Source organism: Neptuniibacter sp. UBA6509, assembly GCA_002435145.1.
Lineage (GTDB): Bacteria > Pseudomonadota > Gammaproteobacteria > Pseudomonadales > Balneatricaceae > Neptuniibacter.
Genome location: DJLT01000041.1, coordinates 60,957 through 118,627, shown reverse-complemented (window position 1 = coordinate 118,627; position 57,671 = coordinate 60,957). Strand labels below are relative to the sequence as shown.

The window sequence follows — 57,671 nt, the reverse complement described above, 5'->3', positions numbered from 1 at the left end:
ATTACGGGCTTCATTCGTACTCGTTTTTGCTGAAGCCAGACGCACCTCAGTCAATGTATTCCACGCATTACACGCGGTACATTGCCCCTGCCATTTAGTGTAATCTGCACCACAGTCGTTACACACATAGGCCGTTTTCTGACGCGCCATCAATTTTCTCCAAACGTAAAAGTCATTTATTTAAATTCTACCGAACAAAGTTCAACAACCTATAGTTATTTTTAACAATTAAATACAGGTTAATCACTTAAGTCCCATATAGATTTATTTAATATATGAATTACAATCAATGCTCTAAAAACAATTAGGCTGTACCACAGGAGAGAGAAATGAAGCTGGAAACGATCGCCATACACGGCGGATACGAGACCGACCCAACCACTAAATCAGCTGCGGTTCCAATCTACCAGACAACCTCATACGCTTTTGATGACGCTCAACATGGTGCAGACCTATTTGATCTAAAAGTAGCCGGTAACATTTATACCCGCATAATGAATCCGACTACTGATGTATTAGAAAAGCGCGTAGCGGAGATGGAAGGAGGCGTGGCAGCCTTAGCAGTCGCATCAGGTATGGCCGCAATTACCTATACCCTGCAGACCTTAGCTGAAACTGGGGATAACTTTATCTCCACAAGTGAGCTCTACGGTGGTACGTATAACCTTTTCGCTCATACTCTCCCTCGCCAAGGTATTGAGTGCCGTTTTGTTAAAAAAGATGATTTCGCAGCGATCGAAGCACAGATTGATGAGCGCACAAAAGGAATCTACTGTGAATCGGTTGGTAACCCATCAGGCGGTATCGCTGATATTGAAAAACTTGCTGAAGTTGCTCACCGCAACGGTATTCCACTGATCGTAGATAACACTGTACCTAGCCCTGCGATGTGGCGTCCGATCGAACAGGGGGCAGATATTGTCGTGCAAGCCGCCACAAAATATATTGGAGGGCATGGCAACTCGATTGGCGGAGTGATAATTGATTCAGGTAATTTCCCTTGGGCAGACAATGCTGAACGCTTCCCTCTATTAAATACACCTGACGTTTCTTATCATGGGGTTGTTTATACTGAAGCATTTGGCCCGGCTGCATTTATAGGCCGCTGCCGTGTTGTTCCACTGCGTAACATGGGTGCAGCACTTAGCCCAATGAATGCCTTCCTACTACTTCAGGGTATTGAAACTTTGAGTCTTCGTATGGAGCGCATTAACCAGAACGCGAAAACGATTGCCAACTTCCTTGAGAATCACGCTGAAGTGAGCTGGGTTAAGTACGCAGGCTTAGAGAGCCACCCTGACTACGCATTAGCGCAAAAGTACATGAACGGTGAGGCATCAGGCATTCTTAGCTTTGGTGTAAAATCAGGACGCGAAGGCACGCGTAAGTTCTATGATGCGTTAGAAATATTCCTTCGTTTAGTCAATATTGGTGATTGTAAGTCGCTTGCATCTATCCCTGCGGAAACGACTCATCGCCAACTGAATGATGATGAACTTGCCTCAGCTGGCGTTTCCCCTGAGATGGTTAGACTTTCAATCGGTATTGAACATATCGATGATCTAATTAACGACTTAGAACAAGCGTTAAACGCGGTTTCTGCTTAACAACCCCATTCTGGGACAAAGCAGTGGATATTAAAAAAGCCGTCGTTAATTAACGACGGCTTTTTTTGGAATAAATACTTAACTCAAAACTAATTAAAAATTGAACGCACTTTATCCCATAAAGAACGCGCTGTTTGCGTTTCTTTTTCCGGCCCTTGAGCCAACTTACGCAATATCTCTATTTTACTAATCGCTAAACGGTATTGATCATCAACCTCTTCAGCATCTGAAGCGTTAAACTCTAAATCATTCACAAGACCATCATCTAAACCATAGATCCAACCATGAACAGTTAACTCTTGCTCATTAGCCCAAGCCTGCTGAACGATTGTGGTATCACAGACATTACATGCCTGCTCAATCACATTAAGCTCACACAAACGGTCTAGCTGCTGATGGGAATGGTCCCACACAGAAAGCAGATCTCTATGCTTCTTATAAACATTGCGAATATTGCGCAACCAGTTATCGATCATGCCATGGGGTTCAGTCTCAATAGCGGCTTTCACGCCACCACAGCCGTAGTGACCCACAACCATAATATGCTTAACCTTGAGTACCTCAACCGCATATTGAATCACAGACATACAGTTCATATCCGTATGCACAACCAAATTGGAGACGTTACGGTGAACAAATAACTCACCCGGTAACATATCTACAATCTCATTGGCTGGGACACGACTATCAGAGCAACCGATCCATAAATATTCAGGCGCCTGCTGCTGAGCAAGCGTCTCAAAAAACATAGGATCTTCTTTACTGATTTTTTCCGCCCATTGACGATTACTCTCTAAGAGTTCGGTAAGCTTTTTCATATTTATTTCTTATAGAAAAAGAGGGCCGAAGCCCTCATTAAAAATACTTAAGATTGATGATACTTCGCACTGAGTTCATGTACCGCATCAACAAAGGCTTTTGGCTGTGCAGGGTCCACGAACTGATGGATACCATGCCCTAAGTTGAATACATGACCCGGCCCTTTACCATACTGACCCAGAATAAAATCAACTTCTTGTTCAATACGATTCGCTGGTGCGTAAAGTACACTTGGATCCATGTTACCTTGAAGCGCTACTTTACCACCAACACGCGCACGCGCATTGCCAATATCTGTAGTCCAATCCAAACCTAAGGCGTCAGCACCTGCTTCAGCCATCGTTTCTAGCCACTGACCACCATTCTTAGTAAACATGATTACAGGCACTTTGCGGCCATCATGTTCACGAATTAAGCCATCAACGATCTGCTGCATGTATTTCAATGAAAATTCTTGATAACAAGGGCCACTCAATGCGCCACCCCAAGTATCAAAAATTTGAACCGCTTGAGCACCCGAAAGAATCTGCTCATTAAGATATGTCGTTACAGACTGAGCCAACTTATCTAACAACGCGTGCATAATTTCAGGCGTTGCATACATCATCTGCTTAACATGACGGAAATCTTTACTTGAGCCGCCTTCAACCATATAAGTCGCCAACGTCCAAGGACTGCCAGAAAAGCCAATCAGCGGAACTCGACCATTCAGTTCACGACGAATCTCTTTCACCGCATTCATGACGTAATCAAGATCTTTTGCAGCATCTGGTACTGGCAGATCAGCCACATCCTTTTCGGTACGGATGATTTTCCTAAAACGAGGGCCTTCACCTACTTCGAAGTAAAGCCCTAGTCCCATCGCGTCAGGGATTGTTAAGATATCAGAAAATAAAATAGCTGCATCCAGATCGTAACGCTCTAGAGGCTGGATAGTAACTTCACAAGCAAGCTCTTTGTTTTTACAAAGGCTTAGAAAATCACCTGCTTTCGCACGTGTTTCTCTATATTCAGGAAGGTAACGACCTGCTTGGCGCATCATCCATACAGGAGTTGCATCAACAGGTTCACGAAGAAGAGCGCGCAAGAAACGATCGTTTTTTAACTCAGCCATTTGTGTCAGCCACTTATATCTTGTAAATTCGAATTGGCCGATATTCTAACGATTTCTGACAGGAATTACCTGCAAATGAATAAACATTTTTTATAAGACATGATGCAGATTATACGATTAACCTGTTTTTCGCTTATTTGCCTGGGTTTTATAAGCGGTTGCCAGAGCCAACCGGCCAAACACGCGCCGCTAAAACCTGCGCCTTTGGCTGTTTTTAAACATGAAACCGTTTGGATTCAGACCTCGGCGCTAAACCCAGATAACAACTTCGCCATCCAAAATTTTAATACGAAACTAAAGTCTCGACTTAAAATGTATGGTGCGAAACAGATCAAAACTGATAAGGAAAGCCATTCTCAAGCGGATGGCATTGTGATTATTTCAAAAATTGATCTCGCAAGTCCTAATAGGACTTACGCCCTCTCGATTCTTCGCAAAGACAGAGAGTTAATTAGCCAGACTTATTCAAAGTCCGCTGAAGGTGATCAGCTCGCGATCAATAACTTTTTAATGTCTATCCATCAGATCGTTGAGCGGGCTGACACGTTTTTTTAAAAGCAATAAAAAAGGCCGCTAAGAAGCGACCTTTTCATGCAATAAGCTTATTGCTTACACTTCAAGATAATCCAAGATACCTTCAGCCGCTTTGCGACCTTCAGCAATTGCAGTAACAACCAGATCCGATCCTCGAACCATATCGCCACCAGCAAAGACTTTCTCGTTTGTCGTCTGGAATGGGAATGCATGATGCTCAGGTGCTTTAACACGACCATCTTCATGCAAATCAATACCAAAATCAGCAAACCAAGGCGCAGGGCTTGGGCGGAAACCAAATGCTACAAGCACAGCATCCGTAGGAATCACCTCTTCAGAACCCGGTACAACTTCAGCACGACGACGACCATTTTCATCAGGTTCGCCCATCTGCGTACTAACTACCTTAATACCGGTTACTTTGCCATTTTCACCTACCACTTCAACCGGCTGACGGTTGAATTGGAACTGAACACCCTCTTCACGCGCATTTTCAACTTCACGCTTAGAGCCTGGCATGTTTGCTTCATCACGACGGTAAGCACAGATAACTGATTCAGCACCCTGACGAATAGAAGTACGGTTACAGTCCATCGCAGTATCACCACCGCCAAGCACTACAACCTTCTTATCTTTCAAATTAATAAAGTCTGCAGGGTCTTTTTCAAAACCTAAGCAGTTGTTTACATTTGAAATCAAGAACGGAAGCGCGTCGTAAACGCCGTCCAAGTCTTCACCCGGGAAGCCACCTTTCATGTAGGTATATGTACCCATACCTAGGAAGACAGCATCATACTGGTCTATCAGATCTTGCATCTGAACATCTTTACCTACTTCAGTATTTAAGCGGAACTCTACGCCCATACCGGTAAAGATTTCACGACGGCGAGACATAACATCTTTTTCCAGCTTAAACTCTGGAATACCAAATGTTAACAACCCACCAATCTCTGGATTACGATCAAAGACAACCGCTTTTACACCGTTACGTGCAAGAATATCAGCTGTTGCAAGACCCGCAGGACCCGCACCAATAATAGCGACTTTCTTATCGGTCTCTGGCACTTGCGACATATCAGGCTTCCACCCCATCGCAAACGCTGTATCCGTAATATACTTCTCAACAGAACCAATCGTCACCGCACCAAAACCGTCATTAAGGGTACATGCACCTTCACATAGACGATCTTGTGGACAAACACGACCACACACTTCTGGTAGTGAGTTTGTCTGATGACTAAGCTCTGCAGCTTCAATAATATTGCCTTCCGAAATCAGCTTTAGCCAATCTGGAATATGGTTATGCACTGGGCACTTCCATGAACAATACGGGTTACCGCACTCTAAGCAGCGATGCGACTGCTCAGACGCATCACCTTTCTCAAAAGTTTCGTATATCTCACCGAAACCTTCTTTACGGATATTTGCATCAATTTTCTGAGGGCCCTGACGGCCTACATCGAGGAACTGAAAATCGTTATTCAAACGGTCAGCCATAATCCCCACCTCTTAATAGCAACCCCCTAACGAATTAGAAGGTTGCGGATTGTTCTTCATCTACTAGATCGTGCCCACAACTTATTCTGGGCGCGTACGAATACTCGTCAGCAAATCATTCAAGCTAGCTGCTTTTGGTTTCACTAACCAGAAACGGCCAATGAAGTCGTCAAGATTATCAATAATCTCCTGACCCCAAGCACTACCTGTTTCTTTAGTGAACTCAATAATTACTGAACGCAAGTGATTTTTATACGCTTCCATATTTTCAGTATGGATACGCTGGATCTCTACTAATTCGTGGTTGTACTTATCCACAAATGTATTTTCAAGGTCCAACACATAGGCGAAACCACCCGTCATACCCGCACCGAAGTTGTAGCCAGTTGAGCCAAGCACAGTCACTAGACCGCCTGTCATATACTCACAACAGTGATCGCCCGCACCTTCAACAACAGCATGAACGCCAGAGTTACGTACACCGAAACGCTCACCCGCCTGACCTGCAGCAAATAACTTACCGCCGGTAGCACCGTATAAACAGGTATTACCCATAATGGCCGTTTCATTTGACTTAAATGTAACTTCAGCAAATGGACGTATAACGATTTTACCGCCAGCCATGCCTTTACCGACATAGTCGTTAGCATCGCCTTGCAGATAAAGGTTTTGACCACCTGCGTTCCATACACCAAACGACTGACCCGCATGACCTTTAAAATTAAAGGTAATAGGCTGAGCATTCATACCTAAGTTACCATGCTGTTTAGCAATAGCACCTGAAGTACGCGCACCGACAGAACGGTCACAGTTAGTGATGGTTAATTCCCATTCACCGCCTTGCTTACCTTCAATCGCAGACTGAGTTAACTCAATCATTTGATTATTCAACTCAGCCGTATCGTAAGGCGCATTACGCTCTACTTGGCAGGTATTAGGGAACTCATCACCGGCAGAACCAAGAATAGGACTCAAGTCCAGATTCTTCTGACGTGGTGTTTCACCTTCAAGAGTTTCAAGTAAGTCAACGCGACCCACAAGCTCCTCCATTGAACGGACACCCAATTGAGCCATTAGCTGACGAGTTTCTTCACCGACAAAGCGGAAGAAGTTTTTAACCATTTCAACTGTACCGCGGAAATGGTCTTCACGTAGCTTTTCATTCTGTGTAGCAACACCGGTTGCACAGTTATTTAAGTGACAAATACGGAGGTATTTACAACCCAAAGCAACCATTGGCATTGTGCCGAAACCGAAACTTTCTGCACCAAGAATAGCACCCTTGATTACATCAAGACCTGTTTTCAAGCCACCGTCTGTTTGTAGACGAATATTTCCACGCAGATGGTTACCACGTAGAGACTGATGCGCATCCGCTAAGCCCAGCTCCCAAGGAGAGCCCGCATAGTGGATAGATGTCATAGGTGAAGCCGCAGTACCGCCATCATAACCAGAAATTGTGATTAGATCGGCATAAGCTTTAGCAACACCACAGGCAATCGTGCCTACACCTGGGCGCGATACCAGTTTCACAGATACCAATGCTTCAGGGTTAACCTGCTTCAAATCGAAAATCAGCTGAGCTAAATCTTCAATGGAGTAGATATCATGATGTGGCGGAGGTGATATTAGCGTTACACCCGGAACAGAAAAACGTAACCGAGCGATCAAGCTATTTACTTTGCCACCTGGTAACTGACCACCTTCACCCGGCTTAGCACCCTGAGCCACTTTGATCTGCAGAACTTCAGCGTTAGATAGGTACTCTGGTGTTACACCAAAGCGACCTGACGCGACCTGCTTGATCTTAGAACGCTTCATCGTGCCATGACGTACAGGATCTTCACCACCTTCACCGGAGTTAGAACGACCGCCTAGCTCATTCATTGCAACAGCGAGTGACTCATGCGCTTCAGGAGACAATGCACCTAGAGACATCGCAGCAGAGTCGAAACGTTTGAAGATATTTTCAACCGGCTCTACTTCATCAATAGAGATCGCTTTAACATCTTTACGTAGACCTAACATGTCACGTAATGTCGCATAACCGCGGTTATTAACTAGCTCAGCATAACGCTGATAAGCTTCAGGGTTACCTGTCTCTACCGCTTCATGAATCGTTCGAACAACGTCCGGGTTATAAGCGTGATACTCACCATCATGCTTATACTTTAACAAACCGCCTGCTTGAATAGGCTTACGCGCCGTCCAAGCTTCTTTCGCTAATAAGCCTTGCTCAAATTGGAAGTCTTCAAAACGAGCACCTTCAATACGACTTGTCACACCTTTGAAACAAAGGTCAACAATATCGGAACTCAGGCCAATCGCTTCAAACAACTGAGCACCACGGTAAGATGCAATAGTCGAGATACCCATCTTAGATAGGATCTTCATTAGGCCTTTGTTAATACCTTTACGATAATTCTCATGGGAATTAAGCGCTTCTACTTGGATCTCTCCAGCAGCACAAAGGTCATTAAGTACGCGGTATGCCAAATATGGATATACAGCAGTCGCACCAAAACCAAACAGAACAGCAAAATGGTGAGGATCGCGCACCGTACCACTTTCGATGATAAGGTTTGCATCACAACGCAGACCTTTATCTACCAAACGGTGGTGCACAGCACCTGTTGCTAATGCGGCATGAACAGGCAAATGCCCGCGTGCAATATTAGCATCAGTCAAAATCAGAATAACTTTGCCATCACGAACCGACTGTTCAGCATTATCTGCAATCCCTTCAATCGCTTCTTTAAGCGTTTGTTTTTCAGGATTGTAATTAAGATCGATAGTAACAACATCAAAACCAGGCTCATCATTATCACGCAAACGTGTAAATTTACTTGCGGATAACACAGGCGTCGTCAAAATCACACGGTGAGCATGATCTGGCGTTTCTTCGAATACGTTACGCTCAGCACCGATACATGTCTCAAGAGACATAACAATTGCTTCACGCAAGGGATCAATCGGCGGGTTTGTAACCTGGGCAAACTGCTGACGGAAATAATCATAGACAGAACGCACACGGTTAGACAGCACGGCCATTGGTTTATCATCGCCCATGGAGCCTATCGCTTCCATGCCGGTCTCACCTAATGGTCGAAGCACCTGATCACGTTCTTCAAACGTAACCTGGAACATCTTCATATGTGTCTTAACTTCGTCTGCAGACATTTCAGAAAATGCCTTAGACTCACCCTCTAGATTCATTGTCTGCTCTAGACGCAGCGCATTCTCTTTAAGCCACTTTTTATACGGATGAGCACTTTTCAGACGATTATCAACATCGTCAGTATGCAATACATCACCAGTAGCGGTATCAATCGCAAGAATCTGACCAGGACCTACACGACCCTGAGCTACAATATCTTCAGGCTTATAGCTGAAAACACCGATTTCAGATGCAGTACAGATATACCCTTGCTTAGTCATCACCCAACGAGATGGGCGCAGACCGTTACGGTCAAGCATACATACAGCAAAACGACCATCGGTCATTACCATACCTGCAGGACCATCCCATGGTTCCATATGCATTGAGTTGAAATCATAGAATGCACGTAAATCAGCATCCATTGTTTCAACATTCTGCCATGCTGGCGGAACAATCATACGTACTGCACGGTACAGATCCATACCACCCACTAGCAAGAACTCCAACATATTATCCATGCTGGAGGAGTCAGAACCTGTTGTATTAACAATAGGCTGCAGCTCTTCTAGATTTGGTAGCAGATCAGTCGCAAATTTACTTGCACGCGCTTTCGCCCAGTTACGGTTACCATCAACAGTGTTGATCTCACCATTATGTGCGAGGAAGCGGAATGGCTGCGCTAGCGGCCAGCGAGGTGCTGTATTTGTCGAGAAACGCTGATGATATGTGCATACAGCTGTTTCAAGACGTGGGTCTGCTAAGTCTTTATAGAAGACAGGCAGGTCCACTGGCATTGTTAACCCTTTGTAAGAGATAACTTTGTCAGAAAAACTACAAATGTAGAAATCCTGATCTTCAGCCATAGCAATTTCGGACTTACGACGCGCCACAAACAAGCTAATAGCAAGTTCGCGCTCAGTCTTATTCTCTGCAGTGATAAACACCTGCTCAATAAGAGGCAACGTATCCTTTGCGATAGGGCCTAAGCAGACATCGTCAGTTGGCACTACACGCCATCCCGCAACACCTAGACCTTCATTTGTAATCGCAGTACTTACCGCTACACGCGCAGCTTCAGCTTTCGCTGTGTCACGCGGCAAAAACACCATACCTACTGCATAAAATTTGCCTAGCTCGGTGCCCAACTCTTCTTTCGCAACTGTGCGTAAGAAACCATCAGGTTTCTGCATCAACAGGCCACAACCGTCACCTGTTTTACCATCTGCAGCGATACCTCCACGGTGTGTCATGCACGCAAGCGCTTCGATCGCTTTTTCTAGCAGATCGTGACTTGCTTGGCCTTGCATGTGTGCCATAAGGCCAAAGCCACAGTTATCTTTGAATTCACCGGGACGATAAAGACCTTTGCTCATAAGCCATTCCCACTTAAAAAATACTTAGAAATCAATATCTTAATTATACCTTTTGCTGGAATATATGTATTAGACAGCAAAAAGGGACAGCTATTCTACACTCGAAGTCCGTTTGGAACAAATTACAAACAGTAACAGGAGGGGTACAAAAGAACCAAAAACAGCAACCTAAAACAAATATCCTTTTGTTTTAATTAGACTTTTTCTTTCTTATGTCAATTTGAACACCTTGTATACTTCTTGCCCAAGGTTTCACTTTTTGCAGGTTTTTAGGCAGTTTTCTAATCGATGCATTCGCTATATCACGATTAGCATACCACCCATAAACAACCACATGCCAAGGGAGGCCTTTATACACCGTCTCAAAATGATGAAAGTCGCTAGAATTGGACTGAGCGGCAATAAAACCCAACGCGCTCTCTTTAGATCGAGCACCCGACATCTGCAACGTATACCCCGTCGCGGGCCAAGACAGTAATACATTTTCAGACGTATTTTTGGCCTTAACTACCTGAACGACGTCCTTTAAACTCGATTTAGAACTTTCAGTAGGTTTAGCGCTAATAGAGGGTTTAGAGCTTAAAATAGGTTTAGAGCTAGCCACAGGCTTCGGGCTTAAATCAGCTTCAGATACTGCTACAGATGGAGGATGCTCTACCACCACTTTGGACGAGTTTGGCTTTACTACTGGCACAGAATCAGCAACAACCTTTTGTTCATCCACAACGCCAGAGCTGCTTACTGGCGCACTTTGAATAACTTCTCGCAGCTCAGTTTCAAGTGAAACTGAAGGTTTTTCTGCAGAAGTCTTCACAAGAGAAAGCTTCTCTTCTTGTGCTAAAAGGCGTTTTTCAAGATCACTTTTAGCGAGATCACTCGCTGCATCATCTTTCTTATCAAGAATATTATCAGCGCCGTCCACCACATCAACGGCCACTATACCGGGCTCTGCCCCCTTACCCTTGAAGTTTTCTCCCTCATTGCCCGTATCCACTGAAAGAGGTAATGACACTCGATCCTCCAGCACCACTACATCAACAGGCAAAGCCTCTTCTTCCGGAATGAATTGCCACAAAGAGACGCCAACTATAGCGATCAGGAGTGTAGCGATACCTGCCATATGCAAAGCAGGTAACGGAAAAGCGCGTTTCCCTCTGCTGGAAGTAGATGGAGCAATTTTCCCCCCTGCCAATAACGTTTCAACACGTCCAGGCATACCAGAAGATAGCTTAATTAACTCGAGTTTTTTCTTTTCAGGAAGAGTGGCAAGAGCAGGATGACAAAGCTCTATATACTCTGCGGTTTCTTCGGCCGCCATTCCCTCAATCACTAGATGATGAACCCGCCCTTCCATATGTTTAACAGCATCCATCTCTAACAGAGACGATGCAAAATCATCTTCCGAGACCAGCAATACCTGAGCATCTGCGACATGCAGATTTAGGAGGAGCGCAAGCGCACCATCTGATAACAATTCAGCATCATCAATAGCAATTAGACATTTCTGACCAGACGACTCTAGTGATTTGAGTTGCAGATGAAAAAGATTTAATTGCTCGGCATAACTACTTCCAATACTTTCATGTATTGGAAACTGCTGCATTAAATGTGCTAATAGCTGCTGTTCACTTATTTCTGCTTCAGGGCGAACCAAACAAAAACACAAAGTGCTATCTGAATCATCCGGCTGCAACTGAGAAAGAAGAATACTTTTACCCGCGCCCCTTTCACCGGAAACAAGTAATAGAAAATCTGAAAAACGAACAAAGTGCTTCAATTTATCCAATAATTGAAGGCGACTTGGCGGCTCAAAATATATATTTTTTTTCATGATGCCCGTTCGTCAGCTAATCACATTAAAATTTAAAACGACCTACACATTTAAGCAAAACGCCCTAAATTTTTGCCAGCATTTAGTGTTTCCATCAGCGTAGAGGCTGAAAAATCAGATGTAACAAACGCTTTACCAATTTCCCTCAGCAAAACCAAGCGTATACTACCGTCAATCACTTTCTTATCCACTGCCATCAGATCAATAAACCTATCTGCAGCCATAGACTCCGGTGGATAAAGAGGTAAATCAGCAGCCTCTAAAATTGCTCTAATGCGCTCTACATCACTTTTAGAAATATAACCTAAGCGACAAGATAGGTCTGCTGCCATCATTGTGCCAGCACCTACAGCCTCACCGTGCAACCACTCACCATAGCCTTGATCAGCTTCAATAGCATGACCAAACGTATGCCCTAGATTTAAAAGAGCCCGAATCCCGCCTTCACGCTCATCTTGGGCAACAACTTCAGCCTTTATTTCACACGAACGGTATATCGCCTGCTCTAAAAGATCAGATTGAAGCCCCATTAAACCATCAATATGATCCTCTAGGTAACAAAGAAAAGCTTCATCATAGATCAAGCCATATTTGATGACCTCCGCCATTCCCGCAGCGAGCTCTTTTTCTGGCAATGTGTTCAAAACATCAGTATCAATAACAACACATTGAGGCTGATGAAAAGCACCAATCATATTCTTACCTTGAGGATGATTAACGCCTGTCTTGCCGCCAACCGAGGAATCCACTTGAGAGAGAACAGTCGTTGGAACCTGGATAAAATCAACGCCCCGCTGATAACACGCAGCTGCAAACCCCGTCATATCACCTATAACACCACCACCTAAGGCAATAAGCGTTGTTGTACGATTGTGACGATTACTAAGAAGTGAATCAAAAATAGAATTAATCTGGTCGAGGTTTTTATACTGCTCACCGTCCGGCAGAATAATTTCATCAACTTGAAACTGTTTATCCAGCGTACTTTTCAAGCGATCTAAATACAAAGGCGCAATAGTTTCGTTTGTAACGACCAACACTTGTTTGCCTGAAATGTAAGGAGCCATTAAGCCCTTATCTAATAACCCTTGACCAATAAAAATAGGGTAGCTTCGCTCCCCAAGGTCGACTTTCAACGTTCGCATAATACCTTCTTACTCAGACTCGAGAGGGGAGCTTGCTTTTAGCTGGTTGATTATTTCGGTTACCACTGTTTTTGGATGACGCTTATCAGTGGCCACAACAATATCCGCGGAATCCAAGTAAAGAGGATGACGTATAGCCATTAACTCTTCTAACACGGCCCGTGGATTATCAGTTTGAAGTAGTGGACGGTTTTTATCCCGAGAAGTTCGCTCTAATTGCTGTTCAACAGATGTTTCAAGATATACAACAGTTCCATTAGCCTGCAAAGCGGAGCGATTTACCGCACTTAAAACGGCCCCCCCACCCGTAGATAGAACCACATTTTTACTAGCAGTGAGGGAATTAATCACAGACTCTTCACGACCCCGAAAGCCTGACTCCCCCTCAACGTCAAAAATCCAAGGTATATCAGCGCCTGCACGCTTTTCTATCTCTCGATCAGAATCTACAAACTCAAGCTTTAATTCCTGAGATAACAATCGACCTATGGTGCTTTTCCCAGCCCCCATAGGCCCTACAAGAAATATGTTCAATTCAAAAAACCATTACTACTGAGTTAAAGAGTTACGCACTAATTTGGGCGTAATGAATATTAGCAACTCTGTTTTCTCTGAAGTGTTCTCTTTATTACGAAACAGAGCACCCATGATAGGCAGGTCACCCAATAAAGGCACCTTATTCACAGTTTCACTGGACTCAGTCTTAAATACACCACCTAAAACAATTGTCTGACCATCAGGTACCACAACCGTAGTCTGTAGTTCATTATTATCAATACTAAGCTCACCGTTTGGTAAAACCTGACCTATTGAATCCTGCTTAATAACCAAGTCCATCGCTATTCGGTCACCTGGATTAACTCTTGGCGTAACATCAAGACTTAATACAACATCTTTAAATTCAATATTAACCTCACCATTCTCAACCGTCTGATAAGGAATTTCTGAGCCTGATTCAATTTTTGCCTGATTGCCATTTGTTGTCAAAATTTTTGGCTGCGAAATAATTTCAGCTTTACCGTCAGATTCCAATGCCGATAATTCAAGCGCTATCATTGAACTCGTGCCAGGAGCAAAGCCTATAGCAATTTTACCCACTTGTGTTGCCGTCGCACCTAAATCAACGTTCAAACCCACATCTGTTGGAGGTGAACCAAAATCGATAGAGCCGAGGTCGGGATTCACAATCCATCCTTGACCATCATCTACATCGTTGTAACCAAAACCCCATTTAACACCTAAATCTTTAGTGACGTTAGAAGTGGCATTAACTAAGCGCGCCTCTACAAGCACCTGCTGAACTTCAACATCAAAACGACGCAAGGTATTTCTAATTTCTTCAATTCCTTTAGCTGTTTCACGCACCATCAGTACATTGGTTTCATCATCAGCCATGATAAAGCCACGCTCAGAAACCAACTTAGCACCTTGAACAGCCCCCATCATCTCAGATGCTTTACGATAATCGACTTGAATAAATTCAGTACGAAGTGGAGCAAGTTCTTCAACCTTTTGCGAACTCGCTAATTCTTCGGCCTCTCGCTGTGCAATTTCAGAGGCCGGTGCAATAAGCAAAACATTACCCACCGTACGCTGATCTAAGCCTTTGGTTTTTAAAATAATATCAAGCGCCTGATCCCAAGGTACATTTTTCAAACGCAATGTAATATTACCACCTACAGTATCGCTCACTACTAAATTAAGCTCAGCAACTTCGGCAATAATCTGTAACACAGAACGCAATTCAACATTTTGGAAGTTCAGATCAATCTGTTCACCACTAAAAGGGAATAGGTCTTTATTTCTATCATCCTTTTCTGCTTGGCTTAAAGGCTTAAAATCAAGTATCAACTTATTATCTGTTTGATAAGCCAGATATTCATAAGGCTCAGCACTTGGCTTAATCAATATACTGGTATTTCCACCATTAGCCATTGAATCAATAAACATAACCGGCGTAACAAAGTCTTGCACATCTACACGCTGCTCTAGCGCTCTTGAAAGATCGGCACCAACAAGATTTACAACAACATTATTACCTTCCTCTTGAATATCTACACCCGCTTTATCATCCGACAAGCTGACCGTAACACGACCTATCCCCCCCTCAACACGTTCAAAGTCTAATCCTTGAACTTTCGAGCGTTGTGGTTCAAATGAAGTTTTGCTGCCAGGCGTAGTCGATTTTGCAACCATATTATTCGCAGAAGATGAACTCACAACAGGAGCCTTAGAATCTGAGCTTTGCACAACCACAAACAAACTATTGCCTTCGGTGAAGGTTTTATAGCTTGAAGGTTCATATAGTTTTGTGACAACTCTTAATCGGCCATCAGTCTGAGCGAAACTTACACCATCCACACTACCTGTTTTAACATCGAGGGAGCGGCTAGCTAAGTCATTCTCCACTCCCCATAAATCCATCACTAAACGAGCGGGTTGATTAATCATATAAGCTTGAGGAGCAGGAGGCGCTGAATCAAAATCAAAACGCAACTCTATTTTGCCCCCTGGCAGAGCTACAAAATTTGCATTTTTCATTAAAACTTCAGCTGCCGCCCACTGCGACATTAAAAGACTGAACAAAGCGACACCTAACAAGCGCGTTACAGCGAAGGTACGTTCTTTAATATCAGTCATCATGGGAACCCAAATTTTCACAATAATATCCCTTATTCCTGCTCATCTAAGGCTAGATTTCGTGGTCGTTTCATCCAACCACCACGCCCATTCGTTACAATTTCAACCAACTCTATCTTTCGCTCATCTAACGACTTTATCACACCAAAATCCAGCCCCATATGATCACCGATAGTAACCCTATGAATTTCTGAATTTTGATCTCGAATTAAAGCCCATAACTGATTATCAATTTTTTCGGTAATAGTACCGACCATTGTTAATTTATCCAGCGCAAACGTCTCTAAATAATCCTTTTCTCTGGTTTCATCTGGTTTAATACCATTAGCCGCCTCTTCATTGGGCTCCTCTTCAAGATCCACTTCCGCCACCAAGGGTAACAAGGCAACAAAAGGCTCACGCATAGAGGCCCCTTCATATATAAAGCTACGATAGGGTTTAAATTCAGGCAAAGGTGCTATCGTACCTTGCGGCGCAGCCTGCGCATCAGCAATAAAAACCTTGAGGTCACCTTTATCATCAACCCAGTCAACACAACCCGTTAACTGCACAAGGAGAAAAAACATTACACAAGCTCTAATCTTATACATGCAAACCTCCTTATTGAGTATCATCAAAGCGATATGTTTTAGCGCTTATCCGCATGCTGACACCATCCGCTTCAGGCTTAATAGCGTAATCATGCAAGGTCACAATTCGAGATAACCCCGCGACACCGCTGACAAACTGCCCCAACTGGTGATAAGAACCCGCAACACTAATATTAATCGGTAATTCGATGTAAAAGTCCTTTTTAGACTCCGATGCAAGCTTAATGGATCCTATATCTAAGCCACTATCAGAACCTAAATTTGTAATATCATCCAACAAACCAGGCACTTCTTTCTCTGTTGGCAGCTGTTTCTTTAACTCTGCAAACTTAGTTTCTACATCCTTCATCTGCTGCCTCAAAGCTGGCAAACTAGCGACCTGAAAAGCCTTTTCCTTATAAACATTTTTCAGATTAGCTTCTTTGGCGATCTCTCTTTTTAATCCAGACTGCTTATCCGTAATATAAAAATGCCACCCACCAGCAACAATCAATGCAATAACTAAAAGATAGCAAACAAACTTAACCCCAATTGGCCAGTTACCCGCACTCGACAAGTCCATATCATTGATATCAAACCCTTTAAAGGCATCCTTTAAAGCACTCATGACTTACCTCCCTTGCCTTTTTTTCCTTTCTTCCCCTTCTTGCCTTTGGTTTTTTCTGGCTCTTCAGTTCCAGCGATCCCAACTGAGAGTTTAAAGGAGTTCATACCATCACCTGATTTGCCTACACTACTCAAATTTGGCTCACCAAACCAAACTGAGCTATTAAGATTTCTCATCAATGCTGACACATCTAAATTATCAGTGGCCATACCCGTAACGGCAACTTTATTTCCCTTACGGTTCAATGACTGATAATGAATACCGTCCGGTAGCACCCTTACCAATTCATCAAAATTTCTTACGATAAGAGGCCTTGATGCCTGCAGATTCTGAATAGCATTCATTCGCTCTAGCAATCTTGCCCGCTCTTCCTTGAGCTTTCGTATTGCCGCTAAGTCTTTATCCAGCTTCGCTGTTTCCGCTTTTAAGAAACTATTCCTATCGTTTTGACGATCTTTCATCAAATCAAAATAGTAGCCAATTGCAAATACAATTAAGGCCGCAAGGACTGCAGCCCCTAGAATATTCATAGAAAAGGCTTTCTTTCTTTCATCTGCGCGCTCTTCGCGCCAGGGTCTTAAATTGATAGTAGCCATCTGTCCCTAGTCCTCGAATCCACGCATTGCTAAACCGCATGCTTTGACCAAAGAAGGCGCGTCCCTCTCAAGCCGCGAACGGTTTACTCTTGAATTAACCCCCATAGGAATAAAAGGGTTCGCCATCTCTGTTTTTATACCTAACTCTTCAGTCAGCTGCTCGGCAAGCCCTTCAATTGTTGCTGTACCACCTGACAGGTAAAGTGCAGACAGCTCACTATGAGCTCCTGATGAGTAAAAAAACTGCAGTGAACGTGATACTTGCTGAGCTACAGTTCCTCTAAATGGAAGAACCACCATCTCATTGATCTCAGGCGTTATATCATTCAACCGAAGCGATTGTTCAACCTCTTCGATACTCATCCCATATTGCTGATGAATAGAATTTGTTAGATCATTCCCGCCAAACGCTTGCTCTCGACTATAAACAATCTCTTGGTTCTTAAAGACATTAAGCGTTAGTGTTGCGGCACCAATATCTACCACACCAATCAGAGATTCAGTTTGAGGGGTTTCAGGAGATAGAAGCGAAAAAGTTCTTTCAACCGCATAAGTGTCGACATCAACCACCTGGCACTGTAAACCTGCGCTATTGATAGCATCCTCACGCTGTTCAACATCACCTTTACGGCACGCAACCAACAACACCCGATTCAAATTATCATTATTCTCAACAGGGCCAAGCACTTCAAAATCTAGCGCGACCTCATCGAGCGGGTATGGAATGAATTGATCTGCTTCAACTTTGATCTGATCTTCTAACTCGAATTCAGAAAATGATTGATTCATCTCAATCCTCTTCGTGATCACCGCTGAAGCGGGAACGGCGGCAATAGCTGACGACATCTTTCCGCCGGCAACTTTAATTGCTTTTTCTAGTGTTGATGCAACCTCAGCCACATCCTGAATATTCCCATCAATCACTGCAGTGGGAGGTAGGGATACAACCGCATAGGCCTCTAAAGTGTAACCGCTACCGCTTTTAGACAGCGCAACGAGCTTAACCGATGAGGAGCCGATATCCAGCCCAACCAAACTACCTGACTTGCTTCCCAAAAAGCCAAACACAAATATATTCCCTAACTTAATGCTGCGTTAATGTGTGTTTACTACTCTATTCTCACTCTACCGCTTATAAGAACAAATTAAAAATTCAATATACGCTAGAGCTTAGCACCAACCTGTCTATATAATAGACGTTAATTTTCCTTTAACTACCAGATTAGCATGTCACCTATGTTTTCGCTTTTCAAACTTTTGTTTAAATTAGGTATTTTTTGTTTTGTCATCGGCTTAGTTTCCTTGGCAAGTGCCTACTATTATTTCTCACCACAACTTCCTAATGTGGAGACATTACGCGACATTCGCTTCCAAACCCCTTTGCGAATCTATTCACATGATAAAAAGTTAATCGCCGAGTTTGGAGAAAAGCGAAGAACCCCTATTCAATTCGAAGATATCCCACCACAATTTGTACACGCATTAACAGCTGCAGAAGATAGTCGTTTTTTCGACCATTTCGGCATTGATATTAAAGGCCTTACCCGCGCAGCATTTCAACTTGCCACCACAGGTAAAATACAAAGCGGCGGTTCAACCATAACCATGCAGGTAGCCAAAAACTTTTTCCTAACCCGCGAACGAACCTTCAGCCGTAAATTCATGGAGATCCTTTTAGCACTTCGCATAGAACAAGAACTCAGCAAAGAAGAGATCTTTGAACTCTACATCAACAAAATCTATCTAGGCCACCGATCCTACGGCATACAAGCGGCAGCTAATGTATATTACGGCAAGAACATCGAATACTTGAGTCTTTCTCAGCACGCAATGATTGCTGGCCTACCTAAAGCACCTTCTGCATTCAATCCGATTACCAACCCTAAGCGCGCAACTGAACGTAGAAACTGGATTCTGAAGCGTATGCACTCCCTAAGCTTAATCGGCGATCAGGAATTACAAGAGGCAACACAAAGCCCCGTCACCGCAAAGTATCACACAAGCGATATAGAGCTACGTGCATTCTACGTTGCAGAAATGGTTCGAAAGTCTTTATACGAACAATACGGCGAGAACCTTTACACTGACGGCTACGTTGTACACACAACGCTAAAAAGCAATCTACAAAAAACAGCCAATGAGGCCGTATCTAATGGGCTCATTGCCTATTCTGAGCGTCATGGCTATTTAGGTGCCGAAGATAACTGGGATATCACACTCCCCCTTACGGAACTACAAAAGAAACTTAACAAAACCATTAGCTACGGAACGCTGGCACCAGCCCTAGTCCTCAATATATCCGAAAAAAGCGCTGAAGTTTTGCTAAAAAACAACGAAAAAGCGGTACTAGAATGGGAAGGGATATCTTGGGCCAAACCATACAAAAACGTCAACTGGACAGGAAAGTCACCTAAAAAAGCATCCGACATCCTTAAGATTGGCGACCTGATTAGAATAAGAGAAAAAGAAGGCAAAATTTATTTAACGCAGGTTCCTAAAGTTCAAGGCTCACTTGTAGCACTCAACCCTAAGAACGGGGCAATTGTTTCTTTGGTTGGCGGATTCAATTTTACGCACAATAAATTTAACCGGAGCACTCAAGCCGTTAGGCAACCAGGATCAAACTTTAAACCGTTCATCTACGCGGCAGCACTCGACAAAGGCTACTCAGCAGCTTCTCTAATCAATGATGCTCCTATTGTCTTTCATGACTCAAAACTTGAAGGCAACTGGCGACCACAAAACTCTAGTAGAAAATTCTATGGCCCTACACGCCTTCGCATGGCGCTTTATAAGTCCAGAAATTTGGTCTCTATAAGATTATTAAGAGCTATCGGCATACCTGCCGCACAAGACTATCTCGAACTAGCAGGGTTCGATCGCAGCAAACTACCGAACAACCTATCATTATCACTCGGCAGCGCTGATGTTACGCCACTAAAACTAGTGACAGGCTACGCAACCTTCGCCAATGGCGGGTACAAGATTGAACCTTATTTTATCGAACGAATAGAAAATTCGTTTGGCAAAACACTATTTACCGCCGAGCCCTTGATAGCCTGCAAAGACTGCTCCGACCAGCAAGACACTACTGACTCACTCGCTCCCCGCATCTATGATGAGAAAGTCACATTCTTGACCTACAACATCATGCAGGACGTCATTCGCAGAGGCACAGCCAGAAAGGCTCTAGTCTTAAAAAGGAACGACATTGCAGGTAAGACTGGCACTACCAACGAGCAAAAAGACGCTTGGTTCTCTGGATTTAACCAAGATTACGTTGCAACAGCTTGGGTTGGATTCGATCAACCCAAAACATTAGGCAGAAGAGAGTTTGGAGGCACCGCAGCGCTTCCAATCTGGATCGATTTTATGCGAGAAGCACTGAAGGACACCCCCGAAAAAGCACCGACCCCTCCAGAAGGGGTTGTCAGCGTTAAAATTGATCCTAAAAGCGGCAAACGTGCTTACCCTGGCCAAACAGATGCAATCTATGAGTTCTTTCGCCTAAAGAATGTACCCTCAGGCTATGCAACCCCATCTAACAAAGGCACAACAAATGCGGCCGAAGAGCTATTCTGATCAAAAGAACCTTCAACATTGAACCAATAACCAAGCAAAAAGCAGACACAAAAAAACCGGCAGATGCCGGTTTTTTTTCACTTAAAGCTACACTTATGAAAGTGGGTAGCTCTCAGGTAGCGGCAAACGCGCCACACCAGAATCAATCGCTGCTTGAGCCACTGCAGTAGATACAGCACCCAACAAACGAGAATCTGTTGCTTTAGGGATAATGTATTCCGCACCAAATTCAAGAGACTCTAGACCGTAAGCATCTAGTACTTCCTGAGTAACAGGCTGTTTAGCAAGATCAACTAGAGCACGAACAGCTGCTGCTTTCATCTCTTCATTAATTGCTGTCGCACGAACATCCATTGCACCACGGAAGATGAATGGGAAGCCCAATACGTTATTTACCTGGTTAGGGAAGTCAGAACGACCTGTTGCCATGATTACGTCATCACGTGTTTCATGAGCAAGCTCTGGACGAATTTCTGGATCTGGATTTGCGCATGCAAATACAACAGGGTTAGCCGCCATTTTAGCTAGCTGCTCAGCAGAAAGAAGGTTTGGACCTGACAGACCAACAAAAACATCAGCGCCTTCAATTGCATCATCCAACGTACGCTTATCCGTTTCAGAAGCAAACGCAGCCTTTTCTGGTGTAAGGTTTTCACGGCCAGAATGGATAACACCGGTACGATCGATCATGTAGATATTTTCGATCTTAGCACCCATATTAACAAGCAATTTCATGCATGCATTCGCTGCAGCACCAGCACCTAGACAAACAATCGATGCTTCTTCTAGAGTTTTGCCAGCCACTTCCAACGCACTGATCATACCAGCAGCCGTTACAATCGCAGTACCGTGCTGATCATCATGGAATACAGGAATATTACAACGCTCAATCAAAACGCGCTCAATTTCGAAACACTCAGGCGCTTTAATATCTTCTAAGTTGATACCACCAAACGTATCAGCAATACGTGCAACAGTGTCAATAAACGCCTGTGGGCTTTCTGCATCTACTTCAATATCAATAGAGTCTAAACCAGCAAAACGTTTGAACAGCAGCGATTTACCTTCCATTACAGGCTTAGAAGCCAAAGGACCTAAATCACCAAGACCTAAAATTGCTGAACCGTTTGTAATTACCGCAACTAAGTTACCTTTTGCCGTATAACGGTATGCGTTTTCAGGATCCTTAGCAATTTCGCGAACCGGCTCAGCTACACCTGGGCTATACGCCAAGGAAAGATCAAGCTGAGATTCAGCTGGCGTAGATAGTTCCACACTGATCTTACCTGGACGAGGAAACTCATGGTAATCAAGCGCGGCTTGTTTCATATCATCAGACATAGCTGCTGTTCCAATCTAGTTAAAAAGTCGAACCCTGAACTATATAGAAAAGCACTTTAGCGAACAACCACATAAGCCCTTGACATGACCCTTTTTAACCTCCAATTGATCTAAAGTACTAATCTATTGAAAATTCGAAGTCCGTTTTATCGGACAAATTCATAAACCACGGCTGGTAATGGGAAGGAGCCGAAGCTGATTTAGGTTTCACCCAGCCACGAATGCGGACAGTTTCCCCGACAGCTTTCTGCCATTCAAAGCGTTCAGAAAGCCCCTGACCAACCTCATGACTTACCTTAATCGCAAGCAGGTCATCAACTTCAACTATCCAACCCGACCTAATAGGCTTAATCGCTGAAATCTTACCTATCAACAACCGGAAGCCCGACTCTTTGTCTTTAAGGTCAGTCACATTCTGCCAAGGAGAGATCTTCCATAGCCCCCTACCAGCGAAAGCTGCACTCTCTTCAGCACGCTTAAAACAATCCGCAAATTGAACATTAGGCGGTATACCAATCTGATAAGCCAACCCAGCACTTAATAACTGCTCAGCAACAGACTCACCGTTTATATATAGATGCCCAAGCCAACGCTTATACCTATCCTGCTTTTCGATACCTAAAGACAAGCTCACATCAGCGCCACGCAAAAGAGCTTTTAGCTCAATCGTCGCTTCACGGGCTAGAAATTCGGCTGGCTGCGTGTCTTTTTTCTCTTCAGGTGTATTAATGCCTATTAAGCGAATCTTGCGACCGTCGGATAATTTAACCGTATCGCCATCATAAACATACGCCACCTCAACTTTTTGAGCGGACGCCGGATCACCACACTGCGCATGACTATAATTCGCCAAATTGCAGGCAATAAAAAAGGCGCCACATAAAAGAAGCGCCTTTTTTGAAATTCTCATTGTCAGCGTAACTTACTTTTTCACGCCGCGAGCGCCGAAACGCTTGTTGAAACGATCGATACGACCACCAGAAGTAGCATCTTTCTGCTTACCTGTGTAGAAAGGGTGGCAAGCGGAACAAACGTCCAAGTGAAGATCTTTGCCTAGCGTTGATTTAGTTTTAACAACGTTTCCGCAAGAACAAGTCGCAGAAATTTCAACGTAATTAGGATGGATATCAGCTTTCATGGTAAACCTCATAATATTCATGCCGCCACCTGATCTTCTGCCAAGCACCGCATTGATTTAAACTACCAGCTAAAATCACCGGTACGTTAAGATAGGCGGCGGATTATACGCATGCGTATACGGCATATCAACTTATAAACGCTTAAAAAATGAGCAACCACTAAATTTATGACCATTTTACGTTTAGCCATTCCAAGCCCTCTACGTCGCCTTTTTGACTACCTACCTCCAAGTGACGTGGATAACGCTCTTTTAGAGCCGGGCATTCGTGTATTAGTTCCCTTTGGCAAAAGGGATGTTATTGGCATTTTAGTGGAAGTAACCAACACCAGCGATTTTTCAATCAACAAACTTAAGCATGCAAAACAGCTACTCGATTCAGAACCGCCTTTACCTCAACATCTATTTAAACTGGCTCGTTGGGCTGCGAGTTACTATCAACACCCTGAAGGGGATGCTTTACAACACGCCATCCCTGTACTTCTTCGAAAAGGCCAATCATGCGAATACCAGCATGAAACTCTTTGGCGTGCAAAAGAGGGAGCGAACACAGATACATTAAAAGCCAACGCTCTTCGCCAAATAGAGTTACTTGCACTGCTTATTGAACACCCCCAAGGTATTAGCGAAGATGCCATAAGAGCGGAAGGCGGAAATACACAATCACTAAAGGCATTAGAGAAAAAAGAGCTAATCGAGTCATTTCATCGCGAGCACAAAACAGATTACGGGCAAGTACTCCGAGAGGCCCCTCTTACACTTAATAATGAACAAAAATCCACATTAGAGCAGATCAACAAACCAAAAGGGTTTGCTGTCAGCCTTATAGAAGGCATTACCGGATCAGGCAAAACCGAGGTATACCTTCAAGCCATTGAAAAAGTCCTGAATGAAGACAAACAAGCATTAGTGCTAGTTCCAGAGATTGGGCTTACCCCGCAGACAGTCACTCGTTTCCAGCAACGTTTTAACGTTCCCATCGCAGCTTTGCACTCAAACCTTACCGATAGGCAACGTTTAGACGCTTGGCTACAAGCACGAGAAGGCGTTGCACGGATCATAATAGGCACACGTTCGGCTATTTTTACGCCCTTATCGCATCCCGGCATTATCATCATAGATGAAGAACATGACCCTTCATTTAAGCAACAGGATGGATTTCGCTATTCAGCCAGAGATATTGCCGTCATGCGTGCTAGGGCAGAAGAGACTCCCATTGTATTAGGTAGCGCGACCCCCTCATTAGAAACTTTACATAATGCCATCGAGGGGCGTTATCAATGGTTAAAGATGACCCAGCGAGCAGGCAACTCCGCACCACCCGCGTTTAAACTACTTGATATACGACAGGAAAAGCTGAGCGAAGGACTGTCTAAACAACTAATAACCGCTATTGGCCAACACTTAAACAATGGCACGCAGGTTCTCGTCTTTCTGAATCGCCGAGGATTTTCACCTACATTAACGTGTAATGACTGCGGCTGGATCGCTGACTGTACCCGCTGTGATGCTCACATGACCCTGCATCGCTCTCCCCCACACTTACATTGCCACCACTGTGATAAACAACAAGGTATTCCTCAAAGGTGCCCTGAATGCAACAGCGACCAATTACAACCGGTAGGCGTCGGCACTGAGCGAAGTGAACAAACCTTAAAGCACCTATTCCCTGACCACCCTGTCATCCGTGTTGATCGTGATAGCACGCAAAGAAAAAATGCGATGCATGACATTATGGACAAGGTAAATACTGGAGATCCATGCATTTTAGTCGGCACCCAGATGCTCGCTAAAGGCCATCATTTCCCCAAAGTTACGCTCGTTGCCATCATTAATGCGGATAGCGGCTTATTCAGCGCTGACTTCAGAGGAATGGAGCGTACGGCTCAATTAATCCTCCAAGTTGCAGGAAGAGCAGGCAGAGCTGACCACCCTGGGAGCGTCATGATGCAGACCTACCACGCTGAACACCCTACCCTGCAAACACTCGTAGAACATGGCTACAGCGCCTTCGCCCAAGAAGAGCTACATAACCGTCGCATAGCCCAACTCCCACCCTATACCCATTACGCCTTATTAAGAGCAGAAACCACAACAAAATATCGGGCAGAATCTTTTCTAAGCGCGTTACGTCAACAACTTGAAGATGACATGCTACTTCCACACGGCGTTCATTGGATAGGGCCTTTTCCATCACCGATGGAGAAACGCGCAGGCATGCACCGAGCACAACTCATGATTTATGCGGAAAACAGGAAAAACCTACACCAGTTACTAGCCAATCTTTGCTGGTACTTAGAACAGAATAAAGAGGCACGAAAAGTGCGTTGGTCAATTGATGTTGACCCAGCGGACACTTTTTAAGCAGAAGAAACACTTTCCCCCTTAACAAGAAGCAGATTAACAGGGATAATGTTCGGTTCTTTAGAGGCCGAACTTCGCTTTAGGTGTTTTGTTAATTTACGTCACTGCCAAAAAAGCAGTTAACGAAAGCCCTATGCGCCTCCCGGCCCACCGACTCACCCAAACGGTATATGTACGCTAATGAAACACGTTATTGCAGAACTGATCGACTCTGCCCTGAAAGTATTGATTGAGAATGGCGCTCTGCCTGAAGATGTACAACCTAAAATTATGGTTGAAAATACACGTGATAAGTCACACGGTGATTACGCATCTAATATTGCACTGACATTAGCAAAACCAGCACGCTGCAATCCTCGCCAGCTCGCGGAAAAGCTTGTTGAAGCACTGCCTCAATCAGACAACTTAACCCGCACTGAAATCGCGGGACCTGGTTTTATTAACTTTTTCATTAGCGAAGCATCAACTAACAGCCTCATCACCTCCATTCTTGATCAAAAAGAGAATTACGGGCGCAACAATGAGGGTGCGGGCAAAAAAGTTCAGGTTGAGTTTGTTTCTGCTAACCCAACTGGACCACTGCATATCGGCCACGGTCGAGGTGCGGCGGTAGGTGACTGTCTTTGCCGCATCATGGATGCAAATGGCTGGGATGTAACCCGTGAATTTTATTACAACGATGCGGGGCAACAGATCAATAATCTGGCCCTTTCCGTACAGGCTCGCTGCAAGAACTTAACACCTGATGATGAGAGCTGGCCTGCAGATGGTTACCGTGGTGATTACATCATTGATCTAGCAGAAAGCTATATGCGCGGTGAAACGGTTGAATCTGAAGACCAATCATTTACCGGCGCAAAAGATGCTGAAGACCTAGAAGCGATCCGTCACTTTGCAGTTGCGTACCTTAGACGCGAGCAAGACTTAGACCTGAAAGCCTTCGCTGTAGATTTTGACGTTTACTTCCTTGAATCTTCTCTTTATGCAGAAGGCAAAGTAGAAGCAGCCGTACAAAAGTTGATCGAAAATGACTTCACATACGAAGATGGCGGAGCACTTTGGCTTCGCACAACAGACTTTGGCGATGACAAAGATCGCGTAATGCGCAAAAAAGATGGTGGCTACACCTACTTTGTACCCGATGTAGCTTACCACCTAGACAAATGGCAACGTGGTTTTGATACAGTAATCAATGAACAAGGCGCCGATCATCACAGCACTATTACGCGCGTACGCGCAGGTCTGCAAGCACTCAAAGCAGACATTCCACAGGGCTGGCCTGACTACGTACTACACCAGATGGTTACGGTTATGCGCGGCGGTGAAGAGGTTAAAATATCTAAACGTGCGGGCAGCTACCTGACCCTACGCGACCTGATTGATGAAGTAGGCCGCGACGCAACACGTTACTTCTTAGCGGCTCGAAAATCCGATAGTCATCTAACGTTCGATATCGATCTTGCTCGCTCTCAATCTGCTGACAATCCGGTTTATTACATTCAATACGCCCACGCACGTGTTTGCTCAATTTTCCGCAAGCTTGCAGAAAACAACTTAACTTGGGATCTGGATACAGGTAAGGCGGCATTAACGCACCTAGAACTAGAATCTGAGAAGAATCTAGTCATCAACTTAGGTCGCTACCCTGAAGTTGTGAAAAATGCAGCCAATGCACGCGAGCCTCATCAGATAGCGAATTATCTACGAGATCTAGCAGGCGACTTCCACACCTACTACAACTCAGAAAAAACACTGGTTGATGATGAAAACGTACGTAATGCACGTTTAACATTGGCTGTTGCCGTACGCCATGTTTTGGCCAACGGCCTAGACCTTCTCGGCGTAACGGCTCCGGAGCAGATGTAACCCTATGGCATCCCGCAAGGATTATGCGAAAAACAAGCGCGGCTCAGCATCTGCTAGCCGCTCTCGACCTGCGCCTAAGAAAGCCCCTGCGAAAGCAAAAAAACGCTTTCCTACAGGCTTATTAGCAATCACTCTTCTGCTATTAGGTGGTTTAGGTTACGGCCTTTTCCAGCTAACTCAAGTCGACCCGGATCAAAAAACGCATACACCTATTGCAAAAACGAGCCCTAAACCAAAGCCAACCGAGAAAAAACCGGTTCCAAAACAGACCGTAAGCACTCAAGCTCCTGTTACCGACAAATCAACTGTCTCAAACGATAAGCAGCGTTTCGAGTTTTACGAAATGTTGAAAGAAAGCGAAGTCGAAACCTCGACTGTGAATGCTTACAAGTCCACACCTAAAGACGCTAAAACTCAGCATAAATACCTGCTCCAAGCGGGCTCATTTAAAGCCAAAGCTGACGCTGAAAGAATGCGTGCACAGTTAATTTTGCAAGGTCTGCCAAATGTTCATACGGATATCAGTAAAAGCAAAGATGGGAGCACATGGTACCGGGTACGCTTAGGGCCATTTGATAATCGTTCAAGACTATCTAAAGCTTACGATAAACTCGTACAGCAAAACATTCAGCCGCTGCGTATTAAACAACCGTAAACAGCACTCTACTATCTATTTAAATATCTCTTTAAATGGTTCTTTGGCTCACCCTTTAGTTCAGATAGCCCACATCCAAGAGTTCAGGCACTTCAGCCTATTGTCTGAACTCATTAAATCGATTTACACCTTGAATTTCATTACACCGTCACCATCTTCCTCTATATCTGTATTAAGAAACTGTGACTGCCCGCCACATCGATTTATATGCAGCACAGAAAATTCAAACCTCCCATTAGGAGCAAAAAATGACAACGATTGTATCCGTTCGCCGTGGAGATACCGTAGTAGTTGGCGGTGATGGCCAAGTTTCTTTAGGCAACACTGTAATGAAAGGCAGTGCAAAAAAAGTAAACGTGCTAGCTAAACATGCAGTCATTACTGGCTTTGCCGGTTCCACCGCTGATGCAATTACCCTTCGCGACCTATTTGAGCAACAGCTTGAAAAACACCAAGGAAATATCGTCAACGCAGTTATCCATCTTGCACGCGAATGGCGTAGCGACCGTGTTTTACGACGCTTAGAAGCACTTATGCTGGTCGCCAACAAAGAGAAAACCTACCTTATTTCCGGCAGCGGTGATGTGATCGAACCTGAGGACGGCGTTATTGCTATAGGTTCTGGCGGCAACTTTGCATTAGCAGCAGCACGTGCACTCGTTGACAACACAGAGCTAGAAGCCAAAGAGATTGTTGAGAAAAGTCTTCATATAGCGGCCGGTATTTGTGTATTTACCAACGGCAATTTAACCATTGAACAACTTGATTCTATCGCCAGCTAAGGAGCTAATCGATGTCAACTATGACCCCACGTGAAATTGTATCCGAGCTGGATCGCCATATTATCGGACAAGACGAAGCTAAACGAGCAGTCGCCATCGCCTTAAGAAATCGCTGGCGCAGAATGCAACTGAACGATGACCTTCGCACAGAAGTTACACCAAAGAACATTCTCATGATCGGCCCAACAGGTGTTGGTAAGACTGAAATTGCACGCCGCTTAGCTAAATTAGCCAACGCTCCCTTCATTAAAATTGAAGCAACAAAATTCACCGAAGTTGGCTATGTTGGTCGCGATGTAGAGACTATCATCCGCGACCTTGTAGACATGTCAATCAAGCTACTTCGCGAACAAGAGATGGAAAAAGTACGTTTTAGAGCGGAAGAAGCTGCGGAAGAACGTGTTCTAGATGCTCTTTTACCCCCTGCCCGCCCAGCGAACCCAGGCGAGCAATCAGCTGAACGCGAAGATAGCGCTACACGCCAAGTCTTCCGTAAAAAATTACGTGAAGGCCAACTAGACGATAAAGAGATCGATATCGACATTGCTCAACCACAAATGGGCGTTGAGATCATGGCTCCTCCAGGTATGGAAGAGATGACCAACCAGCTTCAAAGCATGTTTTCCGGCATGAGCGGTGGTGCTAAAAAGCAATCACGTCGCATGAAGATCAAAGAAGCGTTCAAAATGCTAACCGATGAAGAAGCGGCAAGCATGGTTAAAGAGGACGAGCTAAAGCAGAATGCTGTAGAACTTGTTGAACAACACGGCATTGTTTTCTTGGATGAGATCGATAAAGTCTGCAAAAGCGGCTCAAACAATAGCGGTGATGTCTCTCGTGAAGGTGTACAGCGCGACCTACTGCCACTTATTGAAGGCAGCACTGTAAGCACTAAATACGGCATGATAAAAACCGATCATATCCTATTTATCGCATCTGGCGCATTCCACCTAGCTAAGCCCTCTGATCTTATTCCAGAGCTTCAGGGCCGCTTACCAATTCGTGTCGAACTCAACGCTCTGACACCGGATGACTTCCGTCGCATCTTAAAGGAACCGAAAGCCTCTCTAACTGAACAATACAGTGCGCTGCTGAAGACTGAAGGCGTTGATGTAGAGTTTACCGATGAAGGTATTCATCGCGTGGCTGAACTCGCTTTTGAGGTAAATGAAAGCACTGAAAACATTGGTGCTCGACGTCTACATACGATGATGGAACGCTTGCTAGAAGAGCTATCGTTCTCTGCATCCGACTGCTCAGGTCAAACAATTACTGTAGACAAAGCGTTTGTTGACCAACAACTGAGTGAATTGAGCCAAGATGAAGATCTTAGCCACTATATTCTTTAACTTTATTCCGTATTGAAAGGGTCAGACATGTCTAAAGCGCCACTACCAAGCGAGATTAAGCTACATAAAAAATCCCGCACTTTAGAGTTAACTTATGCAAACAAGCATTTTGAGTTAACCGCAGAGTACCTTCGCGTTCACTCACCTTCAGCAGAAGTACGTGGCCACGGGATTGGTAACGGCGTACTCCAAACCGGCAAAAAGCTGGTCGGGATCAAGGAATTAATACCTGCTGGAAATTATGCTCTTAAAATCGTCTTTGATGATGGTCATGACAGCGGTATTTACACTTGGGACTGCCTTCATGACCTGAGCCACAATCATGACCATTATTGGAACACCTATCTTGCTGAACTAGCAGAAGCAGGTGAAAGTCGCGATGGCGGACTGATTGCTGTAGGTAAGGCCTAACACCTTATTTCTCTTTAGAACGATACAGAACAGACCCCAGAACCTGTCTGAAGGACATTTTCAAGACAATGCCTCTTCAGATAGGTACAATTCGAGCACTCAATTTAAGACTAACATCAGGACATGAAAAAATGACTGACCAGCGTAATGACGACACAACCCACTTTGGCTTCGAAGATGTTAAAAAAGAAGAAAAAGTACAACGTGTTGCAGATGTATTTCATAGCGTTGCTGGTAAGTACGACATTATGAATGACCTGATGTCTGGGGGCGTCCATCGTCTTTGGAAACGCATCACTATAGAGCAGAGTGGTGTTCGCACAGGCAATACCGTACTCGACATAGCAGGCGGTACTGGCGACCTTACCATGCGTTTTTCTCGTCTAGTTGGACCAAGTGGCAAAGTCGTTCTTGCCGACATCAACGATTCGATGCTTAAAGTAGGTCGAGACAAGTTGATGGACAAAGGGATCACTGGAAACGTTGAATTCGTACAAGCCAATGCGGAAGCTCTGCCCTTTCCTGACAACACGTTCGACGTTATCACCATTGCGTTTGGACTTCGTAACGTTACAGACAAAGATGCAGCACTGCGCTCAATGGCACGCGTCCTTAAGCCTGGCGGCAAGTTAATGGTGTTAGAGTTTTCCAAAACTGATAACCCACTACTAACCAAGGCTTACGACTTTTACTCGTTTAATATTCTACCGCACATGGGATCGGCCATCGCAGGCGATGCTGAAAGCTATCGCTACCTAGCTGAATCGATTCGCATGCATCCTGATCAGGAAACGCTGAAATCGATGATGCAAGATGCAGGATTGACCAACTGCCGTTTTAAAAATATGACAGGCGGCATTGTTGCCCTTCACACAGGCATAAAACCTTAACTGCTAAGGCAAAATCAATGATCGAGATGTTACAAGCCACGCTATTTACAGCGATTGAAGAAGCATGCAATAAGCTCCTACAGCGTGACCATGTTACGCTTAAACATCTCGAGAGCCTAAGCGGAAAAGTTATTTGCGTACAACTCAACACCCCAGCATTAACAGCCTACATCCTTCCCAATGCTGACGGACTGCAGATTCAATCGGTTTATCAGGATGATGCCGACGTCACACTGAGCGGTAACCTTTTAGACTTTGTCACACTTATCTCTAGCGAAACTAAGTCTGATGCTATGTTTGGGAAAACCATTCAAGTCATCGGGGATAGCGCCCTAGCAACGCGTTTTCAAGAAATCTTACAAGAGACTAAAATCGATTGGGAGGAGATGCTAGCAGGCATTATTGGCGAGTTACCGGCCCACCAACTGGCCCTTTACGCTAGCTGGAAACTATCTTGGTATAAAAACACCGGCAACAGTCTGTTACTTAACTTTGATGAATATCTAAAAGAAGAGGTCCGGCTAATACCTACCCGCCCCGAGGTAGACAACTTTTATAGCGAAATAGACGCGCTAAAAGAACGTGTTGAACGCTTAAACGCAAAAATCCTTGCTAAAGCTGGCACCTAAAACGGCTTTACGACAACAAAAATCAAAATTGGGATAAAAATCAGCAAAGGCAACTCATTAAACAAACGGAAATACCTACCACTACGATCTAAACTTCCTGCACGCATTTTATTCAGATAAGTTTTACACCAATAGTGATAGCCCATTAAAAGTACGACAAAAAACAATTTTGCATGCAGCCAGCCACCGCTAAAACCGTAACCCAACCAAAGCCATAAACCCAACCCCAGCGTAAACAAAGCCATCAACGTCATAAAGCCGTAAAGCTTCCCCGCCATGATCTCTAGACGCGCAACATCCTGCCCAGCTTCGAGGCCTTCCACATAATGCACAAATATACGCGGCAGATAGAAAATCCCTGCCATCCAACTAGTCATCGCTAAAATATGAAAAGCCTTATACCACAACATAGTTACGTCCTTTCGCCCTTTTCTATTGTCCTTACAAAGTATCTAAATCTAATATCCTAACAACGGATAAAGCTCGCCGCTTTTGACATCAGAATTCGCTGATTTAATTGTACCGTTTTTCTGCCACTGCTTTAGTAACTTTTCTAAAACAGGCTTAACACCGGCCTCACTCATACCCGATTTAACCTCAGGGCTGTATAACATTTTTAATAACAACCCGTCTAATCCTGACAGCAGATCTTCTGGCGTTTTATCATTAAAGATAGAGGGGTAAACAGCTTCGGAGTCATTTGGCAGCCCCATCACCTGCGTTATCTCTTCGACAATGCATGCCACCAGTTTCCCATGCATACGCGCTTGATCAACAGGGATAATGACACCGGCACTCACTATTTCGCTGCGACCATTTATACTAAAGCTAGCCATACATACGGCACCATGTACTGCAGATTCAGCTTTAGAACCAAACAACTTACCCACTTGTCGTTTCCAATCTTTCTGCTGGGTAAAAACAATTGTAAAGTTCGCATCTTTCGCTGACGATGTTAGCTTAATAGGATGTTGAGTTAATGCGGCAAGGTGCTTTATATGCATATTGACCAAATCAGTATGCAAACCTTTGTCACCGACCTGATGGTCGATCCAGATATGAATTGGCTTCTCCCAACGACGCACAACATCACTACCAAAAGAATATTCATTGCGCAGCGCTACTTCAGTAAACGCTTTAAGCAGATACGAGGGTTTCTGCCAATGCAACATATGGGAAGCGCCTGACGCGATAGAGCTATTCAGCAGAACAAAACCAACTAACGCGTATAAAAAAGAGTGCCTACTAGCCATTAGATAGCTCAAAAAGCATGAGTAGAAATTTTAATGCAATCGGCAAGCTCTACCTCTAACTGGTCACCCGCTTGAATTGGTCCAACGCCTGCCGGAGTTCCCGTAAGAATCACATCACCCGGCTCTAAGGTAAAAAACTCACTGCTATGGCAGATCAATGGCAATACCTGATTCAGCATATGCGCACTATTACCATCCTGTCGAACTTCGCCATTCACAATCAGCTTAATATCAACATCCTGTAGGTCAGAAATTTCCGCTGGCTCAACAAAAGCAGATAACGGCGCGGCACCGTCGAAGCCTTTAGATTTTTCCCAAGGGTGGCCTTTAGCTTTTAACTTATCTTGCAGATCTCGCAGGGTTAAATCTAACCCCAGCCCAATACCCACAATGGCATTTTTCGCTTCTTGTATAGTGGCATTACTTAAGCGTTCGCCAATTAAAACACACATCTCAGTTTCAAAATGAACGGTTCCATTTGCCTTAGGAATTTCAAATGGCTGAGCCATATCAACCACACTTGTCGATGGTTTAATAAACAACATTGGCTCAGTTGGTATTGGATTATTCAATTCTGCCGCATGATCAGCGTAATTTCGCCCAACACAAACCACTTTTCCTGTAGGCAAACCAACAGCTGTACCATCAATAAAGCGATGCTGATAACTCATTAAAACCCCTTAGATAGCAACATTAATTATGAACTCAGTTTACTTGTCACAAAGCATACGAGCTAGCTTTAAGCGCTTAAGACTCGAAAATGAAGTCTAATTGCCAAGCTAAACGTAATAATCAAAACAAATATTGATCCCAATACAACACCTTCCCAACCGTAATATTGCCAGAACGGAGCCAGATACAATCCTCCCAAACTAGCCCCAAGATAATAAAACACTAAGTAAGCGGAAGAAGCAGCGGCCCGAGAATGCGTCGCCTTATGCGAGACCCAGCTACTCGCAGTTGAGTGAGCTACAAAGAACCCAAATGCATTGATGAGAAAACCCAGTACGATCAACCATAGTGATGACATTAAGGTGATTAAAGTACCTACAACAACAATCAAACAGCCTGCGGCAATAACTAATGGCTGAGGAATACGTGAAGTTATATAACCTGACATCGCAGAACCTAAAGTCCCACTAAGGTAAGTTAAAAACAGCAGTCCTAAAGCGCCTGCAGACAGATAATGCGGTTCAGCCGACAACCGAAACGTTGCATAACTATATTGGTTAATAAAAATAAAGAAGTTCAGGCCGCCGATGATATAAACCACTCTCAATAGCGGGTTCTTCAGATGGTCTAGGATATTCAAAAAAACTTGTTTAGGTTGGACCATCGCAGAGGAAAATCCCTTCGACGGCGGCAACAACCAAGCAAATACACCAATACAGAAAAGGTTCATCACACTGATAACAACAAACACTTCCTGCCACCCCAACCACTGCCCTATAGCTCCGCCGATCAAGCGCCCGCCTATACCACCTAAAGTATTCGCACTGATATATAAACCAACCGCAACCGGCAAGGCATCACAACTAAACTCATCTCCCATATAGGCAATGGCTATGGCCGGTAATCCAGCCAAACAGATACCCTGTATTCCCCGCAGCCACAACAACTGTTCAAAGCTATCAACTTGAGCCAAAGCGACACTACACAAAAGCACACCAATCAAGCTCAAACTCATCAACCGAATACGACCTAGCGCATCGGATAAAGTACCAAACAGAAGCAGTGAGCAACCTAACGTCAACGTAGTTAAGGTTAAACTCCACCCCGCCTGTAAGGGGGTAACCTTGAACGTTTCCACCAGCATAGGTAAGAGAGGCTGGGTAACGTACACATTGGAAAATATCATGAACGAGCCTAAGCATAATGCGATCATGGCCTTAAGAAACGGCTTACTTCCTACCTCAATCACCTGCTATACGCTCTCAATATAAATACCCCTACCCGCCCATATTTAGGGCCTATAAATTTGAGATCGAACAGTAACAGCCTACTAAAAATAATTAAAATATATACTTTTTATGTAAAGCATAAGAAAATCTTATAATGAACATAAAACACCTTCGCTATTTTAAAACTGTCGCAGACCTAAACAGCTTCACAAAAGCCGCGGCACAGCTGCATATCGCTCAACCCGCTATCAGCATGGCCATACAAAAGCTAGAAAGAGAGTTAGAACTAACGCTGTTCCATCGGCAAGAACGAAAGATAAGCTTAACGGATGAAGGCTCCCATCTTTATCAACATGCTTGCAGCATTCTTCAAGCCACTGAAGATGCACATCTAGAGATGAGTGAGCTGAAAGGCTTAATTAAAGGCAACGTACGTGTTGGTATACCTAGCATGCTAGGCTCATACCACTTCCCCTCTATATTGATGGCCTTTAAAGAAAGTTACCCGCAACTCAATCTAACAATCATTGATGGCGGCGCCGGAAAGTTACAGGCGCTACTGGAAAAAGGAGAGTTAGATCTCGCGGTCATAGTCGATGAAACAGCACCCGAGCGTTTAGAAACGAAGGTTTTTCTTCGCGAGCAGATGATGGTTGTTTGCCCGAAAGAACATCCCTTTGCTAACTTGGACAGCATAAGTTATCCACAGCTTTTTTCTGAACCGCTCGCTATGTTTAATAAAGGTTATTTTCATCGAAATACGGTAGACCGTATTGCAGCTGAATCAGGCCACACACCTAATATCAGCATCGAAACCAACCTAATTCCCCTGCTCAAATCAATCGTAAAAAAAGGCTTTGCCGTTTCTACGCTGATGGCCATGGTGATTGAAGACGACCCCAAACTAGTCGCTCGCCCGTTCACAAAACCCGTATGGCTAGATCTTTCAATTGCTTGGCGTAAAGAGGGGTATCTATCACAAGCCAACCAAGCTTTTGTTAACTTCTTGCTCAAACATAGCAATGATAATGCACGATAAGTTCATAGCTTGCAGCGATTTGCATTTATCTTTATGATTCGCGCAACTTTTTATGTAGGTATTTAGGAACCCATATTATGTTGAGCGTAAACGAATACTTCGACGGTACTGTGAAATCCATCGGTTTTGAAAATTCTGAAGGAAAAGTAACCTCGGGCGTTATGGCACCAGGTGAATACGAGTTTGGTACAAGCGAAGATGAACTCATGAAAGTCGTGAGCGGTGAACTAAAAGTAAAACTACCGGGATCTGAAGAGTTTAAATCATTCCCAACTGGCACTGAATTCAGCGTAGCTGCAAATCAAAGCTTCCAGTTAAAAGTAGAGCAAGCCACTGCTTACCTGTGCTTCTACGGCTAAATTTTGGCTGTATTCTAAGTACTCCTCTCTGCTGTAACTTCATCACTAAACAGAAGCGATCAGCAGGGATACCTCCCTCTAAATTATACAAAAGCTCGCTTATCCGTCTCCAATACAATTTAACTCAACTTAAATTGAATATTTTTCCACCATTCTTGGCTCTTCATTCATCCTTTTCAACTTCCTCTGTGATAATATGCGCGCATAATTTTTTAAGCGACTTAACCTGTGGCGCACCTGTTATAGGTCATCACCACGCAAAGAAGAGCTGCACACCATGAGTAATACTACCTCTCTTGATAAAAGCAAAATCAAGATCTTGCTACTAGAAGGCGTACACCAATCTGCGGTAGACACTTTTAATCAGAATGGTTACACCAATATTGAATTTCTAACAGGCTCTTTGCCAGAAGATGAATTGCTTGCGCGTGTAAAAGACGCACACTTCATCGGCATTCGCTCGCGTACTCAGTTAACGGCTGAAGTATTTGAAGCCGCAAAGAAACTAGTGGCTGTTGGTTGTTTCTGCATCGGCACCAATCAGGTGAACTTAGAAGCAGCGACAATGCGTGGTGTTGCAGTATTTAATGCTCCATTCTCTAACACTCGCTCTGTTGCCGAGCTAGTGATTGCTGAAGCAATCTTGCTTCTACGTGGCGTAGCTGAGAAAAACGCTAAAGCTCACCGTGGTGAGTGGCAGAAATCTGCTAAAAACTCTTACGAGATCCGCGGTAAAAAGCTAGGTATCGTGGGTTACGGCAGCATCGGCTCTCAGCTAAGTGTTATTGCTGAAGCGATGGGTATGCAAGTATTCTTCTACGATGTAGTGACCAAACTACCACTAGGTAATGCAACTCAAGTTGGCTCAATGAAAGAGCTACTTAACATGAGCGACATTGTTTCTTTACACGTGCCAGAAACTCCGGCGACTAAAGATATGATGGGTGAAGCTCAGTTTGCTGAGATGAAGCAGGGTTCTATTTTCCTTAACGCTGCTCGCGGTACCGTTGTTGTTATTGATGAGCTATGTAAAGCACTTGAGTCTGGCCGTCTATTGGGCGCTGCGATCGATGTATTCCCAGTTGAACCTCGTACTAACAATGACGAGTTCATCTCACCACTGCGTGAGTTTGACAACGTTATCCTAACGCCTCACGTAGGTGGTTCTACGATGGAAGCTCAGGAAAACATCGGTTACGAAGTTGCAGAGAAGCTAATCAAGTACAGTGATAACGGTTCTTCAATTACGTCTGTTAACTTCCCTGAAGTTGCACTGCCAGAACATCCAAACGTTCATCGCCTACTACACGTTCACAATAACGTCCCAGGCGTAATGGCTGCTATCAACGTTGTTTTCTCTGAAAATAGTGTAAACGTAAGTAGCCAGTACCTTCAAACCAATGAAAAAGTTGGCTACGTTGTTGTTGATGTAGATGCTGATTGTTCTCAAGTCGCTTTAGAAAACCTTAAACAGATCGAAGGCACTATACGCTGCCGTCGTTTGTTCTAAGCTTAAGTTCAAACAAGAAACGGGTGACTTAAGGTCACCCGTTTTTATTTTCCCGCCCATTTAATATCTCTATCACCCTTCCCAATACCTGATCCCGATAGAAAACGCTTTCATTAACAAGGTGATGTTTTGCACCCTTGATCAACGTTAAATCTAAATCTGGGTATAAACGTCCCAACACCTGCATATTATGCCGCCAATCAACGGTTGCATCATCAGTGCCTTGGATCATATAGATACGTCCGAAGACCGGTTTATGTTGCTCAATCCAATCTCCCCAAGCCAACATAGCGCCCACCCACCTCACGGGAATATGTTTATGTTGTAACGGATCGTGCTCTGTAATAAAGCGAATAAAAGACTCATCGTGAGAGTTATAACTATATCGGCGAGGCACACGCTTGATTACATATTTAAACCAACGAAAACGCTGCTGGATAGAACGCCATAAACTAGGACGCACTAAAGGGGCCAATAAAATACGCTCCCCCACCTCTAATAGTGCTGAGGATGGAGATAATAATTGTTGCGCCATAATCACAGCGGCCCCTGTACTCTGACCAATCATATGCAGGGGAGAAGCGAAGGATCGACTCAATTTTTTAATAAGTTCTGCCAGCTGCAATCCATAGTGTTTAAAATCATCGACTAATAAGGGATCCCCATCCGATAAACCATGACCGCTTAAGTCATAACATACAACATCCAGCCCATCAGCCAATAACCGCTCAATAAGATGACTATATAAGCCTATATGATCCATATAGCCATGCAGAATAATAACCGTCCCTTTAGCGGCCTTATTCTCCTTTTGTGAAAACGATTGTAGCGTCACCCAATTGCCATCTAATAATATCCGGCCAATTTTATAAGCCGTACAAGTAACAGCCCCTAATAACTGATAGCTTTCTAAATACCCACGCACTTGCTGATTAGGTATTCCTTCAAAAGACTCCAAATATAAGGGCAAACTTTTGACTAACATATCCCTTTCGAATAGCTGCATATAAGCATTCCCCTTGACGGAAGGCAGAATAACAAACGAACAAAAGCCTCCTTTAACTGTAGCTTATGAGATCAACTATTCGCTCTATTTATACTCAACATAAAGCATAGTTATCATACTTTAGCGCTTACTTAGGCGACATTCGACCGTGTTTACGCTACTGTTGCGTTGCACAAAGATGACTGCGTTAAATAGCAGTTTGTACTTCATATCAGTTCACGGTTGCCTCGCACCTGAACTATCTACATCTGGGGCAATTTATTATGAGTCAAAGGATACAGAGCGGCGGCCTTCAAGTTGCAGAGTCTCTATACAACTTCGTAAACAACGATGCACTGCCAGGCACTGGCGTAACTAGCGAACAGTTTTGGGCTGGTTTCGATGCACTTGTTCACGACCTAGCACCTAAAAACCGCGAGCTTCTTGCTAAACGTGACGCAATCCAAGAGCAGATCGATGCATGGCACCGCGAACGCCAAGGTCAAGCTTTCAATCTAGACGCTTATAAAGGCTTCCTTTCTGAAATTGGTTATTTGCTGCCTGAAGGTGAAGATTTCACTGCAACAACTGAAAATGTTGACCCAGAAATGGCAACAATGGCAGGTCCTCAGTTAGTTGTACCCGTGATGAATGCACGTTTTGCTATCAACGCTGCAAACGCACGTTGGGGCAGTTTATACGATGCACTATATGGTACAGACGCTGTATCTGAAGAAGATGGCGCTGAAAAGACAGGTGGCTATAACCCTGCTCGTGGCGCAAAAGTTATTACGGCTGCACGTGAATTTTTAGACCAAGCGGCTCCACTGGCAGCTGGATCTCATAAAGATTCTTCAGGCTACACTATCGCTGACGGCAAACTTGTTGTTGCAATGACCGATGGTAGCGAAGCAACACTTGCTAGCCCTGAAAAACTGATTGGCTATACCGGTGAGATCTCTGCACCAACGTCTATTCTTTTCAAAAATAACGGCCTGCATTTTGAAGTACAGATCGATCGCGAAAGCGGTATTGGTAAAGAAGACGCTGCTGGCATAAAAGATATCGTGATGGAAGCAGCGCTCACAGCGATCATGGATTGTGAAGATTCTGTAGCTGCAGTTGATGGCGATGATAAAGTTGTTATCTACCGCAACTGGTTAGGCCTAATGAAAGGCGACCTAACTGAAGAAGTTAGCAAAGGCGGCAAAACCTTCACACGTACAATCAATGCTGACCGTGAATTCACAGCATTAGACGGCTCCAACCTTGCCCTTAAAGGCCGTAGCTTGATGTTCGTTCGTAACGTAGGTCATCTAATGACTAACGAAGCGATCTTGGATAAAGATGGCAATGAGATTCCTGAAGGCATCATGGATGGCGTTGTAACTACGCTAATCTCTATGCACGACATGCAGGGCAACGGTAAGTTCAGCAACACAACAACAGGCTCTACTTATATCGTTAAGCCTAAGATGCACGGCCCTGAAGAAGTTGCTTTCGCTAACGAGCTATTTGCTCGCATCGAAGACATGCTTGGCCTAGAACGCTTCACGATGAAGATGGGCATCATGGATGAAGAGCGTCGTACAACTGTTAACCTGAAAGAGTGTATCCGCGCTGCTAAAGAGCGTGTTGTATTCATCAACACAGGTTTCCTTGACCGTACGGGTGACGAAATCCACACCTCTATGGAAGCTGGCCCAATGATCCGCAAAGGCGATATGAAAGCCGCTGCTTGGATTGGTGCTTACGAGAATTGGAACGTTGATAACGGCCTTCTATGTGGCCTACAGGGTCGGGCTCAGATCGGTAAAGGCATGTGGCCTATCCCTGATCAGATGGCAAACATGCTAGAAGCTAAGATCGGTCACCCAATGTCTGGTGCTAACACTGCATGGGTTCCATCTCCAACGGCTGCGGTTCTTCACGCAACTCACTACCACCAGGTAGACGTATTTGCCCGTCAGGACGAATTGAAAGTACGTGATCGCGCAAACCTAGACGATATCCTAACAGTACCTGTTGAAGCTAATCCAAGCTGGACAGCTGAAGAGATCCAACAGGAACTAGACAACAATGCACAGGGTATCCTAGGCTACGTTGTTCGCTGGATCGACCACGGTGTTGGTTGTTCTAAAGTGCCAGATATCAATGATGTTGGCCTAATGGAAGACCGTGCAACGCTTCGTATCTCTAGCCAGCATATCGCCAACTGGTTGCGCCATGGCATCTGTTCTGAAGAACAAGTTATGGAAACCCTTAAGCGCATGGCAGCTGTAGTAGATCGTCAGAACGAAAACGATCCTCTATACCGCCCGATGGCGGGTAACTTTGAAGAGAGCGTTGCGTTTGCAGCGGCATGTGAAGTTGTTATCGAAGGTTGCGTACAGCCTAACGGTTACACTGAGCCAGTTCTTCACCGTCGCCGTATTGAAGCTAAAGCAAAGTTTGGCGCATAAGATAAAAAACTTGGAGCTTAAGAAGCACAGTATTTAAAAGGCTTAAATGTTTAAAAGCTTAATGCATAAAAAGCTTCAGCCTTAAAACACTTAAGCCGTAAAGATTAAGCTCCTACCTATAAAAACCGCGTATCTTGGAAACAAGAACGCGGTTTTTTTGTATACCCTCAGCTTTTATTTACTTTAAACTATATGAAATTCTTTTAAGTACCTATCCGATGCTACCCACTACGCCCGCTGAAGAACTTGCAGACTTTATCACTCGCCATCCTAGGCTTGTCGTATTAACAGGTGCAGGCGTAAGCACTGACTCAGGCATACCTGCCTATAGAGACAAGCTGGGAAACTGGCGTCACGCACCGCCGGTGCAACACAAAGAGTTCATGCAGAAACAGATAGCACGCCAGCGTTTTTGGGCGCGCAGCTTAGCTGGATGGCCGTTCATTCGTGACGCCCAACCTAGCGCTGCTCACACAGCGCTAGCTGAACTCGAAAAGCTTGGCCATGTTGACCTACTTATCACGCAAAACGTTGATCGCTTACACCAGAAGGCAGGGAGTCATCATGTTATTGATCTGCATGGGCGCGCAGACGAAGTTAAATGCATGGATTGTGGCAATCGATACGGCCGAAATGATATCCACAACACGAGCCTCAGCGAAAACCCACAGTTTGAATTACCCGACACTGATGTAGCCTCACGGCCCGATGGCGATGCAGATATTGAAAGCGAAAATGTCACCAAATTCAATGTACCTGAATGTAGGAGCTGCGGTGGTGTACTGAAACCAGATGTCGTTTACTTCGGAGACAACGTCCCAAAAGAAACCGTCTTTAATGCATTAGATTGCTTAGAAGAAGCGGATGCCCTTCTGACAGTAGGTAGCTCACTTATGGTTTATTCTGGCTTCAGATTTTGTAAAAAAGCAGTTGAATGGAACAAACCTATAGCGGCTCTAAACCTCGGCGTAACCCGTGCTGATCAACTGCTCAGCTTAAAACTAAATGCAGATATCTCAGGGACGCTTCAGAAAACTACCGACCTTTTGAAATAATTTGCCTTCTTTTTTATCTGCAATAAAACATCAGATAACGTAAAATAAAGATGTACTTTATAAAGAGACCTTCACCATGGCAAACAGAGCCTGTGCCCGACACATTTTAGTTAAAACCCGCGATCAAGCAGAAAAGATAAAGAAACAACTCAAATTTGGTTCTGATTTCGGCAAGCTCGCTAAAAAATACTCTTTTTGCCCTTCAAGCAAGCGTTTTGGCGATTTAGGTGAATTTCGCCGCGGGGATATGGTCAAGCCTTTCGATGACGTAGTGTTTAAAAAGCCACTACATACGGTTCATGGCCCTGTAAAAACTAAATTTGGCTGGCACCTAATTGAAACGATCTACCGTAAGTAAACTTACGGTAGCAAGAAAACCACTTAAGCGGACCTTACGCAGTTCCGCCCCTCTTTCTTAGCATTATAAAGCGCTCTATCTGCGGCTTTGATGTGAACATCAAGATCATACACCTCCTGCTGAGTCGCAACGCCAACGCTTAATGTAACCCCTTGTGCATATAGTTCTTTAACTGGGGCATCGAGTTCAAGCTCTTTTCTAATTCTCTCTGCTATCTCAGTCGCTTCATTATGAGTCGTTTCTGATAGGAGCAAAATGAACTCCTCTCCACCCCAACGCCCTAAATAATCTTCAGATCTAAGATTACGGCTCAAGAGCTGCGATATAGCTTGAAGAACTTTATCGCCTAAAGCATGACCTCCTTGATCATTAACCAACTTAAAATAATCAATATCAACCATCAACAATGAAAGCGGGCGCCCCTTACGGCTATGGCTTCGTTTTAAGCGCTCATATCGCTCAGTAAATGCACGCCGATTCAGCAGACCAGTTAGGGGGTCTTGCCAGGCTACACTCTCTAACTCTCCCTGATAGAAATTTAAGGCTTTTACCAATAACAACAGGACAATACCCGTTACAATAAAGCATACCAACAGTGTGACGTAGACCGGTGTTAACAAGGGCTTATCCACTAACCCCTCTTCTGCTTCAACGCATAGAATTAGATCCAACTCTTCAATATGGCGCGTATTCAGTAAGTAAGTTTTTCCATCCCTCATGTATGAAAAGCGCCCCTCTTCTTGAGTCAGCAGCTTTTCAACTATTCCTGCCATTCCTGGTTCTTGGTGTAAATTCTTTGATAAAGCCCCGGCCCTATCGTGTAATAGCAGCTCCCCTTTGGGCGTAACAAAGTAAACATTATTGCCGTAACGGTCACGGTAATCAGACAATATGCCCTTAATGCTTGCTAAATTTAGTCCAAGTCCAGTAGCCCCTAAGAAGCTTCCATCTGATGTCCTAATTTTAAAATTTATAAAAATCGTTAATTCATCTCCATGTGCCATATCAGGATCGAGGTTTAACTCATTATCAGCTCTCATTTGACGCACACGGAAATACCATTCATCCCGCAGATCCTCTTCTGAGACCTGTTTCAACAAACCGTCAGCATGGTAATAGTTACGCGTCAGATCAGACACCATAAAAGCAGTAAAGGCGCCATACTTCTGCTTTACCTCTCGCAAGTAGCGCGTCACAGCCCCTATATCTTGCTCCCCCCCTAAAATCCAATCCTTTAGAAACGTATCATTACCCATAAAAGAGGAGACGGTTCTCGGCTTAATAAGGTCGCGCTGCACCTCTGCATAAATATTATCACTGGTGAGCGGGAGCTCATGCTCCACCAGCATATCGACAGCTGACTCTCGAGATAAGTAAAAACTGACGGAAGCGGTCACGGCAAATCCCACAATAATTAATAAACTGACGACCACTAACATTTGTTGCTTAAACTTCACTTATAACTTCCTTATTTATACTAGTCCTCAGCCTTACGCGCATGAAGAGCTCTAGTTTGAGTATCCATTCAAAATAATAACGTGTCTTTTGAATATAGAAATACCTTATTACTCTAAACCTATACTAAATATTCAATTTGATAAGCTTTCTCCACAATAAATTTGATAGGTATCAATTCAAGACAGATTAAATCAATGATATAATTAAGAATCATTATCAATACTATTTATCTTTAGGTGTATCTCATTTCATGCGCACTCAATTTCTGACGCTAGTGATACTTAGCACTGCCCTTAGCGCTTGTATCAGCACATCTTCTACCGATACACATTCTCCACTCACAAAGGAAGCATTGGGGCAGCACTTATATTTTGATACCCAGTTGTCAGCAAATATCACCCAGTCCTGCGCAACCTGTCATTCACCTTCTCACGGATTTGCAGACCCCCGAGACAATGGCGTAAAAGGGGCCTATTCGCTTGGAGATGATGGCAGCTCACTAGGGGACCGGAATGCACCAACGGCTGCTTATGCGATGTTCAGCCCCAATTTTCGTCTGAATAAAAAAGGCCAATATATTGGAGGTCAATTCCATGATGGCCGTGAATCCGACCTTGCAGGTCAAGCAGGGGGACCACCCACTAATCCTATAGAGATGGGCATGCCAAATAAGGAAGCAATTGTTACTCGCTTACAAGAAAACCCGCTATATATCACCTCATTCAAAGCTATATACGGTGATAATGTATTTAATGATACAGAGAAAAGTTACGCTGCTATGGCTGACAGTATTGCTAGTTTCGAGCGTACAGAACTGTTTGCCCCCTTTGACTCAAAATATGATCGCTATCTAAGCGGCGAGTATAAAATGACCGAACAAGAGGAGCTGGGGCGTACCCTTTTCTTCTCTCAGCAATTTACTAACTGCCACTTATGCCATCAGCTAAATAAATCCCAACGTCACACACAAGAAACCTTCACTAATTATGAATACCATAATATAGGCGTACCTACGAATGCTGAAGGGCGCTTAAAAAATGGAGTGGACTTAGACACAGCAGATCTGGGGTTACTCAACCACCCTGCGGTTGATGATCCTAAACAGGCCGGAAAATTCAAAGTCCCTACTCTAAGAAATATTGCGGTAACTGGACCTTATATGCACAACGGTGTCTTCCAAGACCTACGGACCGTCGTCCTGTTCTATGACAAGTACAACAGCCGTAGTAAAAAACGTCGGATAAACCCGGAAACAAGCAAACCTTGGGGAAAACCGGAAGTTCCTCAGAATCTGGCCCTCAAAGAATTAGAAACAGGCCCTGCATTAAAAGAGCAGCGTATTGATGCCTTAGTCGCTTTTATGAAAACACTCACAGATAAGCGCTATGAGCATCTAATCAACTCAAAATAACTACTGAACAATAGCTACTTGGCAATAACTAGCAGGTAGGTCATAGAAGCCTACCTGCTAATCCCTTAGGAATGATTCTCTTCCTTTCACATACTCCACTTAAAAACTGCTAGCGAATTCCATCTTTTAACTGGCCCTGTCAGCCAATGTTCAGTTTTCCTCACCTATAATCGCTTCCACTTCCCAATGCTCTTTTGTTGATGACAGCGATGCGTAAACTAATCAAAGATTTCCGTGACTATCAATTCGTATATTACTGGTATGAGAAAGGCACAGGCAGAATAAGCCCTCAGCTACCGACACTTAATCATGCAGAAGAGTGGTATGCCCAGCAGCAACGTGAAAACTATACGGGTCCTGAACGACGCAGATGTAGAAAAGATAATCACCTACTGAATCAACGCAGATCTACTGATCAGCAGCTAAACGTTGATATTGATATCTCTATTCAGAAAATTTCTGATTTAAAACAATCCTTCGCAGCCTAACGAACCTTAGGTAACTCTTGCCAATTTGAGGTATACCTAGGCGATAGAAACTTTCTTTGCATCGCCCAATCCTGTGTCACTCCTTGACCCGCAAAGGTCACACCACGAGGATAGCGTTGATTTATCGCATCTAATGTTTGCATTAAGCTCACTGACTTTCCTGATTGCAGGTCTTCACAAAACATATCACTTTGATAGTTACCCGCAGGTTGCAGCTCACTCAAAACAACGCCCGCTTTCATATAACGATAACCCGATTTATAAATAGTCCTTAACAGTAAAACTGCCTGCTTGATTAATATTCGGCTATCACTCGTCGGGGTTGGTAACTTCACACTGGCCGTATTGCGATAACGCGGCTCAAATTGAGCATTAGGATTGGTGCGGATAGATACAGCCATATGAGAAGCGACCTGCTGATCTTGACGCAACTTCTCTGCTGCTCGCACGGCATACTCACGAACAGCTTCCTCTAAGGGCTGCCGCCGTGTAATTCGTGAACTAAATGTACGACTACATAAAATTTGTTGCCTCGCTTCTGGCGCCCCCTCAAAGCCAATACAGGATACGCCCCTTAACTCTAATATGGTGCGTTCAAGCACCACCGAATAACGACTACGCATCGTTTCAGCATCACTGTTTGCTAGATCTTCCGCTGTATGAATACCGTCGATTTTCAATTTAACCGCACTTCTACGGCCCACCCCCCACACCTCCTCTACAGGCGTTCTCTGCAACAACCGTTCACGCCAACCCGGTTTACTTAGGTTTACTACCCCTAAGCTTTGTGGGAAATGCTTCGCTGCATAATTCGCTAATTTAGCGAGTGTTTTTGTCGGTGCAATTCCGACACATACAGGCAAACCGGTCCACTGGAATACCTGCGCTTTCACCTCTTGCCCATAACGATCTAAATCAATCATCCGCTCCATCCCTTGCAGGTTCAGAAACGCCTCATCGATTGAATAAACCTCGACCTGAGGCGACACCAAATCCAGTACTTCCATTACACGCGCAGAGAGATCCCCATACAATGCGTAGTTGCTCGAGAACACATGCAGATCTCCTCGATCCACATGTTCACGCACCTGAAAATAAGGCGATGCCATTTTAATCCCCATCGCTTTTGCTTCAGCTGACCGAGAGATAATACAACCATCGTTATTAGACAAAACAACGACCGCTTTACCATTCAATTCAGGGCGGAACAAACGTTCACAGCTAACATAGAAATTATTGCAATCCACCAGCGCATACATGGACTGTCCTTACCGTACCGAGTGGATGACGTTAGTCACAACACCAAAGAGTTCAAGCTCACTACCTTCAGGAAGCGTAATTGGCTTGTAATTCCGGTTACGCGGGATAAGCCGACAGGTCGGCTGTAATTCAAGCTGTTTAACGGTCAACTCACCTTCAACACTCGCAATCACAATATCCCCATGCTTTGCAGATAGAGAGCGATCAACAATCAAAATATCAGTGTGATGAATACCGGCCTCAATCATAGAATCACCTTCGACGCGAACAAAGTAAGTTGCGGCAGGGCGCTGAATCAGTAACTCATTCAGATCAAGCGTCTTCTCAATATAGTCCTGTGCAGGACTCGGAAAACCAGCAGACACGGAGGAAAGGAAAAAGGGAATTTTAAGAGCGAAACCCACTTCACTCTGAGCAAGTAAGATAGCAGACATAATAGAACCATATACTGTTTATGTATACAGTATAATATATTCATACGACGAGTGCTAAGGTGTCTGAGAATAAGCCCCTAAAAGACGATAGGTCTGTTTCTTTATAAAGGCTTTTATTTAAGCAGGCCTTGGGACAGAAAGTATCTCCCCAAACGTTTCGTAATCAATCCCCCCCAAACGCGCAATCGGATCGACCCCTTGAGCATCAACTTTTAATCGACCTTTATCATCTTCCAGCGCGACCGAGTCATCTAGCCAAATTTTCTCAATTTGACCAAAAATAAGATGCTGATTGCTATTACCTATATCCTGTTGCTGATAGAGCGTGCAGGCTAACGCTATTTTCGGCCCCACCACACGCGGCAGTTCAACACCTTCAAATGCAACCGTTTCAAGCTTACAACATTCAAGTTCTGATTCCCCGTACGGTAAAGAAGCGGAGCTATCTGTAACCTCTTGCGCTAAATCAGAACCGGCTATATGAATAACAAAACGTTCTTTCTCAATAATATTTTTATACGTATCTTTCTCAGCACCATCCGGTTTCTTCGCACCGATCGATACCATGATAACAGCCGGGTCACTACACACCGCTGAGAAATAGGAAAACGGAGCTAAATTGTAATCACCCTGGGTATTCTCAGATAGTATCCAAGCCACAGGACGCGGAATAATCACCTGCGTTAATGTATGGTAAACCGCAGCCTTTTCCATCGAGAGTAAATCTAAAATCATTTTGCCTCTTTAAAGCAGCTCAGGCTTTCACAAATATTAACCAGCACACATTATAAGCATAAAAAAGCCGCATCCTGTTACCAGAATGCGGCTTAGTATCTAATCGCTAAACGATTAAAGGCTTAGAATTTTCTCACCACGTGCGATACCTGACACACCCGAGCGAACGACTTCCATAATATTAGAAGTACCTAACGCTTCGATAAATGCATCAAGTTTGCTGCTCTTACCGACTAACTGCACGGTAAAAGTGTTAGGTGTAACGTCAATGATCGTGCCACGGAAAATATCAGCTGTACGCTTAATCTCCGCACGCACAGTGCCATTGTTAGCCTTCATCTTGATCATCATTAATTCACGCTCAAGATGCTCGCCTTCAGTCAAATCAACAACCTTAACAACATCAATCAACTTGTTAAGCTGTTTAGTGATCTGCTCAACAACACGATCATCACCAACCGTAGTCACCGTCAGACGAGACAATGTCTCGTCTTCTGTTGGCGCTACTGTAAGCGATTCAATATTGAAGTTACGCTGCGAGAACAATCCAACGACACGAGACAATGCGCCCGGTTCGTTTTCCATCAATACAGAAATAATATGACGCATGATTATGTTCTCTCCGTTTTGCTTAGCCACATATCGCGCATAGAACCACGAGGTACCTGCATTGGGTAAACGTGCTCAAACGGATCAACAGCAATATCCATAAATACCATACGATCTTTCATCGCAAATGCTTCACGCATAGCGCCTTCAAGATCTTCGTAACGCTCAACTTTGATACCAACATGGCCATATGACTCCACCAGCTTCACAAAATCAGGCAATGACTGCATGTAAGACTGAGAGTGACGTGACTCATAGTTCATATCCTGCCACTGACGAACCATTCCCAAAGACTGGTTATTCAAGCAGATAACCTTAACCGGAATATCATACTGGCTGATCGTTGATAGCTCCTGAATATTCATCTGGATACTACCTTCACCCGTTACACAAACTACCTCTTCTTCAGGGAAGTTCATTTTAACGCCCATAGCCGCCGGTAAACCGAAGCCCATGGTGCCCAAACCACCGGAGTTAATCCAACGCTTAGGTTTGTTAAATTTGTAGTACTGCGCAGCAAACATCTGATGCTGACCTACATCGGAACAAACGTAAGCATCACCATTAGTAACTTTGCTTAACATCTCGATAACTTGCTGAGGCTTCATTAGCTCAGAGTCATCAGTGTTGAAACGACCGCCGTGACGTCCACGCCACTCTTCGATCTGTTCCCACCATGTTTTAAGGCTTTCAGCGCAAGGCGTATTTTTAGCAGCCTGAACCTGTTCTAGCATCTCTTTAAGTACAGCCTGTGCAGGACCTACGATAGGTACATCCGCTTTAACCGTTTTAGAGATAGATGCAGGATCAATGTCGATATGAACAATCTTCGCTGTTGGACAGAACTTATCTGTACCATTGGTTACACGGTCATCAAAACGCGCGCCCACAGCCAAAATCATATCACTATGATGCATCGCCATATTTGCTTCGTAACTACCGTGCATGCCCAACATGCCAATAAACTGAGGATCTGTACCTGGATAGCCACCCAAGCCCATCAGTGTATTTGTAACGGGGTAACCCAGCTCTTTAGCTAATGCGATTAATTGTTCACTCGCATCACCCATAATGACACCGCCACCGGTATAAAGTACTGGGCGTTTTGCAGCCAGTAACATATCTACCGCTTTTTTAATCTGGCCAGTATGTCCTTTAGAGATCGGATTGTAAGAACGCATTTTTACGCTCTTAGGGTATTCATATTCGTAGCGTTCAGTCGGAGCCGTCATATCTTTAGGGATATCGACAACAACAGGACCTGGACGGCCACTTTCCGCTATATGGAAAGCCTTTTTAATGATTTCAGGAATTTCTTCGGGCTTCTGTACGCTAAAGCTATGCTTAACGATTGGACGAGAAACACCGATCATATCGGTTTCCTGGAAAGCATCTTCACCAATCAGGTGTGACATAACCTGACCTGTGATAACAACCATCGGGATAGAATCCATGTATGCCGTCGCAATACCTGTAACAGCATTGGTAGCACCTGGACCAGACGTCACTAATGCAACACCGGCTTTACCGGTTGCACGTGCGTATGCATCTGCCATATGCGTAGCAGCTTGCTCATGACGAACCAAAACGTGTTCGACTTCATCCTGCGTGAAGATAGCATCATAAATATGCAGTAATGCTCCACCAGGGTATCCGTATATAAATTTAACGCCTTCATCACGAAGAGCGCGAATAACCATTTCTGCGCCTGAAAGTAATTCCACTTTTTTCACCCTCTAACGACGTCAGTGTCTCGTTACTGACGAAATTAACAGTTTTTGTTTCTGTAACGTTGAACGTGCCTGCACCAGACAAAATTGTTGAATCTCTAGCTATCTCACTCGGAACCATTCCAGGGTCGAGCTGAAGGTCCACGTTCGGGTGTGTGCCGGTGTTGGGGATCGCCCAACCGACAGACCTTTGAGAAACGGCTATCAGAAAGCTGTCTCCCTAAGCTTCGGGGTTACCTACACACTTAAGGCCTCAAAATTCGAGGCGGTTATTGTAGCCTAGAGAGGCGCGTTCTTTCAACAAAAACGTACCGCACATGCGAGATACAATCAGTTTATAAAGAGATGCTACCCAGAATGGATTGTTCGGGTTATAGTTTTCTTATGCACAAGGTATAAATACGCCTTATTTAGTAACGGCAACCTATTCTCTGTTTACAAGGTATTCCCATGAGTGTCACAGAAATTAAAAACAAAGAACGCGTGATTAACGAACTCACATCTTTTATTCGTAAAGTACTGGTTGAACCTGAAATTTGCGAAACAGCACTCAATATTGCACGCGAGCACTTAAACGATGAAAATCCTGAAGTCGTCATCGCAGATGCGTTATCTGCTACAACCAATATCAAGATTCCTGTGGAACATAGCGAGGCAGATAGACTGTTTCTTGAAGTTTTAATAGACGTTATTAAAGATGAGAAAGCGCTCTATTAAGCCGTAGAAAAAGCACTCAGAGCTTTTAGTTTGGGAGCTGGAAAGCTCCTCAGAACACATAAAGAAGGCTGTCAAAAACAGCCTTTTTTCATATTTATTTTTTAGGCTTTTTACCTAAACTAGAGATATAACTAGTCAAGATCTCTAGCTTTTCCGGATCATTATCAACAAACTGAACATCCACACTAATAAAATTAGTTTGCGTGCTTTTTTCATTCGCGTGCAGCCCCAAAATAAAACCATTCATCTGAGCAACACTACCACCATTTGGCTGTTCAATATCCACAACGGCTTGCTCTAACAAGTTAGGTATACCATCTTCCCGTTTTACCGCCACCTGCACTGTTTGCAAGGTAATATCTTTAATAGCACAACGTAGTGCACCGGCAGAAACTCGCAGTTGTGCCAAGCCCTTAGGTTTTTTAGCCTGCTTAGCTGATGCCGCAGTTTTACCTGCAGCCAACATCTGTGCGGCTTTACGACGAGACCCTGAGCTGGTTTCAAGTCGCTTACCTACATACTTCTTAATTTTTTCTACTAACTGTAAGTCCTCGAAAGGCTTGCCCATGTAATCATTTACACCGGCTTGAATCGCTTTTAAAACATAATCACGTTCACCACGACTGGTAATCATGACAAAGGGAACATCGTTATAGCTAGCTTGCTGTCTTGCCCACTGCAACAGTTCCAAACCAGACATTCCAGGCATTTCCCAATCACATAAAATCAAATCATAACTTTCGCCACTCATTAATTTTCGACCCGCTTCACCATCTTCGGCCGCATCAATGTGATATTCAGGAAAATGGTCACGTACTATTCGTGAAACATGATCGCGAATGAATCGCGCATCATCAACAATCAGCACTTTAGTCTGGCTCATTACATCCCTCATATTATTTTAAAATCAAACACCAACAACTTATTCAGAATAGATGATCAAGAACATAAATGCACTCCTATAATCATTCTCAAAGATCAATCTAAGTCGTATTGCTGGAATTAGTAATTGCGAAAACTTGTTTTCAAGCAAGCTTAGAAATACCCCCAATTCCTATGACTTGTGAAACACAAAACATAGTCTCTTCTCCGCTTCCAATAAATCTATTTAGAGAGAAAACAACATACAATACTGCCAAGTGAGTATTTCTGAGATCCCAACAAACATTAACACTAAGTCCAACCAGGGTCAGAGACAACACAATTCCGGCCCGTTTTTTTAGCTGCATATAACGCATGATCAGCACAATACAACAGCTGATCTTGATCACGAATACCATGCTCAGTAGACGCAACTCCAATACTGACCGTCAATGAAATCGGTAAGTCTATACAATTCAAAGATAGCGTTCTTACTTGATCCGCTAACGCTGTTGCGTCTTTAATATTTGTCCCGGGAAAAATACATAAAAACTCCTCTCCCCCCCATCTAACTAACAGATCCTCAGCTCTCAAAACGGTAGGCCATATTTGACCTAATTGGCGTAAGGCTTGATCTCCAACACTATGTCCAAAATCATCGTTAAGTTTTTTAAAATGATCAACATCGATCATTAAAACCGATATAGGTTTTTTCAATAGATCATCACCCGCAAGTAGCTTACATAAATAGTTAACTCCATGACGCCTGTTTGCTATGCCTGTTAACTCATCATGCATGGCTAGATGTTTTAGCTGGCGGTTCTTTTCCTTCAATTCCTCTTTCTGATGTGCCAACTTTACTTCCAACTCTCTGCGATCACGCACATCACGAACAGCGGTAATACGTACTTCACGGTTATCCCAGAAAGCAGTTCGCCCACTTACCTCGACTGGCACTCGCTCACCATCAGAACGAATTAAATCAATTTTATAGACCTGTTGATAATCGGCCAAAATACGCTGACGTACTAAATCCCGATCAGAAGGTGCTATAAACTTCATCATCGGTTGGTCAACAATATGTTCACGGGGTTGATTTAGTAGACTGACGCATTGATCATTGCAATCAATAATAACGCCTTCACATGTCACAGCGATAGCTTCAAAAGCAGCATCGGCTAGACGCCTGAAACGCTCCTCACCTTCTTGATTGATAACCTTTAAATGCTCAACTTCACGTATATCTTTAGCGATACCTAAGAAACCGCGAATATTACCCTCTTCATCATTTATCTGAGTCACAGAAAGTAACACCGGGATACGTTCACCCTCTTTACTGATGTAGGTCCAACGGTTCTCTGAAGGTTTTCCTAAACGAGCACGCGCTACAAACACCTCGAAACCGGTCACTTGAACACCTAATTCTTTACTGAGAACCTCACCGTACTCCACAACCTCTGCGTGATCATGAATCAACAGAGGTGTTTCTTTACCAACTAACTCCTCCTTGGAATAACCCAAAAGATCAACAGCATATTGATTACAGTAATAGATAAGGCCATCTAGATCGGTAGCAATGACAGTAAAACGCGCACTATCAAAAATGGCTTTGTACAACACTTCAGCGGACTGAAACAAGAGCATTACCTTATTAAACGATAACAGTGACAGTTACTTTCAAAGTGTAGAACCGATACAAAGATATTGCCCAATTTCAAACAAGAAAAAAGCCTATGCTTCTTCAAACATAGGCTTTCTGTGTGACTAAACGGACGAACATCGCTTAATGAAACACAAACTCCCCTTGTTCCACATCAACCCCGATTTCAGTACCTGGCAAATACTTACCCGCAAGGATCTCCAACGCTAACGGGTTTTCAATCCACTGCTGAATAGCACGTTTTAATGGACGTGCCCCATAGACAGGTTCAAAGCCTACATCGACCAGCTTATCCATAGCGGTGCTCGTCAATGTTATGCTGAGCTCTCGCTCAGCTAAACGCTGCTGCAAACGCTGTAGTTGAATATTCGCTATGCCAGCCACCTGTGATTTTTTCAAACTATGGAATACGACAACTTCATCAATTCTGTTAATAACTTCAGGACGGAAGTGCATTCCAACTGATTCCATTACCGCTTTATGCATAAGCTGATAATCATCGTCATCACTAAAGTTTTGAATCAAATCAGAACCTAGATTTGAGGTCATCACCACGATCGTGTTTCTAAAATCTACGGTTCGACCTTGACCATCGGTTAAACGACCATCTTCGAGCACCTGAAGCAATATATTAAAAACATCAGGATGCGCTTTCTCAACCTCATCCAGTAATAAAACCGAATAAGGTTTACGTCGAACCGCCTCAGTTAGATAACCACCCTCTTCGTAACCGACGTAACCTGGGGGTGCACCAATCAAGCGAGCGACGGAATGCTTCTCCATAAATTCAGACATGTCGATCCGTACCATCGCCTCTTCCGTATCAAAGATAAAACGCGCTAATGCTTTACACAGTTCAGTTTTACCGACACCGGTTGGGCCTAAGAAAAGGAAAGACCCGTTAGGTCGATTTGGATCTGAAAGTCCCGCACGCGAACGACGAACCGCATTAGATACGGCAGTAACCGCTTCTTCCTGACCAATAACGCGACTATGTAACTCCGCCTCCATACGTATTAATTTATCACGCTCACCCTCCAACATTTTGCTGATAGGGATACCTGTCCAGCGCGAAACAACCTCCGCCACCTCCTCTTCGGTGACTTTATTACGTAACAATTTGGTTTCCGGCTGCCCTTGCTCTTCTGTTTCCGCGGCAAGTGCTAACTGCTTCTCTAATTCAGGAATTTTTCCATACTGCAGTTCTGACATCTGCTGCAAATCACCTGCTCGAGTAAACTTTTCTAATTCAATACGAGCAAGGTCAAGTTCTTCTTTAACTTTTTGTGATCCTTGAAGCGCTAGCTTTTCAGTTTTCCATACTTCATCTAGATCTGAGAACTCTTTTTCTACACTCTGAATCGTACCCTCAAGTTCTTTTAAACGCTGCTTTGCCGCGGCATCTTTCTCTTTTTTCAGTGCTTCGCGTTCCATTTTTAACTGAATAAGACGGCGCTCTAAACGATCCATATCTTCCGGTTTAGAATCCATCTCCATACGAATCCTAGAACCCGCCTCATCAATCAAGTCAATCGCCTTATCTGGAAGCTGACGATCGGTAATGTAGCGTTGAGAGAGTTTGGCAGCGGCGATAATCGCTGAGTCTGTGATATCTACGCCATGATGAACCTCATAGCGCTCTTTTAAGCCGCGTAATATCGCTATGGTGGACTCTTCATCCGGCTCATCCACAATCACTTTCTGGAAACGACGCTCTAAAGCTGCATCCTTTTCAACATACTGACGATATTCATCCAGTGTTGTAGCACCCACGCAATGCAACTCACCACGTGCCAATGCAGGCTTCAACATATTGCCTGCATCCATTGCCCCTTCACCTTTACCGGCACCAACCATGGTATGTAGCTCATCAATAAACAGAATGACCTGGCCTTCCTGTTTTGACAGTTCATTCAAAACAGATTTTAAGCGTTCTTCAAACTCACCGCGGAATTTAGCCCCGGCAATCAGAGCTCCCATATCGAGTGAAAGCACCTGCTTACGTTTAAGACCTTCCGGCACTTCACCATTAACTATACGCTGCGCTAAACCTTCGACAATGGCCGTTTTACCTACACCAGGCTCGCCAATTAATACCGGATTATTCTTCGTACGACGCTGCAAAACCTGAATAGTACGACGAATCTCATCATCACGACCGATGACTGGGTCCAACTTACCGGCCTCAGCCCGAGCGGTCAGATCTATACAAAACTTATCTAAAGCCTGTCGATTGCCTTCCGCATTGGGGTCCTGCACCGACTCGCCTCCTCTTACTTGATCGATTACCGCTTCTAAACGCGCTTTATTAACACCCAAATCAGCTAACAGTTTCCCTGCAGGTGACTTATCCCCAACCAAAGCCAAGAGCACTAACTCGCTGGCAATATATTGGTCACCACGTTGCAGGGCTATTTTCTCAGCTTTATTAAAAATACGTGCGACATCTTGAGAAAATCGAATGTCTCCATCGGGCGTTTCTACCCGAGGCAACTGTTCGATTAGCTGCTGAACTTTCGCTTTTAAGCGTTGAATATCGACTCCCGCTTGGGCTAAAAGCGGAATCGTTCCGCCCTGCTGCTGTTCGAGCAAAGCCTGTAAAATATGAACCGGTTCAATGTAATTATGATCAAGACCAACAGCTAACGATTGAGCATCTGCTAGTGCTTCCTGAAGTTTGGATGTCATTTTATCCGGACGCATATACCCTCCATTAATTTCAACCATGCACGCGAATCAAAGCCATCAATCTTCGTATTCAATAATTGAGGAATGACTCGTAAAAGCATTCTTTATATAAGGGAGATATGTGGGTTGAAAGCGTTCGATTCAAGAGAAGGCGAACAAAAAACAAACAGAAAAGAAA

The 57,671-nt window shown here is 44.1% G+C and carries 50 protein-coding genes (1 of these 50 only partly in view); 20 read left to right on the top strand and 30 right to left on the bottom strand.

The features are described from left to right. Positions 1-150, bottom strand: partial view of a DNA repair protein RadA gene (gene radA / locus B4K11_RS05685; protein ID WP_292950709.1) — the 5' portion only. The gene continues 1,230 nt to the left of window position 1, outside the view; 150 of the gene's 1,380 nt are visible here — the first part of the coding sequence; its start codon is at positions 148-150; the stop codon falls past the left edge of the window. Positions 151-329: 179 nt separating this feature from the next. Between radA and B4K11_RS05680 the strand changes: the two genes are divergently transcribed. Further along, positions 330-1,607, top strand: a complete 1,278-nt coding sequence (locus tag B4K11_RS05680) for an O-acetylhomoserine aminocarboxypropyltransferase/cysteine synthase family protein (RefSeq protein WP_292950707.1) — start codon at positions 330-332, stop codon at positions 1,605-1,607. 89 nt (positions 1,608-1,696) lie between these two features. Here the strand turns inward: B4K11_RS05680 and can are convergent, their stop codons facing one another. After that, a complete protein-coding gene (can, locus tag B4K11_RS05675) occupies positions 1,697-2,425 on the bottom strand; it encodes a carbonate dehydratase (RefSeq protein ID WP_292950705.1) in 729 nt (242 codons plus the stop codon). Between the two features lie 47 nt (positions 2,426-2,472). Then, positions 2,473-3,540, bottom strand: coding sequence for a uroporphyrinogen decarboxylase (hemE, locus tag B4K11_RS05670; RefSeq protein ID WP_292950703.1), 1,068 nt, complete (start codon positions 3,538-3,540; stop codon positions 2,473-2,475). A gap of 99 nt (positions 3,541-3,639) precedes the next feature. Between hemE and B4K11_RS05665 the strand changes: the two genes are divergently transcribed. Beyond that, the gene (locus B4K11_RS05665) at positions 3,640-4,095 is read left to right on the top strand and encodes a hypothetical protein (protein ID WP_292950701.1); all 456 of its coding nucleotides are present in this window, start codon (positions 3,640-3,642) and stop codon (positions 4,093-4,095) included. Between the two features lie 54 nt (positions 4,096-4,149). On the opposite strand, the gene B4K11_RS05660 is transcribed toward B4K11_RS05665, so the two are convergent. The 10 genes from B4K11_RS05660 to pilM form a co-directional block, all read right to left on the bottom strand. Then, positions 4,150-5,571, bottom strand: a complete 1,422-nt coding sequence (locus B4K11_RS05660) for an FAD-dependent oxidoreductase (protein WP_292950699.1) — start codon at positions 5,569-5,571, stop codon at positions 4,150-4,152. Positions 5,572-5,652: 81 nt separating this feature from the next. Next, positions 5,653-10,104, bottom strand: coding sequence for a glutamate synthase large subunit (gene gltB / locus B4K11_RS05655; RefSeq protein WP_292959272.1), 4,452 nt, complete (start codon positions 10,102-10,104; stop codon positions 5,653-5,655). Between the two features lie 190 nt (positions 10,105-10,294). Beyond that, positions 10,295-11,935 (bottom strand): AAA family ATPase, encoded by a 1,641-nt coding sequence (locus B4K11_RS05650; RefSeq protein WP_292950693.1) that lies wholly within the window; start codon positions 11,933-11,935, stop codon positions 10,295-10,297. Between the two features lie 50 nt (positions 11,936-11,985). Next, positions 11,986-13,080 carry a 3-dehydroquinate synthase gene (gene aroB / locus B4K11_RS05645; protein WP_292950691.1) on the bottom strand — a complete coding sequence of 365 codons (1,095 nt, stop codon included), beginning with the start codon at positions 13,078-13,080 and terminating at the stop codon, positions 11,986-11,988. A gap of 9 nt (positions 13,081-13,089) precedes the next feature. After that, complete coding sequence (aroK, locus tag B4K11_RS05640) at positions 13,090-13,614, bottom strand: shikimate kinase AroK (protein ID WP_292950689.1); 525 nt, start codon at positions 13,612-13,614, stop codon at positions 13,090-13,092. Positions 13,615-13,629: 15 nt separating this feature from the next. Then, positions 13,630-15,741 (bottom strand): type IV pilus secretin PilQ, encoded by a 2,112-nt coding sequence (gene pilQ, locus B4K11_RS05635; RefSeq protein ID WP_292950687.1) that lies wholly within the window; start codon positions 15,739-15,741, stop codon positions 13,630-13,632. Between the two features lie 11 nt (positions 15,742-15,752). After that, positions 15,753-16,310 (bottom strand): pilus assembly protein PilP, encoded by a 558-nt coding sequence (locus B4K11_RS05630; RefSeq protein WP_292950685.1) that lies wholly within the window; start codon positions 16,308-16,310, stop codon positions 15,753-15,755. Between the two features lie 10 nt (positions 16,311-16,320). Next, entirely contained in the window at positions 16,321-16,917 is a 597-nt protein-coding gene (locus B4K11_RS05625; protein ID WP_292950683.1) for a type 4a pilus biogenesis protein PilO, read from the bottom strand. Then, on the bottom strand, positions 16,914-17,513 hold the full coding sequence (locus B4K11_RS05620) for a PilN domain-containing protein (protein ID WP_292950681.1): 600 nt from the start codon (positions 17,511-17,513) through the stop codon (positions 16,914-16,916). Before B4K11_RS05620 ends, B4K11_RS05625 begins: the two co-directional genes overlap by 4 nt. Before the next feature lie 6 nt (positions 17,514-17,519). Further along, positions 17,520-18,581: a type IV pilus assembly protein PilM gene (gene pilM / locus B4K11_RS05615; protein WP_292950679.1), complete on the bottom strand. Its 1,062-nt coding sequence runs from the start codon at positions 18,579-18,581 to the stop codon at positions 17,520-17,522. A gap of 168 nt (positions 18,582-18,749) precedes the next feature. Between pilM and B4K11_RS05610 the strand changes: the two genes are divergently transcribed. Further along, entirely contained in the window at positions 18,750-21,095 is a 2,346-nt protein-coding gene (locus B4K11_RS05610) for a penicillin-binding protein 1A (RefSeq protein WP_292959271.1), read from the top strand. Positions 21,096-21,188: 93 nt separating this feature from the next. On the opposite strand, the gene B4K11_RS05605 is transcribed toward B4K11_RS05610, so the two are convergent. From B4K11_RS05605 to rpmE, 3 genes are all read right to left on the bottom strand, one after another. Next, positions 21,189-22,436: a malic enzyme-like NAD(P)-binding protein gene (locus B4K11_RS05605; protein WP_292959270.1), complete on the bottom strand. Its 1,248-nt coding sequence runs from the start codon at positions 22,434-22,436 to the stop codon at positions 21,189-21,191. A gap of 118 nt (positions 22,437-22,554) precedes the next feature. Then, complete coding sequence (locus B4K11_RS05600) at positions 22,555-23,346, bottom strand: thermonuclease family protein (RefSeq protein ID WP_292949008.1); 792 nt, start codon at positions 23,344-23,346, stop codon at positions 22,555-22,557. A 12-nt stretch (positions 23,347-23,358) separates the two neighbouring features. Then, a complete protein-coding gene (gene rpmE / locus B4K11_RS05595; protein ID WP_292949312.1) occupies positions 23,359-23,574 on the bottom strand; it encodes a 50S ribosomal protein L31 in 216 nt (71 codons plus the stop codon). A gap of 168 nt (positions 23,575-23,742) precedes the next feature. On the opposite strand from rpmE, the gene B4K11_RS05590 reads away from it, so the two are divergent. From B4K11_RS05590 to B4K11_RS05555, 8 genes are all read left to right on the top strand, one after another. Then, a complete protein-coding gene (locus tag B4K11_RS05590) occupies positions 23,743-25,938 on the top strand; it encodes a primosomal protein N' (RefSeq protein ID WP_292949011.1) in 2,196 nt (731 codons plus the stop codon). A 180-nt stretch (positions 25,939-26,118) separates the two neighbouring features. Beyond that, positions 26,119-27,804 (top strand): arginine--tRNA ligase, encoded by a 1,686-nt coding sequence (gene argS, locus B4K11_RS05585; RefSeq protein ID WP_292949014.1) that lies wholly within the window; start codon positions 26,119-26,121, stop codon positions 27,802-27,804. 4 nt (positions 27,805-27,808) lie between these two features. Continuing rightward, on the top strand, positions 27,809-28,459 hold the full coding sequence (locus tag B4K11_RS05580; protein WP_292949017.1) for an SPOR domain-containing protein: 651 nt from the start codon (positions 27,809-27,811) through the stop codon (positions 28,457-28,459). A 248-nt stretch (positions 28,460-28,707) separates the two neighbouring features. Continuing rightward, complete coding sequence (gene hslV / locus B4K11_RS05575; protein ID WP_292949020.1) at positions 28,708-29,241, top strand: ATP-dependent protease subunit HslV; 534 nt, start codon at positions 28,708-28,710, stop codon at positions 29,239-29,241. Positions 29,242-29,252: 11 nt separating this feature from the next. Continuing rightward, positions 29,253-30,590, top strand: coding sequence for an ATP-dependent protease ATPase subunit HslU (hslU, locus tag B4K11_RS05570; protein ID WP_292949023.1), 1,338 nt, complete (start codon positions 29,253-29,255; stop codon positions 30,588-30,590). Between the two features lie 27 nt (positions 30,591-30,617). Beyond that, positions 30,618-31,001 (top strand): DUF971 domain-containing protein, encoded by a 384-nt coding sequence (locus B4K11_RS05565; protein ID WP_292949026.1) that lies wholly within the window; start codon positions 30,618-30,620, stop codon positions 30,999-31,001. Positions 31,002-31,132: 131 nt separating this feature from the next. Then, positions 31,133-31,891, top strand: a complete 759-nt coding sequence (gene ubiE, locus B4K11_RS05560) for a bifunctional demethylmenaquinone methyltransferase/2-methoxy-6-polyprenyl-1,4-benzoquinol methylase UbiE (protein ID WP_292949029.1) — start codon at positions 31,133-31,135, stop codon at positions 31,889-31,891. A 17-nt stretch (positions 31,892-31,908) separates the two neighbouring features. Next, positions 31,909-32,520, top strand: a complete 612-nt coding sequence (locus B4K11_RS05555) for a ubiquinone biosynthesis accessory factor UbiJ (RefSeq protein ID WP_292949032.1) — start codon at positions 31,909-31,911, stop codon at positions 32,518-32,520. On the opposite strand, the gene B4K11_RS05550 is transcribed toward B4K11_RS05555, so the two are convergent. From B4K11_RS05550 to B4K11_RS05535, 4 genes are all read right to left on the bottom strand, one after another. Further along, a complete protein-coding gene (locus B4K11_RS05550) occupies positions 32,517-32,930 on the bottom strand; it encodes a CopD family protein (RefSeq protein WP_292949035.1) in 414 nt (137 codons plus the stop codon). The two genes, B4K11_RS05555 and B4K11_RS05550, sit on opposite strands and share 4 nt — an antisense overlap. 48 nt (positions 32,931-32,978) lie before the next feature. After that, the gene (locus B4K11_RS05545; protein ID WP_292949038.1) at positions 32,979-33,773 is read right to left on the bottom strand and encodes a DUF2927 domain-containing protein; all 795 of its coding nucleotides are present in this window, start codon (positions 33,771-33,773) and stop codon (positions 32,979-32,981) included. 8 nt (positions 33,774-33,781) lie between these two features. Then, positions 33,782-34,444, bottom strand: a complete 663-nt coding sequence (locus tag B4K11_RS05540) for a fumarylacetoacetate hydrolase family protein (protein ID WP_292949041.1) — start codon at positions 34,442-34,444, stop codon at positions 33,782-33,784. Between the two features lie 68 nt (positions 34,445-34,512). Further along, positions 34,513-35,658, bottom strand: a complete 1,146-nt coding sequence (locus B4K11_RS05535) for an MFS transporter (protein ID WP_292949314.1) — start codon at positions 35,656-35,658, stop codon at positions 34,513-34,515. A gap of 170 nt (positions 35,659-35,828) precedes the next feature. Here B4K11_RS05535 and B4K11_RS05530 point away from each other — a divergent pair, with 170 nt between their 5' ends. The 3 genes from B4K11_RS05530 (at position 35,829) to serA (ending at position 38,582) form a co-directional block, all read left to right on the top strand. Continuing rightward, positions 35,829-36,713, top strand: a complete 885-nt coding sequence (locus B4K11_RS05530; protein WP_292949044.1) for a LysR family transcriptional regulator — start codon at positions 35,829-35,831, stop codon at positions 36,711-36,713. Between the two features lie 77 nt (positions 36,714-36,790). Beyond that, positions 36,791-37,072, top strand: coding sequence for a pyrimidine/purine nucleoside phosphorylase (locus B4K11_RS05525; RefSeq protein WP_292949047.1), 282 nt, complete (start codon positions 36,791-36,793; stop codon positions 37,070-37,072). A 277-nt stretch (positions 37,073-37,349) separates the two neighbouring features. Continuing rightward, positions 37,350-38,582, top strand: a complete 1,233-nt coding sequence (gene serA, locus B4K11_RS05520) for a phosphoglycerate dehydrogenase (protein ID WP_292949050.1) — start codon at positions 37,350-37,352, stop codon at positions 38,580-38,582. A 34-nt stretch (positions 38,583-38,616) separates the two neighbouring features. Here serA and B4K11_RS05515 read toward each other — a convergent pair whose 3' ends face one another. Next, positions 38,617-39,588 (bottom strand): alpha/beta hydrolase, encoded by a 972-nt coding sequence (locus B4K11_RS05515; RefSeq protein WP_292949053.1) that lies wholly within the window; start codon positions 39,586-39,588, stop codon positions 38,617-38,619. A 263-nt stretch (positions 39,589-39,851) separates the two neighbouring features. Between B4K11_RS05515 and B4K11_RS05510 the strand changes: the two genes are divergently transcribed. From B4K11_RS05510 to B4K11_RS05500, 3 genes are all read left to right on the top strand, one after another. After that, positions 39,852-42,029, top strand: coding sequence for a malate synthase G (locus tag B4K11_RS05510; protein WP_292949057.1), 2,178 nt, complete (start codon positions 39,852-39,854; stop codon positions 42,027-42,029). 218 nt (positions 42,030-42,247) lie between these two features. After that, positions 42,248-43,084, top strand: a complete 837-nt coding sequence (locus tag B4K11_RS05505; RefSeq protein WP_292949059.1) for an NAD-dependent protein deacetylase — start codon at positions 42,248-42,250, stop codon at positions 43,082-43,084. 76 nt (positions 43,085-43,160) lie between these two features. Continuing rightward, entirely contained in the window at positions 43,161-43,442 is a 282-nt protein-coding gene (locus B4K11_RS05500) for a peptidylprolyl isomerase (RefSeq protein ID WP_292949061.1), read from the top strand. Positions 43,443-43,465: 23 nt separating this feature from the next. Here the strand turns inward: B4K11_RS05500 and B4K11_RS05495 are convergent, their stop codons facing one another. Further along, positions 43,466-44,899, bottom strand: coding sequence for a sensor domain-containing diguanylate cyclase (locus B4K11_RS05495; RefSeq protein WP_292949064.1), 1,434 nt, complete (start codon positions 44,897-44,899; stop codon positions 43,466-43,468). A 251-nt stretch (positions 44,900-45,150) separates the two neighbouring features. Between B4K11_RS05495 and B4K11_RS05490 the strand changes: the two genes are divergently transcribed. Both B4K11_RS05490 and B4K11_RS05485 read left to right on the top strand, forming a co-directional pair. Further along, positions 45,151-46,311 (top strand): cytochrome-c peroxidase, encoded by a 1,161-nt coding sequence (locus B4K11_RS05490; RefSeq protein ID WP_292949067.1) that lies wholly within the window; start codon positions 45,151-45,153, stop codon positions 46,309-46,311. A gap of 209 nt (positions 46,312-46,520) precedes the next feature. Beyond that, a complete protein-coding gene (locus tag B4K11_RS05485) occupies positions 46,521-46,799 on the top strand; it encodes a hypothetical protein (RefSeq protein ID WP_292949070.1) in 279 nt (92 codons plus the stop codon). On the opposite strand, the gene umuC is transcribed toward B4K11_RS05485, so the two are convergent. From umuC to B4K11_RS05460, 5 genes are all read right to left on the bottom strand, one after another. Beyond that, positions 46,796-48,058 (bottom strand): translesion error-prone DNA polymerase V subunit UmuC, encoded by a 1,263-nt coding sequence (umuC, locus tag B4K11_RS05480; protein WP_292949073.1) that lies wholly within the window; start codon positions 48,056-48,058, stop codon positions 46,796-46,798. The genes B4K11_RS05485 and umuC overlap by 4 nt on opposite strands. A 9-nt stretch (positions 48,059-48,067) precedes the next feature. Continuing rightward, a complete protein-coding gene (umuD, locus tag B4K11_RS05475; protein ID WP_292949076.1) occupies positions 48,068-48,493 on the bottom strand; it encodes a translesion error-prone DNA polymerase V autoproteolytic subunit in 426 nt (141 codons plus the stop codon). A 117-nt stretch (positions 48,494-48,610) separates the two neighbouring features. Continuing rightward, entirely contained in the window at positions 48,611-49,228 is a 618-nt protein-coding gene (locus tag B4K11_RS05470) for a flavin reductase family protein (RefSeq protein WP_292949079.1), read from the bottom strand. Positions 49,229-49,342: 114 nt separating this feature from the next. Continuing rightward, the gene (gene ilvN / locus B4K11_RS05465; protein ID WP_292949082.1) at positions 49,343-49,837 is read right to left on the bottom strand and encodes an acetolactate synthase small subunit; all 495 of its coding nucleotides are present in this window, start codon (positions 49,835-49,837) and stop codon (positions 49,343-49,345) included. 2 nt (positions 49,838-49,839) lie between these two features. Then, on the bottom strand, positions 49,840-51,561 hold the full coding sequence (locus B4K11_RS05460) for an acetolactate synthase 3 large subunit (protein WP_292949084.1): 1,722 nt from the start codon (positions 51,559-51,561) through the stop codon (positions 49,840-49,842). Positions 51,562-52,017: 456 nt separating this feature from the next. Between B4K11_RS05460 and B4K11_RS05455 the strand changes: the two genes are divergently transcribed. Then, the gene (locus tag B4K11_RS05455; RefSeq protein ID WP_292949086.1) at positions 52,018-52,284 is read left to right on the top strand and encodes a hypothetical protein; all 267 of its coding nucleotides are present in this window, start codon (positions 52,018-52,020) and stop codon (positions 52,282-52,284) included. Between the two features lie 94 nt (positions 52,285-52,378). On the opposite strand, the gene B4K11_RS05450 is transcribed toward B4K11_RS05455, so the two are convergent. The 3 genes from B4K11_RS05450 to clpB all read right to left on the bottom strand — a co-directional run bounded on the left by B4K11_RS05450 (position 52,379) and on the right by clpB (position 57,508). Then, the gene (locus B4K11_RS05450) at positions 52,379-53,167 is read right to left on the bottom strand and encodes a response regulator (RefSeq protein WP_292949088.1); all 789 of its coding nucleotides are present in this window, start codon (positions 53,165-53,167) and stop codon (positions 52,379-52,381) included. A gap of 290 nt (positions 53,168-53,457) precedes the next feature. Further along, positions 53,458-54,783 (bottom strand): sensor domain-containing diguanylate cyclase, encoded by a 1,326-nt coding sequence (locus tag B4K11_RS05445; protein ID WP_292949091.1) that lies wholly within the window; start codon positions 54,781-54,783, stop codon positions 53,458-53,460. A 145-nt stretch (positions 54,784-54,928) separates the two neighbouring features. After that, on the bottom strand, positions 54,929-57,508 hold the full coding sequence (gene clpB / locus B4K11_RS05440) for an ATP-dependent chaperone ClpB (RefSeq protein WP_292949094.1): 2,580 nt from the start codon (positions 57,506-57,508) through the stop codon (positions 54,929-54,931). Between the last annotated feature and the right edge of the window lie 163 nt (positions 57,509-57,671).

Bases quoted from the DNA above. Each gene is read 5' to 3' on its own strand.
- B4K11_RS05485 (WP_292949070.1), top strand. From the start codon at position 46,521: ATGCGTAAACTAATCAAAGATTTCCGTGACTATCAATTCGTATATTAC.
- B4K11_RS05605 (WP_292959270.1), bottom strand. From the start codon at position 22,436: ATGTCTGATGATATGAAACAAGCCGCGCTTGATTACCATGAGTTTCCT.
- B4K11_RS05530 (WP_292949044.1), top strand. From the start codon at position 35,829: ATGAACATAAAACACCTTCGCTATTTTAAAACTGTCGCAGACCTAAAC.
- B4K11_RS05565 (WP_292949026.1), top strand. From the start codon at position 30,618: ATGTCTAAAGCGCCACTACCAAGCGAGATTAAGCTACATAAAAAATCC.
- serA (WP_292949050.1), top strand. From the start codon at position 37,350: ATGAGTAATACTACCTCTCTTGATAAAAGCAAAATCAAGATCTTGCTA.
- hslU (WP_292949023.1), top strand. From the start codon at position 29,253: ATGTCAACTATGACCCCACGTGAAATTGTATCCGAGCTGGATCGCCAT.
- B4K11_RS05550 (WP_292949035.1), bottom strand. From the start codon at position 32,930: ATGTTGTGGTATAAGGCTTTTCATATTTTAGCGATGACTAGTTGGATG.
- rpmE (WP_292949312.1), bottom strand. From the start codon at position 23,574: ATGAAAGCTGATATCCATCCTAATTACGTTGAAATTTCTGCGACTTGT.
- aroB (WP_292950691.1), bottom strand. From the start codon at position 13,080: ATGCGAACGTTGAAAGTCGACCTTGGGGAGCGAAGCTACCCTATTTTT.
- B4K11_RS05660 (WP_292950699.1), bottom strand. From the start codon at position 5,571: ATGGCTGACCGTTTGAATAACGATTTTCAGTTCCTCGATGTAGGCCGT.
- B4K11_RS05505 (WP_292949059.1), top strand. From the start codon at position 42,248: ATGCTACCCACTACGCCCGCTGAAGAACTTGCAGACTTTATCACTCGC.
- B4K11_RS05510 (WP_292949057.1), top strand. From the start codon at position 39,852: ATGAGTCAAAGGATACAGAGCGGCGGCCTTCAAGTTGCAGAGTCTCTA.
- B4K11_RS05535 (WP_292949314.1), bottom strand. From the start codon at position 35,658: ATGATCGCATTATGCTTAGGCTCGTTCATGATATTTTCCAATGTGTAC.
- B4K11_RS05590 (WP_292949011.1), top strand. From the start codon at position 23,743: ATGACCATTTTACGTTTAGCCATTCCAAGCCCTCTACGTCGCCTTTTT.
- B4K11_RS05525 (WP_292949047.1), top strand. From the start codon at position 36,791: ATGTTGAGCGTAAACGAATACTTCGACGGTACTGTGAAATCCATCGGT.
- B4K11_RS05665 (WP_292950701.1), top strand. From the start codon at position 3,640: ATGATGCAGATTATACGATTAACCTGTTTTTCGCTTATTTGCCTGGGT.
- argS (WP_292949014.1), top strand. From the start codon at position 26,119: ATGAAACACGTTATTGCAGAACTGATCGACTCTGCCCTGAAAGTATTG.
- B4K11_RS05540 (WP_292949041.1), bottom strand. From the start codon at position 34,444: ATGAGTTATCAGCATCGCTTTATTGATGGTACAGCTGTTGGTTTGCCT.
- can (WP_292950705.1), bottom strand. From the start codon at position 2,425: ATGAAAAAGCTTACCGAACTCTTAGAGAGTAATCGTCAATGGGCGGAA.
- B4K11_RS05620 (WP_292950681.1), bottom strand. From the start codon at position 17,513: ATGGCTACTATCAATTTAAGACCCTGGCGCGAAGAGCGCGCAGATGAA.
- ilvN (WP_292949082.1), bottom strand. From the start codon at position 49,837: ATGCGTCATATTATTTCTGTATTGATGGAAAACGAACCGGGCGCATTG.
- umuC (WP_292949073.1), bottom strand. From the start codon at position 48,058: ATGTATGCGCTGGTGGATTGCAATAATTTCTATGTTAGCTGTGAACGT.
- B4K11_RS05470 (WP_292949079.1), bottom strand. From the start codon at position 49,228: ATGATTTTAGATTTACTCTCGATGGAAAAGGCTGCGGTTTACCATACA.
- B4K11_RS05610 (WP_292959271.1), top strand. From the start codon at position 18,750: ATGTTTTCGCTTTTCAAACTTTTGTTTAAATTAGGTATTTTTTGTTTT.
- umuD (WP_292949076.1), bottom strand. From the start codon at position 48,493: ATGTCTGCTATCTTACTTGCTCAGAGTGAAGTGGGTTTCGCTCTTAAA.
- B4K11_RS05630 (WP_292950685.1), bottom strand. From the start codon at position 16,310: ATGTATAAGATTAGAGCTTGTGTAATGTTTTTTCTCCTTGTGCAGTTA.
- B4K11_RS05450 (WP_292949088.1), bottom strand. From the start codon at position 53,167: ATGAGCCAGACTAAAGTGCTGATTGTTGATGATGCGCGATTCATTCGC.
- B4K11_RS05580 (WP_292949017.1), top strand. From the start codon at position 27,809: ATGGCATCCCGCAAGGATTATGCGAAAAACAAGCGCGGCTCAGCATCT.
- hslV (WP_292949020.1), top strand. From the start codon at position 28,708: ATGACAACGATTGTATCCGTTCGCCGTGGAGATACCGTAGTAGTTGGC.
- ubiE (WP_292949029.1), top strand. From the start codon at position 31,133: ATGACTGACCAGCGTAATGACGACACAACCCACTTTGGCTTCGAAGAT.
- B4K11_RS05515 (WP_292949053.1), bottom strand. From the start codon at position 39,588: ATGCAGCTATTCGAAAGGGATATGTTAGTCAAAAGTTTGCCCTTATAT.
- B4K11_RS05500 (WP_292949061.1), top strand. From the start codon at position 43,161: ATGGCAAACAGAGCCTGTGCCCGACACATTTTAGTTAAAACCCGCGAT.
- B4K11_RS05650 (WP_292950693.1), bottom strand. From the start codon at position 11,935: ATGAAAAAAAATATATATTTTGAGCCGCCAAGTCGCCTTCAATTATTG.
- B4K11_RS05555 (WP_292949032.1), top strand. From the start codon at position 31,909: ATGATCGAGATGTTACAAGCCACGCTATTTACAGCGATTGAAGAAGCA.
- B4K11_RS05680 (WP_292950707.1), top strand. From the start codon at position 330: ATGAAGCTGGAAACGATCGCCATACACGGCGGATACGAGACCGACCCA.
- B4K11_RS05600 (WP_292949008.1), bottom strand. From the start codon at position 23,346: ATGAGAATTTCAAAAAAGGCGCTTCTTTTATGTGGCGCCTTTTTTATT.
- B4K11_RS05455 (WP_292949086.1), top strand. From the start codon at position 52,018: ATGAGTGTCACAGAAATTAAAAACAAAGAACGCGTGATTAACGAACTC.
- B4K11_RS05490 (WP_292949067.1), top strand. From the start codon at position 45,151: ATGCGCACTCAATTTCTGACGCTAGTGATACTTAGCACTGCCCTTAGC.
- clpB (WP_292949094.1), bottom strand. From the start codon at position 57,508: ATGCGTCCGGATAAAATGACATCCAAACTTCAGGAAGCACTAGCAGAT.
- B4K11_RS05545 (WP_292949038.1), bottom strand. From the start codon at position 33,773: ATGGCTAGTAGGCACTCTTTTTTATACGCGTTAGTTGGTTTTGTTCTG.
- gltB (WP_292959272.1), bottom strand. From the start codon at position 10,104: ATGAGCAAAGGTCTTTATCGTCCCGGTGAATTCAAAGATAACTGTGGC.
- B4K11_RS05625 (WP_292950683.1), bottom strand. From the start codon at position 16,917: ATGAGTGCTTTAAAGGATGCCTTTAAAGGGTTTGATATCAATGATATG.
- hemE (WP_292950703.1), bottom strand. From the start codon at position 3,540: ATGGCTGAGTTAAAAAACGATCGTTTCTTGCGCGCTCTTCTTCGTGAA.